This is a genomic window from Azospirillum melinis (genome assembly GCF_013340935.1).
GTDB classification, from domain to species: domain Bacteria; phylum Pseudomonadota; class Alphaproteobacteria; order Azospirillales; family Azospirillaceae; genus Azospirillum; species Azospirillum melinis.
The window spans coordinates 1-55,703 of record NZ_WHOS01000022.1 but is presented as its reverse complement, the minus strand read 5'-3'; the positions used below and the strand labels follow the sequence as shown (position 1 = coordinate 55,703).

At 65.7% G+C, this 55,703-nt stretch carries 54 protein-coding genes and 1 other RNA gene; 26 read left to right on the top strand and 29 right to left on the bottom strand.

Features of this window, described 5'->3' with window-relative positions:
* Positions 1-715 precede the first annotated feature (715 nt).
* The 6 genes from GBZ48_RS17800 (at position 716) to GBZ48_RS17775 (ending at position 6,531) form a co-directional block, all read left to right on the top strand.
* Positions 716-1,135: a hypothetical protein gene (locus GBZ48_RS17800; protein WP_174472229.1), complete on the top strand. Its 420-nt coding sequence runs from the start codon at positions 716-718 to the stop codon at positions 1,133-1,135.
* A gap of 290 nt (positions 1,136-1,425) precedes the next feature.
* On the top strand, positions 1,426-3,252 hold the full coding sequence (locus GBZ48_RS17795) for a hypothetical protein (RefSeq protein ID WP_174472228.1): 1,827 nt from the start codon (positions 1,426-1,428) through the stop codon (positions 3,250-3,252).
* Between the two features lie 71 nt (positions 3,253-3,323).
* Positions 3,324-3,860 (top strand): hypothetical protein, encoded by a 537-nt coding sequence (locus tag GBZ48_RS17790; protein WP_174472227.1) that lies wholly within the window; start codon positions 3,324-3,326, stop codon positions 3,858-3,860.
* A 185-nt stretch (positions 3,861-4,045) separates the two neighbouring features.
* Complete coding sequence (locus GBZ48_RS17785) at positions 4,046-4,708, top strand: DUF6932 family protein (RefSeq protein WP_174472226.1); 663 nt, start codon at positions 4,046-4,048, stop codon at positions 4,706-4,708.
* Positions 4,705-5,640, top strand: a complete 936-nt coding sequence (locus tag GBZ48_RS17780) for a hypothetical protein (RefSeq protein WP_174472225.1) — start codon at positions 4,705-4,707, stop codon at positions 5,638-5,640. The genes GBZ48_RS17785 and GBZ48_RS17780 overlap by 4 nt, the downstream gene beginning before the upstream one ends.
* Before the next feature lie 339 nt (positions 5,641-5,979).
* Positions 5,980-6,531 carry a recombinase family protein gene (locus GBZ48_RS17775; protein ID WP_174472224.1) on the top strand — a complete coding sequence of 184 codons (552 nt, stop codon included), beginning with the start codon at positions 5,980-5,982 and terminating at the stop codon, positions 6,529-6,531.
* Positions 6,532-6,552: 21 nt separating this feature from the next.
* Here the strand turns inward: GBZ48_RS17775 and drt2 are convergent, their stop codons facing one another.
* The 3 genes from drt2 to GBZ48_RS17760 form a co-directional block, all read right to left on the bottom strand.
* Complete coding sequence (gene drt2 / locus GBZ48_RS17770; RefSeq protein WP_174472223.1) at positions 6,553-7,884, bottom strand: antiviral reverse transcriptase Drt2; 1,332 nt, start codon at positions 7,882-7,884, stop codon at positions 6,553-6,555.
* 452 nt (positions 7,885-8,336) lie between these two features.
* A complete protein-coding gene (locus GBZ48_RS17765; protein WP_343049581.1) occupies positions 8,337-9,944 on the bottom strand; it encodes a DUF6538 domain-containing protein in 1,608 nt (535 codons plus the stop codon).
* A gap of 198 nt (positions 9,945-10,142) precedes the next feature.
* A complete protein-coding gene (locus GBZ48_RS17760) occupies positions 10,143-10,436 on the bottom strand; it encodes a hypothetical protein (RefSeq protein WP_174472221.1) in 294 nt (97 codons plus the stop codon).
* 175 nt (positions 10,437-10,611) lie between these two features.
* On the opposite strand from GBZ48_RS17760, the gene GBZ48_RS17755 reads away from it, so the two are divergent.
* Together GBZ48_RS17755 and GBZ48_RS17750 are read left to right on the top strand one after the other, a co-directional pair.
* On the top strand, positions 10,612-10,806 hold the full coding sequence (locus GBZ48_RS17755; RefSeq protein WP_174472220.1) for a hypothetical protein: 195 nt from the start codon (positions 10,612-10,614) through the stop codon (positions 10,804-10,806).
* Between the two features lie 78 nt (positions 10,807-10,884).
* Positions 10,885-11,085: a hypothetical protein gene (locus tag GBZ48_RS17750; protein ID WP_174472219.1), complete on the top strand. Its 201-nt coding sequence runs from the start codon at positions 10,885-10,887 to the stop codon at positions 11,083-11,085.
* A gap of 77 nt (positions 11,086-11,162) precedes the next feature.
* Here GBZ48_RS17750 and gatA read toward each other — a convergent pair whose 3' ends face one another.
* The 4 genes from gatA to GBZ48_RS17730 form a co-directional block, all read right to left on the bottom strand.
* A complete protein-coding gene (gene gatA / locus GBZ48_RS17745; protein WP_174472218.1) occupies positions 11,163-12,644 on the bottom strand; it encodes an Asp-tRNA(Asn)/Glu-tRNA(Gln) amidotransferase subunit GatA in 1,482 nt (493 codons plus the stop codon).
* The gene (gatC, locus tag GBZ48_RS17740; protein WP_174472217.1) at positions 12,644-12,931 is read right to left on the bottom strand and encodes an Asp-tRNA(Asn)/Glu-tRNA(Gln) amidotransferase subunit GatC; all 288 of its coding nucleotides are present in this window, start codon (positions 12,929-12,931) and stop codon (positions 12,644-12,646) included. Before gatC ends, gatA begins: the two co-directional genes overlap by 1 nt.
* Before the next feature lie 88 nt (positions 12,932-13,019).
* A complete protein-coding gene (locus GBZ48_RS17735; RefSeq protein WP_174472216.1) occupies positions 13,020-13,337 on the bottom strand; it encodes a hypothetical protein in 318 nt (105 codons plus the stop codon).
* Positions 13,338-13,457: 120 nt separating this feature from the next.
* Positions 13,458-14,000 carry a GNAT family N-acetyltransferase gene (locus tag GBZ48_RS17730; RefSeq protein WP_174472215.1) on the bottom strand — a complete coding sequence of 181 codons (543 nt, stop codon included), beginning with the start codon at positions 13,998-14,000 and terminating at the stop codon, positions 13,458-13,460.
* Positions 14,001-14,076: 76 nt separating this feature from the next.
* Between GBZ48_RS17730 and ruvX the strand changes: the two genes are divergently transcribed.
* Positions 14,077-14,619, top strand: a complete 543-nt coding sequence (gene ruvX / locus GBZ48_RS17725; protein WP_174472214.1) for a Holliday junction resolvase RuvX — start codon at positions 14,077-14,079, stop codon at positions 14,617-14,619.
* A gap of 23 nt (positions 14,620-14,642) precedes the next feature.
* Here the strand turns inward: ruvX and GBZ48_RS17720 are convergent, their stop codons facing one another.
* Both GBZ48_RS17720 and thyX read right to left on the bottom strand, forming a co-directional pair.
* Positions 14,643-15,077 (bottom strand): tetratricopeptide repeat protein, encoded by a 435-nt coding sequence (locus tag GBZ48_RS17720; RefSeq protein ID WP_174472213.1) that lies wholly within the window; start codon positions 15,075-15,077, stop codon positions 14,643-14,645.
* A 16-nt stretch (positions 15,078-15,093) separates the two neighbouring features.
* Positions 15,094-16,035 (bottom strand): FAD-dependent thymidylate synthase, encoded by a 942-nt coding sequence (gene thyX / locus GBZ48_RS17715; protein ID WP_174472212.1) that lies wholly within the window; start codon positions 16,033-16,035, stop codon positions 15,094-15,096.
* 120 nt (positions 16,036-16,155) lie between these two features.
* Here thyX and ssrA point away from each other — a divergent pair.
* From ssrA to GBZ48_RS17700, 3 genes are all read left to right on the top strand, one after another.
* Positions 16,156-16,516, top strand: a transfer-messenger RNA (tmRNA) gene (gene ssrA, locus GBZ48_RS17710).
* Between the two features lie 78 nt (positions 16,517-16,594).
* Positions 16,595-17,092, top strand: a complete 498-nt coding sequence (locus GBZ48_RS17705; protein WP_174472211.1) for an SspB family protein — start codon at positions 16,595-16,597, stop codon at positions 17,090-17,092.
* A 12-nt stretch (positions 17,093-17,104) separates the two neighbouring features.
* The gene (locus GBZ48_RS17700; RefSeq protein ID WP_174472210.1) at positions 17,105-17,467 is read left to right on the top strand and encodes a TfoX/Sxy family protein; all 363 of its coding nucleotides are present in this window, start codon (positions 17,105-17,107) and stop codon (positions 17,465-17,467) included.
* A gap of 37 nt (positions 17,468-17,504) precedes the next feature.
* Here GBZ48_RS17700 and GBZ48_RS17695 read toward each other — a convergent pair whose 3' ends face one another.
* Both GBZ48_RS17695 and def read right to left on the bottom strand, forming a co-directional pair.
* Entirely contained in the window at positions 17,505-18,200 is a 696-nt protein-coding gene (locus GBZ48_RS17695; RefSeq protein ID WP_174472209.1) for a COQ9 family protein, read from the bottom strand.
* Between the two features lie 24 nt (positions 18,201-18,224).
* Positions 18,225-18,785, bottom strand: coding sequence for a peptide deformylase (gene def / locus GBZ48_RS17690; RefSeq protein WP_174472208.1), 561 nt, complete (start codon positions 18,783-18,785; stop codon positions 18,225-18,227).
* 217 nt (positions 18,786-19,002) lie between these two features.
* Here def and rpsU point away from each other — a divergent pair, with 217 nt between their 5' ends.
* The 3 genes from rpsU to GBZ48_RS17675 all read left to right on the top strand — a co-directional run bounded on the left by rpsU (position 19,003) and on the right by GBZ48_RS17675 (position 22,818).
* Positions 19,003-19,206 carry a 30S ribosomal protein S21 gene (gene rpsU / locus GBZ48_RS36290; protein ID WP_012974546.1) on the top strand — a complete coding sequence of 68 codons (204 nt, stop codon included), beginning with the start codon at positions 19,003-19,005 and terminating at the stop codon, positions 19,204-19,206.
* A gap of 221 nt (positions 19,207-19,427) precedes the next feature.
* Positions 19,428-20,261: a 3-methyl-2-oxobutanoate hydroxymethyltransferase gene (panB, locus tag GBZ48_RS17680; RefSeq protein WP_174472207.1), complete on the top strand. Its 834-nt coding sequence runs from the start codon at positions 19,428-19,430 to the stop codon at positions 20,259-20,261.
* 76 nt (positions 20,262-20,337) lie between these two features.
* Positions 20,338-22,818 (top strand): ligase-associated DNA damage response DEXH box helicase, encoded by a 2,481-nt coding sequence (locus GBZ48_RS17675; RefSeq protein ID WP_425486000.1) that lies wholly within the window; start codon positions 20,338-20,340, stop codon positions 22,816-22,818.
* 23 nt (positions 22,819-22,841) lie between these two features.
* Here GBZ48_RS17675 and GBZ48_RS17670 read toward each other — a convergent pair whose 3' ends face one another.
* Positions 22,842-23,225: a 2Fe-2S iron-sulfur cluster-binding protein gene (locus tag GBZ48_RS17670; RefSeq protein WP_174472205.1), complete on the bottom strand. Its 384-nt coding sequence runs from the start codon at positions 23,223-23,225 to the stop codon at positions 22,842-22,844.
* A 124-nt stretch (positions 23,226-23,349) separates the two neighbouring features.
* On the opposite strand from GBZ48_RS17670, the gene pdeM reads away from it, so the two are divergent.
* The 4 genes from pdeM (at position 23,350) to GBZ48_RS17650 (ending at position 27,566) form a co-directional block, all read left to right on the top strand.
* Entirely contained in the window at positions 23,350-24,087 is a 738-nt protein-coding gene (pdeM, locus tag GBZ48_RS17665; protein WP_174472204.1) for a ligase-associated DNA damage response endonuclease PdeM, read from the top strand.
* 77 nt (positions 24,088-24,164) lie between these two features.
* A complete protein-coding gene (locus tag GBZ48_RS17660; protein ID WP_174472203.1) occupies positions 24,165-25,637 on the top strand; it encodes a cryptochrome/photolyase family protein in 1,473 nt (490 codons plus the stop codon).
* A gap of 277 nt (positions 25,638-25,914) precedes the next feature.
* Positions 25,915-26,385 (top strand): Fur family transcriptional regulator, encoded by a 471-nt coding sequence (locus tag GBZ48_RS17655; RefSeq protein WP_098739505.1) that lies wholly within the window; start codon positions 25,915-25,917, stop codon positions 26,383-26,385.
* Positions 26,355-27,566, top strand: coding sequence for a GTP-binding protein (locus GBZ48_RS17650; protein ID WP_174472202.1), 1,212 nt, complete (start codon positions 26,355-26,357; stop codon positions 27,564-27,566). The genes GBZ48_RS17655 and GBZ48_RS17650 overlap by 31 nt, the downstream gene beginning before the upstream one ends.
* A gap of 49 nt (positions 27,567-27,615) precedes the next feature.
* Here the strand turns inward: GBZ48_RS17650 and GBZ48_RS17645 are convergent, their stop codons facing one another.
* Both GBZ48_RS17645 and GBZ48_RS17640 read right to left on the bottom strand, forming a co-directional pair.
* On the bottom strand, positions 27,616-29,574 hold the full coding sequence (locus GBZ48_RS17645) for a M1 family metallopeptidase (RefSeq protein ID WP_174472201.1): 1,959 nt from the start codon (positions 29,572-29,574) through the stop codon (positions 27,616-27,618).
* Between the two features lie 94 nt (positions 29,575-29,668).
* Positions 29,669-30,274, bottom strand: a complete 606-nt coding sequence (locus GBZ48_RS17640; protein ID WP_174472200.1) for a gamma-glutamylcyclotransferase — start codon at positions 30,272-30,274, stop codon at positions 29,669-29,671.
* A 121-nt stretch (positions 30,275-30,395) separates the two neighbouring features.
* On the opposite strand from GBZ48_RS17640, the gene GBZ48_RS17635 reads away from it, so the two are divergent.
* Both GBZ48_RS17635 and GBZ48_RS17630 read left to right on the top strand, forming a co-directional pair.
* On the top strand, positions 30,396-31,460 hold the full coding sequence (locus GBZ48_RS17635; RefSeq protein ID WP_174472199.1) for a DUF2125 domain-containing protein: 1,065 nt from the start codon (positions 30,396-30,398) through the stop codon (positions 31,458-31,460).
* Positions 31,461-31,608: 148 nt separating this feature from the next.
* On the top strand, positions 31,609-32,376 hold the full coding sequence (locus tag GBZ48_RS17630; protein ID WP_174472198.1) for a class II glutamine amidotransferase: 768 nt from the start codon (positions 31,609-31,611) through the stop codon (positions 32,374-32,376).
* A gap of 45 nt (positions 32,377-32,421) precedes the next feature.
* Here the strand turns inward: GBZ48_RS17630 and GBZ48_RS17625 are convergent, their stop codons facing one another.
* The 4 genes from GBZ48_RS17625 to GBZ48_RS17610 all read right to left on the bottom strand — a co-directional run bounded on the left by GBZ48_RS17625 (position 32,422) and on the right by GBZ48_RS17610 (position 37,256).
* Positions 32,422-33,633 (bottom strand): ATP-binding response regulator, encoded by a 1,212-nt coding sequence (locus tag GBZ48_RS17625; RefSeq protein WP_174472197.1) that lies wholly within the window; start codon positions 33,631-33,633, stop codon positions 32,422-32,424.
* A gap of 99 nt (positions 33,634-33,732) precedes the next feature.
* Complete coding sequence (locus GBZ48_RS17620) at positions 33,733-34,182, bottom strand: DNA polymerase III subunit chi (RefSeq protein WP_174472196.1); 450 nt, start codon at positions 34,180-34,182, stop codon at positions 33,733-33,735.
* A gap of 35 nt (positions 34,183-34,217) precedes the next feature.
* Positions 34,218-35,726 (bottom strand): leucyl aminopeptidase, encoded by a 1,509-nt coding sequence (locus GBZ48_RS17615; protein WP_174472195.1) that lies wholly within the window; start codon positions 35,724-35,726, stop codon positions 34,218-34,220.
* A 129-nt stretch (positions 35,727-35,855) separates the two neighbouring features.
* Positions 35,856-37,256, bottom strand: a complete 1,401-nt coding sequence (locus tag GBZ48_RS17610) for an RsmB/NOP family class I SAM-dependent RNA methyltransferase (RefSeq protein ID WP_174472194.1) — start codon at positions 37,254-37,256, stop codon at positions 35,856-35,858.
* A gap of 378 nt (positions 37,257-37,634) precedes the next feature.
* Between GBZ48_RS17610 and mltA the strand changes: the two genes are divergently transcribed.
* The 3 genes from mltA to GBZ48_RS17595 are packed head-to-tail and all read left to right on the top strand — an operon-like array spanning position 37,635 to position 40,174.
* A complete protein-coding gene (gene mltA / locus GBZ48_RS17605; RefSeq protein WP_246307268.1) occupies positions 37,635-38,813 on the top strand; it encodes a murein transglycosylase A in 1,179 nt (392 codons plus the stop codon).
* Complete coding sequence (locus GBZ48_RS17600) at positions 38,810-39,352, top strand: GNAT family N-acetyltransferase (RefSeq protein ID WP_174472192.1); 543 nt, start codon at positions 38,810-38,812, stop codon at positions 39,350-39,352. Before mltA ends, GBZ48_RS17600 begins: the two co-directional genes overlap by 4 nt.
* A gap of 57 nt (positions 39,353-39,409) precedes the next feature.
* Positions 39,410-40,174: a TrmH family RNA methyltransferase gene (locus GBZ48_RS17595; RefSeq protein WP_174472191.1), complete on the top strand. Its 765-nt coding sequence runs from the start codon at positions 39,410-39,412 to the stop codon at positions 40,172-40,174.
* A gap of 43 nt (positions 40,175-40,217) precedes the next feature.
* Here GBZ48_RS17595 and GBZ48_RS17590 read toward each other — a convergent pair whose 3' ends face one another.
* Positions 40,218-42,767 (bottom strand): HWE histidine kinase domain-containing protein, encoded by a 2,550-nt coding sequence (locus GBZ48_RS17590; RefSeq protein WP_174472190.1) that lies wholly within the window; start codon positions 42,765-42,767, stop codon positions 40,218-40,220.
* Between the two features lie 394 nt (positions 42,768-43,161).
* Between GBZ48_RS17590 and GBZ48_RS17585 the strand changes: the two genes are divergently transcribed.
* Both GBZ48_RS17585 and GBZ48_RS17580 read left to right on the top strand, forming a co-directional pair.
* Complete coding sequence (locus tag GBZ48_RS17585; protein WP_174472189.1) at positions 43,162-43,776, top strand: NUDIX domain-containing protein; 615 nt, start codon at positions 43,162-43,164, stop codon at positions 43,774-43,776.
* A gap of 47 nt (positions 43,777-43,823) precedes the next feature.
* A complete protein-coding gene (locus GBZ48_RS17580; RefSeq protein ID WP_174472188.1) occupies positions 43,824-44,732 on the top strand; it encodes a LysR family transcriptional regulator in 909 nt (302 codons plus the stop codon).
* A gap of 31 nt (positions 44,733-44,763) precedes the next feature.
* On the opposite strand, the gene recN is transcribed toward GBZ48_RS17580, so the two are convergent.
* From recN to GBZ48_RS17530, 10 genes are all read right to left on the bottom strand, one after another.
* Positions 44,764-46,440 carry a DNA repair protein RecN gene (gene recN / locus GBZ48_RS17575; protein ID WP_174472187.1) on the bottom strand — a complete coding sequence of 559 codons (1,677 nt, stop codon included), beginning with the start codon at positions 46,438-46,440 and terminating at the stop codon, positions 44,764-44,766.
* Positions 46,441-46,448: 8 nt separating this feature from the next.
* Positions 46,449-47,264 (bottom strand): outer membrane protein assembly factor BamD, encoded by an 816-nt coding sequence (locus GBZ48_RS17570; protein WP_109050313.1) that lies wholly within the window; start codon positions 47,262-47,264, stop codon positions 46,449-46,451.
* A 126-nt stretch (positions 47,265-47,390) separates the two neighbouring features.
* On the bottom strand, positions 47,391-48,116 hold the full coding sequence (locus GBZ48_RS17565) for a protein phosphatase CheZ (protein ID WP_246307267.1): 726 nt from the start codon (positions 48,114-48,116) through the stop codon (positions 47,391-47,393).
* A gap of 221 nt (positions 48,117-48,337) precedes the next feature.
* Positions 48,338-49,423 carry a protein phosphatase CheZ gene (locus GBZ48_RS17560; protein WP_174472186.1) on the bottom strand — a complete coding sequence of 362 codons (1,086 nt, stop codon included), beginning with the start codon at positions 49,421-49,423 and terminating at the stop codon, positions 48,338-48,340.
* A 113-nt stretch (positions 49,424-49,536) separates the two neighbouring features.
* The gene (locus tag GBZ48_RS17555; protein ID WP_012974572.1) at positions 49,537-49,902 is read right to left on the bottom strand and encodes a chemotaxis response regulator CheY; all 366 of its coding nucleotides are present in this window, start codon (positions 49,900-49,902) and stop codon (positions 49,537-49,539) included.
* Positions 49,903-50,147: 245 nt separating this feature from the next.
* Positions 50,148-52,202 (bottom strand): M24 family metallopeptidase, encoded by a 2,055-nt coding sequence (locus GBZ48_RS17550; protein WP_174472185.1) that lies wholly within the window; start codon positions 52,200-52,202, stop codon positions 50,148-50,150.
* A gap of 158 nt (positions 52,203-52,360) precedes the next feature.
* Entirely contained in the window at positions 52,361-52,831 is a 471-nt protein-coding gene (locus tag GBZ48_RS17545) for a tellurite resistance TerB family protein (protein WP_098739485.1), read from the bottom strand.
* Positions 52,832-52,925: 94 nt separating this feature from the next.
* A complete protein-coding gene (locus GBZ48_RS17540) occupies positions 52,926-53,816 on the bottom strand; it encodes a 50S ribosomal protein L11 methyltransferase (protein ID WP_174472184.1) in 891 nt (296 codons plus the stop codon).
* Between the two features lie 120 nt (positions 53,817-53,936).
* A complete protein-coding gene (locus tag GBZ48_RS17535) occupies positions 53,937-55,133 on the bottom strand; it encodes a hypothetical protein (RefSeq protein WP_174472183.1) in 1,197 nt (398 codons plus the stop codon).
* A gap of 209 nt (positions 55,134-55,342) precedes the next feature.
* Positions 55,343-55,630, bottom strand: coding sequence for a hypothetical protein (locus GBZ48_RS17530; RefSeq protein ID WP_246307266.1), 288 nt, complete (start codon positions 55,628-55,630; stop codon positions 55,343-55,345).
* Between the last annotated feature and the right edge of the window lie 73 nt (positions 55,631-55,703).

Genomic DNA, 55,703 nt, shown 5'->3' with positions numbered 1-55,703 from the left:
AATCAGCGGGCGTTACTGCGGGTCCCTGTAGGCGATGGATCAGCGGGAGGGAGGTGTGGGACTCCAGATGGAACCAACGCCCCCGGCCCTCTTGGAAAAGGCACTTCGCAAATGGGGGCTAAAGGTCGGCGTGGTTGATGTTGTTGGCCCCTGCCCCTTGGCGCCCCCTCAGCCCATAGCGGTGCAGCCCTTCTCGCAGCTTTCCCACCGCCCCAAGGCCCACTTGGCCGAAGTCAGTCTACCAGAGCGTCGGTAAGGAACCCGGACGCCGTTGGAAGCCAACGCCATTGCGCCTCCAATCTGGATTTCGTCAATTATTTCATATCTCTAAGTGACCTTCGGGCCTAATCCAACCACCCTTAGAGAGCATCGCGGACACAGCCGATCCGCCGGCTCGCTGCAATTCACCCACCCTTAGGAGAAAAGCACGGACCGTGGCCTGCCTGTGGTTGCCCGCCTGCGTCTTCCTGCGTAATCCAACCACCCTTAGAGCGAAGCCGGCGAACACAGCCGATCCGCGGTTCTGAGCTTATTCCCCCACCCTTAGGAGAAAGCGCGGACCACAGACCGCCCGCGTCTCCGTGCCTAAATCAACCACCCTTAGAGAGAACAGCCGCGACCACGGTTCGGCTGCGCTTGTCCTATTCACCCACCCTTAGAGAGCGACGCAATCCGCACCGCTCCGATCAACCACGCATCTGAAGAGAACCTAACCATGACCAACTACGCCCACACCCACACGAACGCCAATACCGACACGGAATATCAGTCCATGATTGCTCATCTGGAAGCCGCACAGCGCAAGCTCCTCGCCAAGTATGGAATGACCCTTGAGGATACGCCTACTCTGCTGCGCGGTTTGGCGAAATCATTCGATGGGAGCTGTCCCGAGATGGACCGCACCGATGAACGGTTGTTGCTTATTTATATCGGCATGATGGAAACGCATAAATACATTGAGGTCGCCGAAGAGCTTTCGCAAGCAAAGCAGACAATAAATGAACTGAATGAAGACATTGATGGGATCTGCGAATATGTTCGATACCTTCATAATAAGGTGCCGTTTGATGACGAAGAAGGCGAGGATGGCGAATTTCTGAATATCGAGACTGTCGAATTTGCCGATGAAAATTGATAAACGCTTTGAGCAGAAAACTGCTCCCCTCAGGCCCGAACTTCTTTAGCTCGCAATTCTCTTGCGTGAGCAATAATCTTTCTGGACATCTACGGTAGAAAAGAAAGAGGCGGCAAGAGAATTATGCGCTCTGTTTATTCAGACACGACAAAATTTCTTGAAAATGAATGTACGCAAGAGTGCGGTAAGCCTAAGGGAAAATCATAATTCACAACAAGGGGGATGCCTCTATTAGATAAGTAGAGAAGCTTCCCCTTTAATCTTATCTACCAATCCCTAACAGGAAAACCATGAAACTTACCGACCTCCCGGCCGCTACGGCTGCGGACAATGCACCCCTATGTCCTGTGGATCATGAATGTGGTTCGCTTTCTACTATCACGATTGATTGTTTGAAGGAATATTTCACTTCGGTGGGCCATAGCCCTAGCCCCTCGATGTGGGAAGCTCTGTCCGATCAGGCAAAGGCTATGGAGGCGATGGCAAACGGCACAGCCCGTCCGACCCTCTACCTGTCATCCCTGGACCCAGGGGTAGGCAAGACCCAAACCCTCTATGCCTTTGTCCGCAACCTTGTCCGTTCCCCTGCCCATGCCGGTGTTGGGGTGCTGATCTGCCTTGGTCGGTTAGAGGAGGTCCGTAGCTTCGTACAGGGTATGAGCGCCTTCGGATCACTGCCGCCTACCGCCGTCGCCGTCATGACTGGAGATAAGGAGTTGAACGCCCTTGGTCATCCGGTGCCCCAAGAGGCCCAGGTGCTGGTAACGACCCACCAGCGTATGGAGCGGATGCGTGGGCGTCGGTTGTCTGAAGCAGTTGCCTTCTTCTACCAAGGCAGACCAAGGACCGTTCGGGTGTGGGATGAGTCGTTCCTCCCCGCTCGTGCCGTCGTGCTGAACACCAACACCATTGCCAGCCTGCTGGAAACTCTGTCCACTATCAACCCGGACCTACGCGCCCGGATCATGGCGACGGTGAATGAGGTCGAGGGGCTACCCGACAATAGCACCTACTCCGTTCCCGACTTCGCGGCGGAGTTCAGCATCGGCCTTCCGAAGGTGATTCGGGCAATGGGGCGGAGGGCGCCCACAAGGCTGAAGGATGCAGCGGCCGATCTATGGCACCTGTCGGGGCGAACAGTCAGCGTCCGATGCGGCAACAGGGACGGATGGGCCTTGGTGGATTACCGGGACAGCCTTCCGTCCGATATGGCCCCCATGCTCATTCTGGATGCGTCGGGGCGTGTCCGGGCCACCTATGACGACATGGAAGCCCGTGGCTTGCTGGTGAGGCTCCAATCGGCCGTGAAGCGGTACGACAACCTCACCGTCCATCTATGGGACAAAGGGGGCGGGAAATCCTCCTTCGCCCTGCATGGTGATGAACTGTGCAAGGAGGTTGCCCGCATGGTCCTGACAAAGCCGCAGGAACCTTGGTTGGTCATCGTCCATAAGCCCCATCCAACCGGCGGCGATTATGAGCGGCTGATTCGCCAGAATCTACAGGGGGCCGACGTGGATGTAGCCTTCCTGACGTGGGGCAACCACATGGCAACCAACGCCTATGTGGATCGGTCGAACGTGATCCTTGCCGGGACGCTGTTCTATGGCACAGCACAGTATGAGGCCCTGAAGCGATCCGTTGCCGACCAGCGGGCATCCGACGCCTGTGTAAGCGCTGAGGCGCTGGCGCGGGTGAAGATAGGGGAAACGATGCACCGTCTCCTACAGGCCCTCTGCCGGGCTTCTGTGCGTCGCTGTGAGGGTGACAGTTGCCCGCCTACCAACGCCTATGTCATCGGCAACAGCCGCCATGACTTCAAAGGGGCGCTTGCGGAGGCGTTCCCAGGTGCGAAGGTGAAGGCATGGCGGCCAGAAGGGTTGAAGTTGACCGGGTATGTCGCAAAGGCGATTGTCTATCTATCGGAAATGGCACCCGTACAGGCAGGCGCCAAGGTGAGGTTCAAGCAAGTCGCACAGGAAATTGGTATGAAGCCTGACAGCTTCAACAAGGATGTGCGGGTGCATCCCATCTTTCGAGAGGCATTGTCAGAACTTATGATTATTGAAGTTGGAGGAAATTCACGAGCTACGTCTTTTCAATTCGGCCAACCATAATAATACAGTGCAGAGCCTCGATATGTAAAAAATCCCAGTCACTCTATACCACTCAGGAAGTTTTCACTAATATGGTAAACTTCCCTTCCCTCCAACTCAAAATCACAATGGAAAACATGACAATACATAATCACGCAACGTCCGCGCCGATGATAGCAGCAGAAGTCGCTTTCTCTGTTGCCCTCAATGAACCTACGATCCCTGACTTACAACTTGCGGAAGCCCTAGGTTACGAACGGCTGACTGACATTCGTAGCTTGATAAAGCGGCACTTGCCAAGCTTAGAAGCTATGGGATTGGTGCGGCAGGCTACGGTTCCAATCATTTCTGGTAAAGGGCGCATCTCAACCGTCACCGAGTACCATCTCAGCCGCGCCCAGACTGCTTTCATCATCGGCAAAGCAAAGACCAAGCGGGCTGCAAGCGTGGCGGTTCTCATGGCCGAAGTGTTTGCTATGTTCACCGAAGGCAGGTTGGTCGCAGTGGATCAGGTAGCTGATACTGAACTACGAGCGGCTGAAGACCGTGAGCGAGAGCGGAGACGGTTGATTCATGAAGAAGAGAAGGAGGCACGATATATCGCGCTGAGGGCAATGCGGCGAAGTTAGTCTACGTACACATGATGGAGATCCTTAGTGCGTCCTAAAGAGCCCAAGGGCTTGGATTGGGCGCCTAGGGACCAACCAACGATCAACATTATTGGTGCTTGAACTGCCCCGATAGATCATTCTCTACCCAAGCAATAATCAATCTTTGTTCAATGAAGAGGAATTACATACTTGAATATGCATTGATGTTTCTGACGATTTTGATTGAAATTTATGTGTTCCTCCCATTATGCAAGCGCTCAACTTGGTACGACTGCGATTGGACCGTTTCAATGATTCCGGCATTCGCGAGTAACGGTGTTCTGCCGCCGTATGTTATGGGCAATCCGACAAACCCGGATAATATGAGTCCATATCAGGCAGATATTCTTACGTTCTGCCGTAGATTTTGTACGTCTCCGAAGCGACTAGAGATCCTCAAAGGGTTTTTACGCTACAGAAAATCACTTCATGACATTGGAATACCTGGAGGGTTTCAGTGGATCGATGGCAGCTTTTCTGAAGATATCGAGAGCATTGAAGGCAGAAACCCAAACGATGTTGACGTTGTAACATTTTTTGATCGCCCACATAATTGCGATACTTCCGCAAAGTGGAGGGACTTTTTCGACAGCCATATCATGTTTTTTGATCCTTCTACTTCCAAGGAAGCATTTTTGTGTGACGCTTATCCTGTTGATCTGGGTATGGCGCCACTGAAACTGGTTAGCACCACCAGATACTGGTTTGGCCTCTTTTCTCACCGTAGAGTCAGCAACATCTGGAAGGGTATGGTGCAGTTGCCCTTAGGCAACGCAGGGTATGATCAAGCTGCGTCTGATTACCTCGATCAAGTGGTGTTCCCATGAGCAAGAGACTAGAGCTTGAGGCATTACGAGCAGACCTTGCGGCAGTTGAATCGATAATTGCCAACCTCGACGCAGAAGATTTTGTTGCTAAATTGTCCTTTGAGGCAAGACGAGATGAGCTACTCCATGAGATAAAGAAGATAGATCATAGAGCAGACACTCTTGCAAGTGTCGCTATATTCTTTCAAGGAAAGCCGGTTCTTGGTTCCCGAGCAATCGATGCGGAATTTGCTTCCAACGCTGTTGCAATGTATCAGGATATTGTATCGAAAAAGCTTGCTGTCAAAGAGACGGGAGGCTTAGCCCAGCGTGGGCCAATACCCGTAAGGAATGCCTCTAAGCTAAACATTGTGGACATTGTTCATGGTTCTTTTGGTTTCGTTCTCGAAGAGGATGACGAGAACGGCGTTCCTCTTTTTAACTCTTCGCTTCGTGATGTAGTTTCTGAAGCGGGAACAGTGGTAGAGAAATTCTCATCGAACAACGATGAAGACTTTTCTAGGGAGCTAGAGGAAATAGATCAAAGACTATTTTCTTCGGTCAAAAAATTTTATAGGCATCTTCATGATAACGAGGCCAGTATCCGGCTAGTTGAAAATGACTCAGAGAGAAAAATTGATAAATATGGGGTTGAGAGAGCATACCGGCGGGTTATGGAAGCTGATGTGTCAGAAGACGTGGTGCAAATCGATGGCGTTCTTCTTGGAGTCACACCAATAAGCCGCAGATTTGATATGAGAAGAATTGATGTTAAAGATGTAATTACAGGTAAAGTTGGCCCTCTATTCAGCTTGGAGTACCTCAGAAGAATTGAAAAAGATGAACAATTCATCGGGCGAATGTGGAGGGCAACCTTAAACCGCAAGACTGTTGTCAGGCCGGGAGGTCGAGAGACGCATAGCTATACCCTTGTCAGCCTCGACCAAATTTGAGTTTTGTCTGTCACAAGCCTTCGGTAACTCCGTCTTCACTAGATAAGATGCCGAAGGCTTTTCTATTCAATATGTATTTCTCAACGGTGCTCTTTTTAGACGCAACACTCGTACTTCTAAACCGGGTTGGAGCTCGCCCCGAAGTTCAGACGGATCAGCGGCTTGTGATCGCCAGAGCAGGGCTTCGATAAATCTTCTTAGGTGTCCCAATAGGCCGTGCCCTAGCGAGTCGTCTCACGCCCACGCCCAAGCCGTCCCATTGAAATCCCCCTTGCCATTTTGGGACGGTGGGGCGATAACGTCTAAGGGTTCATTGAGACGCCAAGGACGGAACAGGCCATGTTGATCGGCTACGCTCGCACCAGCACCCTCGACCAGATGGCCGGCATTGAGGCACAGGTCCGTGACCTTCAGGCCGTGGGGTGCGAGAGGCTGTTTCAGGAACAGGTGTCGTCGGTGGACGTAGCGAACCGGGAACAGCTTGCCATTGCCCTCGACTTCATCCGGGAGGGGGATGCCCTGGTGGTGACGAAGCTTGACCGTTTGGCCCGCTCTGTCGCCCACCTGATGACGATCCTCGACGCTCTGAAGGCCAAGGGCGCATCCCTGCGCATCCTGAACATGGGCATCGACACCAGCACCCCCACGGGCAAGCTGATGCTGACCGTCCTTAGCGGCGTGGCGGAGTTTGAGCGGGACATTATGCTTGAACGCCAGCGCGAGGGTATCGCCAAGGCCAAGGCTGAGGGAAAATACAAGGGCAGGAAGCCCACGGCACAAGCCAAGGCGGAAGACGTAATGGCTCTGAAGGCGCAGGGCGTGGGCGCCAGTGAGATAGCCAAGCGACTCGGGATCGGCCGCGCCAGCGTCTACCGTATCTTAAGCGAGTAAAATCATACCGCCGACCAAATCTTAGTATTTCTCACGGATAAACTGGTTCAAACGTGAAACATGTCTTTTGATCTGCCCCTTGATAGCAGCCTCCCCAATAGTTTCACATGCATTGGCAACATACGCCGGAAAGTTATGCTTCTTCCCAAAGTGAGTAAACTTCTTTAGAAGTGTACCTTTATATATACGCTCAGATTTCCCCAGTTTCGCCGCACTTCTAATGCAAAATTTTCTTTTTTTGACGTTAAGCTTCATCTTACGCCAGTAGCGGGCCAATGAACTTGGTCGCAGAAGAATACGGTTCCCATCGAATATAAATCCCAGGTACTGGATGGGCTTCTCTAATATTTTCCCAGAATGATACTCCGTTCTAATGCATTTTCCTCCGTCGTGGAGGACTAAAAGATGCTCTTCGATAAGTGAATTTAGGGCCGTGAGGATAGCTTCCTCTTGCTCTGGTTCGCACACAACCAAGATATCGTCTGAATACCTTCTGTAGTATGCGCCAATGCGCAGGCAAAACTGAACCATAGACCTGTCAAAATGCATCATATAAATGTTAGATGCACATGCACTTAACGGAGATCCTTGCACAATCCCCTTTGAACTTCCATTTTTCTCGATATTTACGCGAGGCCGTACTTGTTTTCTGAAATCTTTGATGGAACAAATGCGCGGAAAAACTCTCTTTTGCCGACGCTTTCCGTAACCCAGCACTTCAAAGACGTCATCACGCAAGATGCACGAGTGCTTCGCAAGCGCCTTGAAAACAGCATAGTGATCTGGAGGCAGATCTCCTCTACCCAAGAGTTCAGACCAACGGCTTTTTAATATACTATGGTCCAGACTTCCGAAGAAATCTTTCAGATCGAGTGCATGGACTATGCATCTCTCCCGAGATTTTATATAATTGAAAGCATCAAGAGCGAAATCGATGTTTGTCTTTCCAATTGCTCTATAAGCAATAACACTCTCACCAACTAAAGAATCAATCCATCCCTCATACATCCAGCAAAGAAAAGAGGAGTAAATCTGAAATATTGCTGCATCTACGTGCGAGGCATATGCAACCTTACGTCTCTTCTCTGACTTTTTCTTCTTTTCCTTATCCCATCGCGCCGACATGATTTCGTATGAAATAAACGGTAAGAAAGAATGATGAGCAATGAAGTTACTGTCACAGAACCTGAAATTAGGATCTATGACCTTCTCAAATACAGTCAGCGCGTCGTTTGGCAGATCAAAATGAGGATAACCACGCCTATCAACTGCAAAAGTGATGGGCAAATCTTCGAGGGTAAGTGGCAGAGCCGGAGGAGACACGATTGGGGTGGTCAAAATCTCCTCCGGCATACGCCCACTCTACCGTGCAATGTATACACGATGAATAGCTCTACAGGGTTGCCCCTGCCCCCGAAGCTTAACGCAGTGTGCTATGTTAGCACTGGAGCGAAGATGACGATTACCCTGTCTGCCGCCATGGTTATGGCGAGCATCCTACAGATCACCGTGCACATGTCAGCCACGATTGTGGTTGACGTGTTCAACACCCCACCCCCGGCGGCTATCCACCAGGGCAAACAGAGAATGCCAAGCTAGAGCTTAACAGTCAAGTCGCTACCCCTATCGATATGTGCCGAGCGCATCTCAACACTTCAGACTAGTATTCGCAAGCGTAAGAGACTCCCGCCACCCCCGGCCCCTACCCGAAACTCAATCTCGAAAATAGGGTTAAAGGTCAATTGCTTGGTTGTTGTTTCGACCTTGATCAAGTCCGAGTCGCTCTAAATTTCCCCCTTCGCATGTCACCCGGCGGGTTCCAGATGCGAGAGGTCAACGCCGAAATCCAGCCTCTCGATCAGGGCCAAGCGTTCGGGTGCCGAGAGTAGCTTTCCGCCATAGACTCCGTAGGTGATGCCGACGTTGACCACATGACCGGCAAGCTGCCCGCTGAGTGTTTCCGGCACCCCGGCAACCTGCAAACTGGAAATGAAGGTGTGGCGGAAGCTGTGGAACTTCAGACCGGAGCGTCCAAGCCCGACCAAGTGCCTGAAGTGGGACCACCAAGCACAGAACTTCTCGCTATAGCGCCCATCGGTACTCGGCTTTATCTCGGGCCACAGGGGACCGACGCCCTTCTTGGACACCTGTTCGTGGTGGGATAACAGGCCGAGCCGGATCAGCCGCGGATGCACAGGGACGATGCGTGTTCCTGCCGCCGTCTTCGTGTCTTCCACTGAGAAGCACCAGACGCCCTCGATCTGCCTCAGGTCCGTCACCTTCAGCTTCGCCGCCTCTTCAGCCCGCAAACCCGAATGCAGGGCAATCAGAGGCAGCCAGAACTTATGGTCCTTCACCAGAACGCCGCCGGGCCTCTCCCGCCGATCCGCCCGCCAATGGCCGGTGTAGAGCGGACAGTGAAACAGCACCTTCAGGTCTGCGGGGGTGTAGGCGTCACGGTCAGCGTCATCCGCCTTGGGCGCCAGTCCCTTCAACGGGCTGTCGATGGTGCATTTCCCTTCGATCTTCGCCCAATTGAGCATAGCGTTCACGTACTTGAAGTTCTGGATGATGGTGTTGTTCGACAACTCCATATCGGCCAGCGCATCGCGCCAGTCACGGACATCATCCCGAGTGAGGTCATCAACCGCCTTGTTGCTCAGGATTTCGGCAAACCGGGTCAGCTTCGGCTTCGTGTTGGTGAGGGTGCGGCCCTTCCATTCCCCATCCCTGACCTTCGCTTCGGCGTAGACTTCCACCAACTCCGCCAGCGCCATGGATTGGGGTGTGCGATCAACCGGCGGGGCTGCGGCAATCGCCGCGGGCGGCAGGGCGAACAGCGGATCACGGGCGGGGTGCCCGTAGTCGCCCACCCGCCGGGCCTTGGTCTGGTTCAGCAACTCCACCTGTGCCCGAAGGAGGGTGCGGCAAAACCGCCCATAGGCATCGCTTGCCCGATCCACCGACAGCCCGCCTGCGGCCAAGAGTTCATCGGCCACAACCTCAATCTGCCTGTAGTCGTTGACGGCCAGCGCCTCCCGGCTGTCCCCGATCAGGTCGGACAAGAGCGTCAAATCGGCCTGGATCGGCTCAATCTCGGGATCGGGGGCGGCATAGAGGGTTTCCCCTGCCCTGACCTTCTCCAAGTCGCGTTCCGCCGAGTCGAGTTCCTTTGCCAGCCAATCGCGGGCAATGGCGTTGATCCTGTCAGTGGTGAGGGCGGTATCGGTCATGGCGCTGGCGAACAACCTGTCGGCAACCGCGGTCAGCCTCCGTCCCCTGACGATGGCCGTGGCGCGATCCTTGGTCCGCAGGGACACCACCAGTTCCCGCTTAACAAACCGCGAACGCAGGCCCTCTGGCACCTTGCGCCGCCACCTGAACCCATCGCCCCGACGTTGGACATGAAGCACTGGATGCCCTCACTCACGGGCGCCGACAGGCCGTTCCGGTGTACCTCCCCGGTGTACCTGCGGGCGCGGCTTAAGCCGTGAAGTGAGAAAAATCCAATGATTTCAGGACCATGCCGCACCCGATCGAGTACAAGATGTACTACTCGGTCTGATGTTGCCTCGCGGCGTCCGGCAACGGGCGCCGCGGTTGGTCACGCATCATTCGAAAGCCGCTCCCGGTTCGCGCCGGGGGCGGTTTTGTTTTTGGGCCTGCTCGGTCCAGGCGCCGACATCCGGTGGCGCGCACCCCCTGCGCTCCGCGCAGTCCGCCTTCGCACAGGTGCAGGCGGGGAACTGGCAGCCGTCGCCGTTCAGGTCGGTTGCCCGCACCGCAAGGTCATAGCGCACACCGCGCATGATGGCCGGTCCGGCGGTGCTGTGGCGCTCGTAATGCTCCACAACATGGCGGACGCGGGTGAGCAGTTCGCGCCGTTGATCGTGTCCTGGATCCATGCTTCCGCCCCCAATCGCCATGATTGCCGACATCTACAGGGACGCTGGAAAGCCCTCTCCTGTTCCGCCATCCAAGCGCAGTACGGCGCATGGGCGAGGAGAGAGGGCAGGAATGATGCAGCCGTCCGGCTGTTGCCACTGCAGTGATCAAGTTGGCTGACCAAGACGGGAGAGCATGATGGACCGCGATAAGCTGCGCCGTGTCGCCAAGGCGCTGGGCGACGTCCGCCTTTACGAAAAGCATCACACCGGCGAACTCATCACCATGCGCCTGCGCGACTCCCTGGCCGACAACCCCGGCTATGACGAGGAGGAGGTGGACAGGAAACTGCTGGAACTGGCGCGGGTGGCGCTGGAGGCTGCGGAATAGCGGGACCGGGGGGGGTGACGATGCGACGGATGGCCTGTTGGTGGGGATGAACCGAGCCGACAGAAGGAGCAAGCCAGCATGGCCGACGAGAAGACGTCCGATATACCGCAGAATGACCGGTCCGGCAGCGACCGTCCGGCAAACAAGCCGGTCCCGGTGAAGCCGGCGGTCGAACCGATGAGCGACAAGGACGAAGCGCCGCCGGGCACGCCGGGGACGGGCGAGAACATCGATCCGAAAACCGGCGAGACCTATGTGCAGGGTATCGGCGGCGCATAAGGGCCTCAGCCACCCCCATTCCAAACGAAAAGGGCCGGCTCGCAGGAGCCGGCCCTTTCGCTGTCAAGACGCCCGCGTCACGCCACGAAGGGCGGAACGGCGCTAAAGTTGGCGGCCTTCTCGACGACCTGACCAACGCGCAGCAGCGTCTCCTCGTCGAACGGGCGGCCGATCAGCTGGAGGCCGAGCGGCAGACCGTCGGCACCGAGACCGGCCGGGACCGACATCGCCGGCAGGCCGGCGAGGTTGATCGGAACGGTGAAGACGTCGTTCAGGTACATCTGCACCGGATCGTCCATCTTCTCGCCGATGGCGAAGGGCGTGCTGGGGGCGGTCGGCGTCAGGATAACGTCGCAGCTCTTGAACGCCTCGTCGAAGTCCCACTTGATGCGCGTGCGCACCTGACGGGCCTTGTTGTAGTAGGCGTCGTAATAGCCGGCCGACAGCACATAGGTGCCGATCAGGATGCGGCGCTGCACTTCCTTGCCGAAGCCGGCGCCGCGGGTGTTCTCGTACATTTCCTTGAGGTTGCCGCCCTCGACCCGCAGGCCGTAGCGCACGCCGTCATAGCGCGCGAGGTTGGACGACGCCTCGGCCGGAGCGATGATGTAATAGGCGGCCAGCGCGTATTTGGTGTGCGGCAGGCTGACCTCGACCGGCTCGGCGCCGGCCTCCTTCAGCCAGGCGATGCCCTGCTCCCACAGCGCGGCGATCTCGGCCGACAGGCCCTCGACACGGTATTCCTTGGGAATGCCGACGCGCAGGCCGCGGATGTCGCCGGTCAGGGCGGCGCGGAAGTCCGGCACCGGCATATCGACCGAGGTGGAGTCCTTCGGATCGAACCCGCACATGGAGCGCAGCATGATCGCCGCATCCTCGACCGTGCGGGTCATCGGCCCGGCCTGGTCCAGCGAGGAGGCGTAGGCGACGATGCCCCAACGCGAGCAGCGGCCGTAGGTCGGCTTGATGCCGACGGTGCCGGTGTAGCCGGCCGGCTGGCGGATCGAGCCGCCGGTGTCGGTGCCGGTGGCACCCAGCGCTGCACGCGCGGCGATCACCGCGGCGGACCCGCCCGATGAACCGCCGGCGACGATCTTCTTTTCCCAGGCACCCGGCGCGCCGGGGCTCCACGGGCTGACCGTCTCGCCCTGATGGGCGGTGATGGTGGCGGAGCCCATGGCGAACTCGTCCAGGTTCACCTTGCCCAGCATGACGGCGCCGTCGCGCCACAGCTGGGAGGTCACCGTGGACTCATATTCCGGCTTGAAGCCGTCCAGGATGTGGCTGCCGGCGGTGGTGGCAACGCCCTTGGTGCAGAACAGATCCTTCACCGCGATGGGCAAGCCGTCCATCGGACCGGCGGCACCCTGCGCACGGCGCTCGTCGCTGGCCTTCGCCATCGACAGGGCGGCGTCGGGGGTCTCGGTGATGAAGATGTTGAAGGGGCGCACGGCCTCGACCGCGCGCACATGCGCCTCGGTCAGCTCGACCGCGGTGAACTCCTTCTTGGCGAGGCCGTCCAGGGCCTCGGCCATCGTCAGATGCGTGAGCGCCGTCATCACTCGACCACCTTGGGCACGACAAAGAAGCCTTCGGCCGTTTCCGGACCGTTCGACAGGACCTGCGCGGCATAGCCGCCGTCGGTGACCTCGTCCTTGCGGCGGCGCAGCTTCTGCGCGGCGACGCTGGTCATCGGCGGCACGTCCTTCGTGTCGACCTCGTTGAGCTGTTCCACGAAGGTCAGAATCTGGCTCAGTTCCCCAGCCAGGGCTTCCAGTTCCTCGTCCGGCACCTTGATGCGGGCCAGATGCGCGATCTTGGCCACCGTGGCCTTGTCGAGCGACATGCCTCTACTCTCTTCCAAAACATTGGAAATCGGCCGCGAAGCTAGCACCCGCCGGCTTCATCCGCAACGATTGCGGCCATTCCGCCGCTCAGAAGGCGCCGGCATCGCCTTTCGCAAGCCCGGCGGCCAGCGCCAGCGGGCATCCGCAGGATGGGCATTGGGTGCGCTGCAACGCCTCCACCACCCGCGCGTCAGGGAAAAGAACCCCCAGCGTCGTCTCCACCGCGGCGATCTGACGCTTGTGGTCGGCGCTGGCGCCGCAGGCGGCATCCAGCATGGCGCCGTAATCCGAACTGGATTGCGCGGTGATCGCCTTCGCCCCACCGGCGGCAAACAGCCCGGCACCGCCGGCGACAAGTCCGGCCAGCACCGCACGCCGGTTCGCATCCGCGCCCAATTTGCTCATCCGTCCGCTCCGTCGATGGTTCGGGCCGCGCGTCCGATGAGGCAGCCGCGTCCACAGGCGACCGACTATACGCCTGATGTCCCGTCCCGCCAGCGGCCGTATCATTAAATATCAGGAAGGTCAGGCGGCGATGGGGGCGGCCGAACGCCAGCTGGCGTGATCCATACGCAGCTTGAACAGCGCGATCGGCTGGCCCGACGGCATCACCCGCGTCTCCAGCGCGACGGGCATCATGCCCAGCTTGGCATAGAGCAGAAGGGCCGGCGTGTTGGTGTTGAAGCAGTAGAGCGTCAGTTCAGGCAGGCGGTGATGGTCGAAAGCGCGATCGATCATCGTCCGCACCAGATATTCGGCGATGCCGCGCCGGCGCAGGGCCGGATCGACACTGACATTGCCGATGCTGGCGGTGCGGCCATCCTCGAAGGTGGCGTAGTTGGCATAGCCGACCACACGCTCCCGCCCGTTCTCCGCCAGGGTGGCGACCGTGGGATCGCGGCGGATGCCCAGCGTCGCCCGGATCTGATCCGGGGTCAACGGCCAGACCGCTCGCGGGAACAGGAAATACAGTTCCTCGGCCGTGCGGGGGAAACCGCAGATCGTGGGGATGTCGGCGTCGGCAAGCGGCCGGTGCGACAGGAGGGCATGGGAGAGAGGGCTGCTCATACTTAGAAGAGTAAGTATCTTTAACAACAACTCAAGCGATCTTGCGGTGACAAGGCTGCGGCCCTATGGTCGGGCGATGATCCACACTCTCTCCGAACTCGCGGCCCGGCTGGGCAAAAACCAACGATTGCTTGGCCTTGACGTAGGCACCAAGACCGTCGGGCTGGCGGTGGCCGATCCCGGGCTGATCGTCGCATCCCCCATCGGCACGCTGAAGCGCACGAAATTCACCCAGGACGCACGCGAGCTGGGCAAGACCATCCGCGATTACAGCATCGGCGGGCTGGTGGTCGGATTGCCGCTGAACATGGACGGGACGGAAGGACCGCGTGCCGAGTCGGTGCGCGCCTTCGCCAAGAACCTGCTGGAACGCCCAGACCTGCTGGGCTGGGAGGCGGAGATCGCCTTCTGGGACGAGCGTCTGTCGACCTCGGCCGTCGAACGCTTCATGATCGGCGAGGCCGACATGACCCGGAAGCGCCGCGACGAGGTGGTGGACAAGATGGCCGCCGCCTACATCCTGCAGGGCGCGCTCGACATGCTGGCCAACCAGCGCCGTCTCGCCGCCGAAGCGGACGAGGACGAGCGGGACGACGAAGACTACGACGACCGCGACTGACCGCGGCCCCGGCAACGGTCCGGTCAGGCTTGGCGTTCGGGCTGAAGCAGTGCGGCACGACGCAGCAGCTTGGACGGGTCGACGCCCTGCACCAACATCAGGGCGCTTGCCTTGACGAAAGCAGCCGGCGTGCCGGGGGCGAGCGCAAGCGCGCGGCAGTAACAGCCCTCCGCCAGATCGGCATGGCCGGCAGCGGCCAGCGTCTCCGCCGCTGCCAGCAGGCCATTCATCGCCATGGCGAGATCGCCATCGAGGTTCAGCGCTCCGGCGAATGCCTGAACCGCCCCCGGCAAGTCCCCCTGGCTTTCCAGAACCAGCCCGTAGGTGGCCCACCAGACGGGAACGCCCGGACGGGCGGAGATGGCTTGGGCGATCAGCTCCTGCGCCTCGACCCAGCGGCCGGCCTGCGCGGCGATCAGGCCTTGGCGATAGATGCTTTCGGCCTGATCCGGCGTCATCGTCCTGGTTCCCCTCTTACGACTCGCTGCGGCCGAGCTGGTCCATCAGCTCGCGCCATTCGCGCTTGGACAGGCCGCTGGCCTCCTGGGTCACCGGCTCACCGGCCAGCAGGCGCTTCACCACGTCCAGGCCGGTCCGCGACAGGTGGGCGCCGCCCATGCGGTACTCGGTGAAGGACTCGTAGACCGCCGGGACCCAACGCTTCACCACGTCCAGCATCGCGTCGGCATAGACACGGATCTCATACTGGGCATGAGCATCGGCGCGCAGCGACAGGAAATGCAGGAGATTGTGGAGATCCACCTTCCAGTACCACTGCGTGTAATAGTTCAGCGACAGGTTCATCCGCGCCAGTTCGCGCGCCAGCCCCTGGCGGTTGGGATCGATGACCGTGCCGTCCTCGCGGTGGTTCAGCATCTCCTCATAATGGCTGTAGGCGCGTTCGGAATCCTCGCGCAACAGCCGCATGACGTTGGCGGCCTCCTCACCCTCCAGCACGTCGCCGCGGCCCTGGCGGTTCACCACGGCCTGGGCGCCCAGCTGCTCCGGCGCCGGCACGTAGAACTCGCGGTCGAGGATGGAATAGCGGGCCGAATATTCGTTCACGTTCGCGGTGCGGTGGCGGATCCACTGGCGGGCGACGAAGATCGGCAGCTTCACATGGAACTTGATCTCGCACATCTCGAACGGGGTCGAGTGGCGGTGGCGCATCAGATACTTGATGAGGCCGGAATCCTCGCTGACCTTCTTGGTGCCCTTGCCATAGGACACGCGCGCCGCCTGCACGACCGCAGCATCGTCGCCCATATAGTCGATGACGCGGACGAAGCCGTGGTCCAGCACCTCCAGCGGCTGATAGAGGATGTCCTCCAGGGCCGGGACGGTGGCGCGGCGGGTGGTGGCGGTGACGGCGCGCAGGCGATCGATTTCGTCGCGCTGCTCGGGCGTGATCGGCATGGTGACTCCGGGGCTGCAACGGCCGGACTCTTAAGCAGTGCGGGACGAGGGTGCAAGCCGCCTTTCTGGAATGCGTCCTACCCGCGTCACCGCAACGCATTTGGCGATTACGTCACACAAGCCCTTCCCTTGCCGGGCGGGAGTGCCTATATTCGCGACGTCGGTTCGCCGACTATGGCGATAAACGCCTTGTGGAATAAGCGTTGTGGACCCGGGGGCGGTACCCGGCGCCTCCACCAACCATACACCGGACTCGTTGACCGGGGTCGTTGGGGGCGAAACAGGATCGACACGCGTAGTAAAGGCATGGTTTTCGCTCGGCATGGTTCCGCCGTTATCGGGCCGTTGCAATAGTTGCCAACGACAACGTTGCTCAGGCTCGCCTCGCTGCCTAACGGCGGCTGGTAGCCTAAACCTAATCCCCGAGGGTTAGCGCCTAAGGGTGGGGCCGTGGGCCGCCTAGCAACAGAAGGCCCACACCTCTCTTCCCGGCGTTTCGTACCGGCCTTTGCCGCAGCGGGCCGCCAGACCGACCGCGTTACCAGGGACCCGCCCAAGCATGCCGAAAGAGCAGCTCCGCTATGACCGGATGGTCGAGACCGCGTTGCGCGGCGTTGTCCGCGACGCGCTGACCGAGGTTGCCGAGCGCGGCTTGCCGGGCAATCACCATTTCTACCTGACCTTCCGCACCGGCTTCCCCGGTGTCGAGATCCCGGATTACCTGTCCTCGCAGTATCCGAACGAAATGACCATCGTCCTCCAGTTCCAATATTACGGGCTGGACGTGACGGACGATCATTTCGAGGTCACGCTGAGCTTCAACAACGTGCATGAGCGGCTGGTGATCCCCTTCGCCGCCATCACCACCTTCGCCGACCCGTCGGTGAACTTCGCCCTCCAGTTCCAGCCGCTGGCCGCCGCCGAATCGGCGGAGGTCGCCACAATGCCGCCCCGCGCCGCCGCCGAGCGTGTGGAGGAGAAGGCAGAGGAAAGCGCCCCGGCCGAAGAGCCGAAGCGTGGCGAGGTCGTGGCCCTGGACGCTTTTCGTAAGAAGTAACTTTCCGAACAGATGCCCGCCCAGCCGCCCAGTGAGTATGTCGCGACACTCTGCGAGATGTTGGCGCCGCTGGGCGACGTGCGTGTGCGCCGCATGTTCGGCGGCTACGGCCTGTCCATCGACGGGCTGACCTTCGCGCTGATCGCCGACGAAATTCTCTATTTCAAGGCGGATGACGTGAACCGCGTGTCCTTTGCGGAGCTGGGCCTGGAGCCCTTCCGGCCGATGCCGGACAAACCCACCACCCTGTCCTACTACCCACCTCCCGATTCGGCGTTCGACGACCGCGATGAACTGCTGCCCTGGGCCCGGTCGGGGTTCGAGGCGGCGCTGCGGGCCGCGGCGAAGAAAGCCGCAAAGGCGAAGCGGACATAAGGCGCCCTCTCCCGCGTCGGGAGAGGGCGTATTCTCGTCAGATATTCTCGGCCATGTGGACCGTCGCGTTGCTCGCCTGGGCGCCGGTGGTGCGCTGGCGCATCTGGCGGGCGAAACGCAAGGGATTGGGAAGGAAGTTCAGCATCGAGCCGAGCTTGCCGACCGACGAGGTCGCCTTGCCCACCGCCATCACGTCGGCCAGACGGCGGTCGATGAAGGCGCGGGTCTCGGCATGGTCGTCCGACTTGTCGTCCAGCCAATAGAAGGTGGACGAGCTGACCACCGCCGCCAGCAGCGCCCGCTTGGTGTAGTGGTTGTAGTCGGTCGAACTGTCGCCGGCGGCGAACCACATGGCATCGACCGTGCGGTAAAGCAGCCGCAGGCCGAGCGCCACATTCTGCGGCATGGCCAGATAGGACAGCTGTCGGCGCTTGGCCTCGCGATACGGTTCCAGCACCTCGAAATAGGTGCGGACAGCCAGCGAGATGCGCTCGCGCACCTTCATTTCTGCCAGCGGCTGGGCCTCCAGTCGGTCGAGCATCTGGCGGTCGGACCAGTCGGCGAAATACTCCACCGCATCGGTGACGCCGCCGGGGAAGGCGCGCAGCAGCGCCGACGGCTCATGCCCCGCCATCTGGGTGCCGTCGCGCAGGGACTGCAGGCTCCAGCCGTCGAAAACGACGTTGGGCAGGCTCGCCACCAGGATTTCGTCGCGAAGCGTGTCGATGCTCATAGCCAACTCTCCCTGCGCCGGCCCTCAGGTCCGGGACGGCGCGTCGGTGTCAAGAGTCGCCGCGACCAGCGCGGCGTTGAGGTGATGCATCTCCTCGGTGCAGACCAGGAGCTGCAGATTTTCCATGCGATCAAGATAGAGCACACCGTCCAGGTGGTCGACCTCGTGCTGGACCACGCGGGCATGGAAACCCGACGCCTCCCGCTCGATCCGGGCGCCGTCGAGGCCATAGCCGCGGTAGCGGATGCGCTTGTAGCGCGGCACCAGCCCACGCAGGCCCGGAATCGACAGGCAGCCTTCCCAACCCAGAACCTTTTCGTCGGTCAGCGGCTCGATCACCGGATTGACCAGGACGGTGTTGGCCACCTCCTCCCCCTCGCCGCGGTCGGCGGGAACGCGAAAGACGATGATCCGGCGCGGCTCGGAGATCTGCGGAGCGGCGAGACCGACTCCGGGCGCGTCCAGCATGGTGGCGATCATGTCGGCCGCCAGCCGGGCGACTGCCGGATCGGTCGGGTCGGCGATGGGCTCCGCGATCTTGCGGAGTACGGGATTGCCCATCCGGGCGATTGGAAGCACTGGCATGCCGCTATATCTGGAGTGTGGGCACGGCCGGGGCAACCGTTTCCTGTGGTTCCCAACAGGGCTTATGGCCGGGCTTATGCTGGGGAACCGAAGACTCCCCCTTCACAAAGGCGGTGGAGCGTGCTACACACTGCGCCCACACAAGGGGTGCGCCCGCCGCGCATGCCTATTTGTTGCCTTGGCGCAACATGCTTCACTTGGAAGGGTGACGGTTAACGTGCAAGTTCTGGTCCGAGATAACAACGTCGATCAGGCCCTCCGCGCGCTCAAGAAGAAGATGCAGCGCGAGGGCATTTTCCGTGAAATGAAGCTCCGCCGTAACTACGAGAAGCCCTCGGAGAAGCGTGCGCGTGAGAAGGCTGAAGCGGTGCGTCGCACCCGCAAGCTGCTCCGCAAGCGGATGGAACGCGAGGGCTACTAATCGCCGGTCGCGCTTAGCGACTGCGAAGGGCGCGTGTGATGCGCGCCCAAGACCCCTTGTGTCTTGCACCCGACCGTCCCGCGAACCTCGCGTGGGCGGTTTTGGTGTATCTGCATCATTTTTCTTGGCTCGACTGTGCGTCGGCCAAGCGTATTGAATGGTCAGCGAGCTGGACTGCCCCCCCTTCGGCCCGCTACAGCCAGCCTTGGAAAGGCCCGATCATGAGCGCTTCCAACCTCACCACCCGCCATTCGGTTCCGGCGCTACGCGCCCGCAAGGGGGGCGAACCCATTGTCTGCCTGACCGCCTACACCGCCCCGGTGGCCCGGCTGCTCGATCCGCATGTCGACATCCTGCTGGTCGGCGATTCGCTAGGCATGGTGGTCTATGGGCTGGACAGCACGCTTCCGGTGACGCTGGACATGATGATCGCCCATGGCGCCGCCGTGGTGCGCGCGTCGGAGCGCGCCTGCGTGGTGGTCGACCTGCCCTTCGGCAGCTATCAGGAGAGCAAGGAGGCGGCCTTCCGCGCCTCCGCCCGCGTGATGGCGGAGACCGGCGCCCAGGCGGTCAAGCTGGAGGGCGGCATCGAGATGGCCGAGACGGTCGCCTTCCTGACCGCCCGCGGCATTCCGGTGATGGGTCATGTCGGTCTGACGCCGCAATCCGTGAACACGCTGGGTGGCTACAAGGCGGTCGGCCGCGATGCCGAGGCGGCGGAGCGGATCGTTGCCGACGCCCGCGCCATTTCCGAGGCCGGTGCCTTCACCCTGGTGATCGAAGGGACGATGGAGGCGCTGGCCCGCCGCATCACCGAAGAGGTGGCGGTCCCCACCATCGGCATCGGCGGCTCGCCGGCCTGCGACGGTCAGGTCCTGGTCACCGACGACATGCTGGGGCTGTTCGGCGCCTTTCAGCCGAAATTCGTCAAGCGCTACGCCAATCTGGGCGAGACGGTCAGCGAGGCCGCCGCGACCTACGCTGCCGAAGTGCGGGCCCGCGCCTTCCCCGGACCGGAGCATTGCTTCGGCATGAAGAAGGCGGCGGCGGTCTAACTCCCCCTACTTCGTTCTTTCTACGTTCCAGGCGTTCCGGTACAGTCCGGCCGCCATGGATGCATCTCCCCCCGCCTTGATCCCGCCCAACGTCGCCGCGTGGTTCCGGTCGCGCGGCTGGGCACCCCACCCGCATCAGGTCGCGATGGTGGAGGCAGCCGAACGGGGCGAAAGCGCGCTGCTGATCGCGCCGACCGGCGGGGGCAAGACGCTGGCCGGCTTCCTTCCCTCGCTGATCGAGCTGGCGGAACGGCCGCGCGAGGGGCTGCACACGCTCTATATCTCACCACTGAAGGCGCTGGCGGTCGACATCCAGCGCAATCTGGAACAGCCGATCGCCGAGATGCGGCTGCCGATCCGGGCGGAGAACCGCACCGGCGACACGCCGGAGGCCAAGCGTCGGCGCCAGCGCACCCATCCGCCACACATGCTGATGACGACACCGGAAAGCCTGGCGCTGCTGCTGTCCTATACCGACGCCGACAAGCTGTTCCGCAATCTCCGCTGCGTCATCATCGACGAACTGCACGCCCTGGCCGGCACCAAGCGCGGCGACCTGCTGGCGCTTGGGCTGGCGCGGCTGTCGCGGCTCGCCCCCGCCGCCCGCCGGGTCGGGCTGTCCGCCACGGTGGCGGAACCGAAGCGGCTGCTGGCCTGGCTGTCGCGCCGTGGCCGGCATGACGACAGCGATTCCGACGACGTGCGCCTCGTGCTGGGCCGCAGTGGCGCCCAAGCGGAGGTCGAGATCCTGACCTCGCAGGAACGGGTGCCCTGGGCCGGTCACATGGCGATGCACGCCATGAAGGAGATCTACGAACGCGTCCGCCGCCAGCGCACCACCCTGCTTTTCGTCAACACCCGTGCCCAGGCCGAACTGGTGTTCCAGGCGCTGTGGCGGGTCAACGACGACAATCTGCCCATCGCGCTGCACCACGGCTCGCTGGCGGTGGAGCAGCGCCGCAAGGTCGAGGGCGCCATGGCCCGTGGCGAGTTGCGGGCGGTGGTCGCGACCTCCTCGCTCGATCTCGGCATCGACTGGGCGGCGGTCGATCTGGTGGTGCAGATCGGCGCGCCAAAGGGGTCGAGCCGGCTGGTCCAGCGCATCGGCCGCGCCAACCACCGGCTGGACGAGCCGAGCCGCGCCCTGCTGGTCCCCGCCAACCGCTTCGAGGTGCTGGAGTGCCGCGCCGCGCTGGAGGCGGTGCACGACCATACGCTGGACGGCGAGGCGCCGCGGCCAGGCGGGCTCGACGTCCTGTCCCAGCATTTGCTCGGCATGGCCTGCGCCGCCCCCTTCATGCCCGACGAGCTGTATGAGGAGGTGGTCTCCGCCGCTCCCTATGCCGCGATGACGCGCGACGAGTTCGACGACGTGCTGGATTTCGTCACCACCGGCGGCTACGCGCTCGGCGCCTATGACCGGTTTCAGCGTCTGAAGCTGCGGGAGGATGGCCGGATGGCGGTGGCCGGCCCGGCGGTGGCGCGCCAGTACCGCATGAATGTCGGCACCATCACCCAGGAGGCGCTGCTGCGCGTCCGCCTGAACCGCGGTCCGGTGCTGGGTGAGGTGGAGGAGTATTTCATCCAGGGCCTGACGCCCAGCGACACCTTTCTCTTCGCCGGCCAGCTGTTGAAATTCCTCGGCGTGCGCGAGATGGAGGCCCAGGTCGCCAAGGGCGGGACCGGCGATCCGAAGGTTCCCGCCTATGCCGGCGGGCGGCTGCCGCTGTCCACCCATCTGGCCGAGCGCGTGCGCGCCATGCTGGCCGATCCGCGCCAGTGGGACGGCTTGCCGGAGGATGTGCAGGAATGGCTGCGGCTTCAGCGCTACCGCTCCGTCCTGCCCAACCGCGACGGGCTGCTGGTCGAAACCTTCCCCAAGGCGGGAAAGCAGTTCCTCGTCGCCTACGCCTTCGAGGGGCGCAATGCCCACCAGACGCTGGGCATGCTGCTGACCCGGCGGATGGAACGGTTCGGCCTTGGGCCGCTGGGCTTCGTCGCCACCGACTATGTGCTAGCGGTATGGTCCTTGCGCTCGCCGACGGATATGGACGCGCTGTTCGACCAGGACATGCTGGGCGACGATCTGGAAGCCTGGATGGACGAATCGTCGATGCTGCGGCGGACCTTCCGCAATGTGGCACTGATCGCCGGGGTGATCGACCGCCGCCATCCGGGACAGGAAAAGACCGGGCGGCAGGTCACTTTCTCCTCCGACCTGATCTATGACGTGCTGCGCAAGCACGACCCCGGCCATGTGCTGCTGCGGGCAACGCGGGCCGATGCCGCCGGCGGGCTGACCGACATCCGCCGCCTGTCCGATTTCCTGGCGCGGGTGCGCGGGCGCATCACCCACAAGGACCTCGACCGCATCTCGCCGCTGGCAGTGCCGGTGATCCTGGAGATCGGCCGCGAGCCCGTGGACGGCAGCGCCACCGACGAACTGCTCGCCGCCGCCGAGGCCGAACTGCTGGCCGAGGCGATGCCGGAACTGGCTCCGCCGCGGCCCGCGAAAGCGGAAACGGGGCGCCCGCAGCAGGGACGGTTGTCGTTGTGACACCGCCCCATGCCGACCGCAGGTTACTTGCGCAGTTCCGGCTCCACGCCCGGTTCGCCGCTGAACTCGACAAGGATGGTCTCGTCGCGGACGATGAACTGGCAGGCCAGGCGGTAGGGCGGCGGACGGTGGGCGTTCTCCGCCGCCTCCAACAGGTTCCGGTTCAGCTTGCCGTTGACGGACAGGGTGACTTTCTCCTTTTCGGCCAGGTCGATGGCCATCGGAGCCTTCCCGTCGAGATAACTCACCTTGACGAGGCAGGACCCGCACTCGCCGTCCTGGCACTGGAACGGGATCGGAATGTCGTGCTTCTTCGCCAGCGCCAGCAAAGTACCGGTATCGCCGGCGACCGCGTAAATGGTCATGTCCTTGGGCATGTTCAGGCCGGTAAACGTCACTGTGGCCATGGGTATCCTCCGGGTATGGTTGTGATCCGCCATGCCTCCACGGCGGCGGACCGTCCGGCTGCAAACATCATGCCCATAATTTTTCCATGGATATTGGCCGCTTCCGATGAACGCCGGTAAACGAATGTTGTCAGCTTCCTCCCAAGCTCACGGCTCCGGCTGTCAGGGCGATGACAGCCGCGCCGCAGTGACCTTCCGCGGTGCCGATCTGCTGGCCGATCCGTCGGGCGCGCTGCTGTGGCCGGCGGAGGGCATCCTCGCCGTCGCCGACCTGCATCTGGAGAAGGGGTCCGCCTTTGCCGCGCGCGGCCGAATGCTGCCGCCGTACGATACGCGGGCGACGCTGGACCGGCTGGCCGGGCTGATCGCAATGGTGCGGCCCGCGCGCGTGCTGTGCCTGGGCGACAGCTTCCACGACCGCCGGGCGGCGGACCGGATGGACCCGGCGGACGTCGGGCGGCTGCGTGCCCTGACCGACGCCGTTTCCGACTGGGTGTGGATCACCGGCAACCACGACCCCGAACCGCCGCAGGGCTTCGGCGGCCGGGTGGTGGAAGAACTGTCCATCGGCCCGCTGACCTTCCGGCACGAGGCCGAGCCGGGGGCCGTCGGCGAGCTGTCGGGCCACCTGCATCCGGCCGCCGCGGTGGCGCTCGCCGGGCGGCGGGTGCGCGAGCGCTGCTTCGCCCATGACGGGGCCAAGCTGATCCTGCCGGCCTTCGGCAGCTTCACCGGCGGGCTGAATGTGCTGGACGCCGCCTTCGACGGGCTGCTGGCGCCGGGGTTCGAAGTGCTGATGACGGCGCGCGGCCGGGTCTACCGCTTCCCCTGCGCCCGTTTGTCGCCGGACCGCGCGCGCTGACTCTGCCGAATGCTCTGGCCGAAGCATGAGCGCAGCCTATATCGGGTGGTCCGGAGACGTCCAACCGAGCGCTGTGCATGTCCGCCTCTCCCATCATCGTCTGGTTCCGCAACGACCTGCGCCTTGCCGACAACCCGGCGCTGACCGCCGCCGCCCAGGCTTCGGTGGAACGCGGCGCGCCGGTCATCCCGCTCTACATCCTGGAAGAGGATACCGGCGATCCCTGGCCGCTGGGCGGGGCGCAGCGCTGGTGGCTGCATGGCAGCCTGGAGCGGCTCGCCACCTGCTGCGCCCACCATGGCTCGCCATTGCTGCTGCGCCGGGGCGAGCCGGGGGCGGTGCTGGAAAAGCTGATCGCGGAAACCGGTGCGGAATGTGTGCTGTGGAACCGCCGCTACGCCCCCGCCCAGACCGCCCGCGACGCGACGATCAAGGAACGGCTGAAGGCACGCGGTGTCGATGCGCGCAGCTTCAATGCCGGCCTGCTGGCCGAACCCTGGACCGTCAAGAACAAGAGCGGCGGTCCGTTCAAGGTCTTCACCCCCTTCTGGCGCCACCTGTCGGCCACACTCGACCCGCCGCTGCCGACCCGCGCCCCCGCTGCGCTGAAGACACCGAAATCCGCGCCGGCCAGTGACACGCTCGAAAGCTGGGACCTGTTGCCGACCAAGCCCGACTGGGCCGCGGGCATGCGCAAGCGCTGGGTGCCGGGGGAGACGGCTGCGCGGTCGCGCCTCGCCGATTTCCTCGACGGGCCGGTCGGGGTCTATGGGACGGAGCGCGACCGGCCGGACCATCCCGGCACGTCCACCCTGTCGCCTTATCTCGCCTTCGGAGAGATCGGGCCACGGCAGGTCTGGCACGCCGCCCGCCATGCCGCCGACGCACGGCCGGAACTGGCGCCCGGCGTCGAGGTCTTCCTGCGCGAGATCGGCTGGCGCGAGTTCCAGCACCACCTGCTGCACCATGCGCCGGAGCTTCCCGACAGCCCGCTCGACCGCCGCTTCGCCGACTTCCCCTGGCGCGAGGACGCGGCCGGCCTGCGGGCCTGGCAACGCGGGCGTACCGGCTATCCCATCGTCGATGCCGGCATGCGCCAGCTGTGGGAAACCGGCTGGATGCACAACCGGGTGCGGATGATTGTCGCCTCCTTCCTGATCAAGGATCTGCTGCTGCCCTGGCAGGAGGGGGAGCGCTGGTTCTGGGACACGCTGGTCGACGGCGATCTGGCCCAGAATGCCGGCAACTGGCAGTGGGTGGCCGGCTGCGGCGCCGACGCCGCTCCCTTCTTCCGCGTCTTCAATCCCGTCCTGCAGGGCGAGAAATTCGATCCGGAGGGGGATTACGTGCGCCGCTACGTGCCCGAACTCAACCGGCTGCCGCCGCGCTGGATCCACCAGCCATGGGCGGCGCCGACCGAGGTTCTGCGGCAGGCCGGCGTCCGGTTGGACGACGATTACCCGCGCCCGATCCTCGACCATGCCGTTGCGCGCGACCGGGCGCTGGCCCTCTACAACGAGCGCAAGGGGAAGGTGGAGACGGCCGACTGACGGGCAATCTTCATCGAACGGTAACCGGCACGCCCGCAAACGGTCATGCCGGACCGCTATCGTACGAAAAGCGGCCCGGTGCGGCCGCCCTGCCCGTCCCCAATGGGTCAGCGAGAAGGACGGCGACCCCTGCCCCGCGGTCGCGTCACGTCCCGGCTCTTGAAAAAGACGGCCCCAAGAAAAACAATCGCCACTCGGCAAGGCGGCTCCTCCCCCGGGGCCGCCTTTTCCCTTGGCCGGGTTGCAACGGCCGGCAGAGCGTTATAAAGTAACACCCATGTCCGCGCTTCATGACCACACCCACTGTATCGCAGATGCCCTGACCCGTGCCGACGCGCTGTGCGCCGAACGGGGGGCGCGGCTGACCGCGCTGCGCCGCCGTGTGCTGGAGCTGGTATGGTCCAGCCACCGGCCGCGCGGCGCCTATGCGATCCTGGAGGATCTCAGCCAGCAGGAGGGCAAGGCGGCGGCACCGCTGACCGTCTACCGCGCGCTGGAGTTCCTGGTCGAACAGGGGCTGGTCCACCGCATCGAATCGCTGAACGCCTATGTCGGCTGTGCAGCACCAGGGGATGTCCATTCCGGGCAGTTCCTGGTGTGCGAGGCCTGCGGCGACGCCGCCGAGATCGACGATCCGGGTGTCGGCGCCGCCATTGACGCCGCGGCGGCCGGGCGCGGCTTCCGTGTCCAGCGCCCCACCGTCGAGGTGCGCGGCCTGTGCAAATCCTGTCAGGAGAATCCCCGTTGAGCGCTCCCGCCGCCCCTCCCGCCCGTCTTCCCGTCTCGGTGCTGACCGGCTTCCTCGGCAGCGGCAAGACCACGCTGCTCCAGGCCCTGCTGCGCAACCCGGCCATGGCCCGCACCGCCATCGTCATCAACGAGTTCGGCGAGGTCGGGCTCGACCATCTTCTGGTCGCCAAGGCGTCGGAGAATATGGTGCTGATGGACAGCGGCTGCCTGTGCTGCACCATCCGCGGTGATCTGGTCGACACGCTGCGCGACCTGTTCCTGAAGCGGGTGAAGGGAGAAATCCCCGATTTCGACCGGGTGGTGGTGGAGACGACCGGCCTCGCCGACCCGGCGCCGATCATCCACACCCTGATGTCGGACCCGCTACTGGCCGCCCGCTTCCGCCTGGACGGCGTCATCGCCACGGTCGATGCGGCGCACGGCTCGCTCCAGCTCGACCGCCAGCCGGAAAGCGTCAAGCAGGCCGCCGTCGCCGACCGCATCGTGCTGACCAAGACCGACGTCGCCACCCCGGCGGCGACCGTCGCCCTGATGCAGCGCCTCGCCGCCATCAACCCGGCCGCCCCGGTCATTCCCGCCGCCCATGGCGATATCGATCCGGCCAAGCTGTTCGACGCCGGTCTCTACAATCCGGAGACCAAGAGCCCTGACGTCGCCCGCTGGCTGCGCGAGGAAGCCTATCGCGACGAGCAGGCCAAGGCGCACGGGCATCATGACCATGGGCATCACGACCACGGGCACGAGCATCACGACCATGACCACCATGGGCACGATCACGGCCATCACCACGAACACGACCATGGCGACCATTGCGGTCCCGACTGCGGCCATGAGCATCATCACCATGACGCCAATCGCCATGACGACCACATCCGCGCCTTCTGCATGGTGATCGACCGGCCGATTCCCTGGAACGGCTTCGTCGATTTCATGGAGGCGCTGATCGCCCAGGCCGGCGAGAACCTGCTGCGGGTGAAGGGACTGCTGAACGTTCAGGAAAGCGATCTGCCCGTGGTCGTCCACGGCGTCCAGCACATGTTCCACCCGCCGGTCCGGCTGGAGGATTGGCCCAGCGACGACCACCGCACCAAGCTGGTCTTCATCACCCGCGACGTCGGTCAGACGGTGATCGAGCCGCTGTTCAACGGGCTGGTCTGGGGCGAAGGGAAAGAAGGCTAAGGTCGAAGGCGGGGCGCCACATTTGCCGCATGTGTGGCGTCCGCTCCCTCTACCGACCCACCACCCGGCGCAGCGGGCTGTCACCGGCAGCCCACACCCCGCGGTCCACCGCCTTCGCTCCCTCGAACACCAGCCAGCTTTGCCGTCCGTAATGCGGCAGCGGCCGGAGCAGCGCGCGCAGTGCCTCGGCATCGGCGCCCGACACCACCAGGGCCGTCCGCCCGTCCGCCGCACGCGACACCCACACCCTGGCACTGCCACGCCCAGCGAGTTCCGCTGGAACCGGGGACAGCCCCCGCCGCGCCAACTCCCGTGCCACCGCAGCGTCGGTCCCCACCAGTAGCACCGGTGCAGCCTTGTCGCCGCCCTCTTTCCCGGCACCGTCGATCAGCCGGCCGGTCAGCGCCCGTGCCGCCTCTGCCGCGTCACCATCCGCAGCGATCACCCGCTCGGCACCCGGCTGCAGGGTAACGTCGCGCAGGATCGGCGGCGCCTCTCCCGGCGCCAGACGGCGGAACAGGTCGAAGTCGGGATCGACCGACACAGCCCTTACCGCCGCTTTGGCGGGCAGCCGCAGCGTCGCCTGCCAGCCGTCGAGGCGGACGACGCGGTCCTCCACTCCGGCCGCCGTCTCCAGCCGCACCGGCACCGCCAGGGCATAGGGCGCATCGGCCTCCTGCCGCAGGGTCAGCAGCACACCGTCCCCATCGGCGTGGGCATCCGCCAGGGTCAGCATCGGCGCGCCCCGCCGCTCCACCCATTGGCCGAACAGCCCGCCGAGGTCGCGGCCGGACGCAGCCTCGAAGGATCGGCGCAGGTCGGACCAGCCGGCAGTGCGGAAGGCAAAGCCGCTCCAGAATTTCCGGATGCCGGCGTCGAAGGCCTCGCGGCCGATCTCCGCCTCCAGCATGTGGAACAGCATCGCCGCCTTGCCGTAGCCGACGATCTGCGAGGCATCGTGCGTCTTGGACAGGAAGTCGGTCAGCGGCCGGTCGCGCTCGGCCGGCAGAGCGGCATAGTCGCGCAGCCAGTCGAGCCGCATCGCCCGCGCCGCGTCGGCGCCGCGCGCCTGGGCCGCCGCATAGTCGGCCATATAGGTGGTCAGCCCCTCCGCCCAATTGCCGCCCTCGCCCACCCGGACACCGTTGCCCCACCAGTTGTGCATGATCTCGTGGGTCAGCGACTGGCTGCGGATGAAGGGCAGCGGCAGCACCGCCCGGCCGATCGTGGTCAGGCCGGGGAAGCCCAGCCCGACCGGGGGCGGAACCGAGACGATGCTGAAGCCGTCGAAGGGATAGGCACCGATGCGGGCCGCCCCCGCCGTGATCGCCTGCTCCGACAGGCCGAGATAGCCGTCGGCCAGCCCGGTCTGCTCCGGATGGCGGTAGAGTCGCAGGCGCAAGGGTCCGGCCGGCCGCTCCTCCACCGTCCAGGCGCCAGCGAAGACCGAGGGTTCCTCGACGCTGCGATCCTCCGCGAACACCGCGCGGTAGCCGCCGGCTTCGTTCCCCTCCTCCACCAGCCGGCCGGTGGCGACCGCGACATAGGGGGCCGGCACCCGCACCGACAGGCGCCAGCTCGGCGGCTCGTCGGCGGCCGAGGCCGGATCGGGCAGCCAGCCGCCCAGCCCCGGCAGGAAGGCGCCTTCGCCATCAAGCGCCAGACCGGTCCCGGCGGCAAAGCCCGGCAGCCGCCCGCCATAGCGGATGGTCACCGCCTCCGCTCCCTCCGGCACCACCAGCCGCAGACGGTCGCCGCGGCGGTCCACCGGAACCGGCCTGTCGCCGGCTCGGACCTCCTGCACCGTCAGCGCCGGGTCAAGCCGCAGGGACTGGGCACCGGCCGGCAGGGTCAGCCGGTCCACCGCCTCCATGCGTCCGGCAGCCGGATCGAGCGTCAGGTCGATGTCGTGATGCAGCGGTGCGGCGCCGGCCGGGGCGATCACGCCCAGGGCAAGTGCCGCTCCCGCGAAGGCCAGAGCCGGGATGCGCAGGATCGTCATGCCCATGAAGATGCTCGCCCCGACAACGGAGCGCCAGCGCGGCGTCACACCGCCCAAATGTTGTTGAAAATGCCGTCCGCCTTCCTGAACGACCGCCGGATCACCCCGGAACGCCACGCACCCGGTCATACAGCTTCGACAGCCGGGCGTCGCAGATGCCAAGCTCCTTCAAATGCTCGACCGTGTTGGCGAGGTAGTCGATGTTGGGGCCGCGCTGGCCGCAGCAGTCGGCGATGCGGCAGACGACCGACGCCTCGTCCAGACCGCGGCAATATTGCGGATGGCTGCGGTCGACGATGAAGCAGCAGGCACTGACCGACTTCCCCCCTTCAACAGCCCCGCCATCGCGCAGGCGCACACGCAGCATCCTCGGCAGATAGACGCGGTTGTCCATCTCCCGCTCCCACAGGTAATCGAGCGTAGCCGGCACATCGGCCGCCGCCACCCGGAAGACGATGCCGCGGCAGGATCCGCCGCGGTCCAGCCCCAGCACCAGCCCCGGCCGTTCCGGCGTCCCGCGGTAGCGGTGGGAGGCGACGCAGAAGCTGCGATGGTATCCCGGCAGGGTCGCCGCGTGCCGCTCCACAAAGGGGAAACCGGGGTTCCACATCAGCGAGCCATAACCGAAGACCCACAGGTCGGCGCCGGGCTCGACGGCGATGTCGTGTGTCCAGGCGGGATGCGGAAGCGATGAGTCGGGGGCCATTGAGGGTCGCTGAGGAAGATCGCTGGGGAAAATTCGCAGGAAAAACGAAACCGAACCGGCAGCCACCGAGCCTAGCATGCAGGTTCCCGGGTCGCTATAACGGTACGGAGATGGAACGGACATGCCACCGATGCAACCCAACGCCCTTTCTCCCACGCCACGCCGCCTGCTGACCGGCCGCCGGATCGCGACCATCCTCGCGCTGATGATGGTGCTGCTGCCGGCCGTGGCCTATTCGCTGTGGTGGTGGCAGGCGGCCCGCACCGTGCGCGACGGGCTGGAGAACTGGGTCGCCGACCAGCGCGCCAACGGCGCGGTGGTGGAGCATGGCGGACTGACCATCCATGGCTTCCCCCTCACCCTGCGGGCGGAACTGGACAAGCCTCATCTGGCCACGCGCGGCGCCGAGTGGCAGGGCGCGCGTCTGGTGGCGGAGGCCGCCCCCTGGAACCCCACCCGCATCGCGCTCACCTTTCCCGGCGAACATCGCCTGTCCGTCGTCCAGCCCGGCCAGCCACCGGTCGACATCCTGGCTCCGAATGGCGGAAGCGGCGACCTGACCATGCGGATGTCGGGCACGCTGGAACGGCTCGCCCTGCGCTTCACCGGCCTGACCGCACAGGTCGCGGGCCAGACGGTACCGGTCGCCGCGCTGGACATCGGCGCCGCCCAGCCGGAGCAGCCGCCGGCCGAACGCGGGACCGCCGGCCTGACCCTGACGCTGACCGCCGACGGGCTGACCCTGCCCGACGGCATGCCGCCGAACCTGGGCCGCGAGGTGAAGCGGACCGAGCTGACCCTGCGCGTCATGGGAACCCCACCGCGGCCGGAGCCGGCCAGCCTGTCGGCCTGGAGCCGCGACGGCGGCACGGTCGAGGTCGACCGGCTGGCGCTGGACTGGGGGCCGCTGGGGGCGGTGCTGTCGGGCACGCTGGCGCTGGACGCCCAGTTGCAGCCTCAGGCGGCGCTAACCGCGGAAATCCGCGGCGCCCCCGCGGTTCTCGATGCGGTGAAGCCGATGATGCGCCCGAACGAGGCGGCCATCGCCAGGACCGTCCTGACCATGCTGGCCCGTCCGACCGGCCCGAACGGCGAGCCGGTGGTCACCGCCCCGGTCACCGTACAGGACCGATCCCTGTTCGTCGGACCGCTGCGCGTCGCCGCCCTGCCCAAACTCGTCTGGTGACAAAAACGGGGCAGACCCTGTCCGAACGGCGGAAATGCAACACCTGCCGGGGCGCATGACGGTTCCGTGACCGGCGGATCTTGTTTCACACGGCGCATCGGGTCAAATTGACGCAGTCCTTGTCGCGGCTGCCATGGTGCGTCGGTCGATGTGTCGGTTTCTTGCCTATTGCGGCGAGCCTGTGTTCCTGGAAACGCTGGTCTGCACGCCCTGTCACTCCCTGATCGAACAGTCGATGCACGCCGCGGAGGCGAAGACCGAGACCAACGGCGACGGTTTCGGCGTCGGCTGGTACAGCGAGCGGACCGAGCCCGGCCGCTATTGCGAGATCCGCCCGGCCTGGTCGGACGAGAATCTGCAATCGATCTGCAGCCATGTCCGCTCCCATCTGTTCTTCGCCCATGTGCGGGCGGCGACCGGCACCGCGGTCAGCCGGGCCAACTGCCACCCCTTCAAGGCCGGGCGCTTCCTCTTCATGCACAACGGGCAGGTCGGCGACTGGCCGCGCCTGCGCCGCCGGGTGGAGGCGATGATCCCGGACGAGCTGTACAGCACCCGCACCGGCACCACCGACAGCGAGGCGATCTTCCTCGCCGCCCTCGGCCAGGGGTTGGAGCGCGATTCGGTCGGCGCCTTCCAGCGCGTGCTGCACGCCATCCGCGACGAGATGCGGGCGCTGGACATCACCTCTCCGCTGCGCTTCACCGCCACCTGGACCGACGGCGACCGGGTTTGGGCGGTGCGCTGGGCCTCCGACGACAAGCCCCCGAGCCTCTATTGGCGCCGCGGCGAGAATGGCCTGGTCGTTGTGTCGGAACCGGTCGATTCCCAGCGCGACCAGTGGCGTCCGGTGCCGCCCAGCGGCGGGCTGGTGGCGCGCGTCGGCGCCGCGCCGGAGATGTTCACCTTTCATTGAGCAGGCGGGATCGGGGAGGGAGGCGTCCGGCGCCCTCCCCTCGCATTAGAGCAGCCGGTCCTTCGGCAGCAGGATTGTCACCGCCGTTCCGCGGCCCGACACGCTGTCCAGTTCCACCCCGCCGCCATGCAGTTCGGCGAAGCGCCGCACGATGGGCAGGCCCAGACCGACCCCCTCATGCTGGCGCACCAGCGAGCGTTCGGCCTGGGTGAAGGGGTTGAAGATGCGGCCCATCAGTTCGGTCGGGATGCCCGGCCCGTCGTCGCGCACTGTCAGCCCGACGAACTCGCCGCGATCCTCCACCGCCACCCCTACATGGCCGCCGGACTGGGTGAACTTCACCGCATTGTCGAGCAGGTTCAGCACCATCTCGCGCAGCCGCCGGCGGTCGATGCGCATGCGGAAGGGCGGACAGGGCTGAACGGTGAGCGACAGCTGCTTGCCCACAGCCTTCGGCGCCAGCATGTCGGCGCAGCCGGCCAGCAGTTGCGGGATGTTGACGTCGCTTTCCTGGATCTCGATGGAGCCGGTGGAGCCGCGCGTATAGTCGAGAATGTTGTTGACCATGGTCAGCAGCGACCGGCCGCTTTCCTCGATCAGCTTCACATATTCCAAATAATCGGGATGGCCCAGCTTGCCCATCCCCTCGGCCGCCAGCACGTCGGCGAAGCCGATGATGGAGTTGAGTGGGGTGCGCAACTCGTGGCTCATCACCGCCAGGAAGTCCAGCTTGGCGCGGTCGGCCTTGCGCGCCGCCTCCAGCGCGTCCGACAGCTCCGCGGTGCGTTCCGACACCCGGTGTTCAAGCTCGCGGTTCTGTTCGGCGGCGCGGCGGTAGAGCTTGCGGATCTCCACCATGTTGCGGACACGGTGCAGCAGTTCCCAGGCGATGAATGGTTTGGTCAGGAAATCGTTGGCACCCAGTTCCAGCGACTTGCGCCGGGTTTCCTGATCGGTCTGGGCGGTCAGCACCAGGATCGGCACGTAATCGTCGCCGAAGACCGGCTTCAGCCGCTCCATCAGGTCGAAGCCGCTCATGTGCGGCATGCGGATGTCGATCAGCAGCAGGTCGAACGGCTCGGCCGCACAGAGATCAGGCACCTTGCGCGGATCGGTCTCGCCGCGGACCCGGCTGTACCCGTCATGGCTGAGGATTTCCCGCAGGAGTTCGACGTTGGACGGGTTGTCGTCCACGATCAGGATGCTCGCGTCCTTGACCTGCTGGGCGAGCGCCGGGTCGATCTGGCTCCTGTTCATCGGAGCATGCACCTTTGAACCGTCCGCATAGGCAATCAATTTTGCCTCTGAACGGATCGAATGCAATGGAAATGAACGGACACCGTCAAAGGCAGCCGCTCAGGCACGCTTTTCCCAACCGCCGCGGTCGGTCTGCTGCCAATAGGTCAGGCTGTGGCCGGCTGCCTTGCAGGCCTTCCAGCGCTGGCGGGCGGCCAGCACCGCCTCCTCGTCGTTGCCGTCGAACAGGTCGCAGACGAGGTCATAGCCATCCATCCGGTCGCTGACGCAGCCATCCACCGTGACCAGCACGGTGGCGCTGTTCGGATTCTCGTCGCTGTCGGTCAGCCACACCGGCTGGCGCTCGGCGAAGCCGTCGCGCGCAGCCCCGTGCGGCAGGAAGGAGCCGGGATCGTAGGTCCACAGATGCTGGTTCAGCATGTCCACCCGCTCGACCGAGCCGGCCAGCACGACGGCACGCCAGTTCCGCTCAAGAACCTTCTCCAGGATCTTGGGCAGCGCCTGTTCCATCGTGCGCCGTTGCAGGTGGTAGAAGCGGACTTCCGTCATGGCCCCTTCACGCACGCAGACATTTCCTTCCGCGGTCAGGCTTCGTGGAAGTCGGCCACGAAGCGGTCGAGCAGCCGCACGCCGAAGGCCGACGCCCCCTTCGGAACCGTGGCGCCGTCCTTCTTCGCCCAGGCGACGCCGGCGATGTCGATGTGCGCCCACGGCGTGTCGTTGACGAAGCGCTTCAGGAACTGCGCGCCGACGATGCTGCCGGCGCCGCCGCCCGAACCGGTGTTCTTCATGTCGGCGGCCGGCGACTCGATCTCCTTGTCATAGGCGTCGCCCATCGGCATGCGCCACACCGGCTGGCCCACCTTCAGCCCGGCGGCCGTCAGGTTCATGGCGAGATCGTCGTCGTTGCAGAACAGGCCGGCATGCTCGTGGCCCAGCGCCATGATGATGGCGCCGGTCAGGGTGGCGAGGTCGACCATCAGCTTGGGCTTGTAGACGTCCTGCGCGTACCACAGGCAGTCGGCCAGCACCAGGCGGCCTTCGGCGTCGGTGTTGATGACCTCGATGGTCTGGCCCGATGCCGAGGTGACGATGTCGCCCGGACGCTGCGCGGTGCCGGACGGCATGTTCTCCACCAGCCCGACGATGCCGACGGCATTGACCTTCGCCTTGCGGGCGGCCAGCGCGTACATGGTGCCGATCACGGTGGCGGAGCCGCCCATGTCCCACTTCATGTCTTCCATGCCGGCCGCACCCTTGATCGAGATGCCGCCGCTGTCGAAGGTCACGCCCTTGCCGATGAAGGCGACCGGACGCTTGTCGTCGGCCTCCGGGTTGCCGTTCCAGCGCATGACGACGACGCGCGGCTCGCAGGCGCTGCCCTGGGCGACGCCCAGCAGGGCGCCCATGCCGAGCTTGCGCAGCTTCTTCTGGTCGAGGATCTCGACCTCGACGCCGAACTGCTCCAGCTCCTTCGTCTTCTCGGCAAGGCTTTCCGGATAGATGACGTTGGCCGGCTCCGACACCAGATCGCGGGTGAAGCGGATGGCGTCGGCCAGCGTGTCCAGCTTCTTGAAGGCCGACTTGGCCGCGCCGTCATCCTCGACCAGCAGCGTCAGCTTGCGCAGGCTGGGCTTCGGCTCCTTCTTGTCGGACTTCCGGTCGTTGGTGCGGTACTTGTCGAACTTGTAGGAGCGCAGCTGCGCGCCGAAGGCGATCTCGGCCGCGGCGGCGGCCGGCGACAGGGCGGTCCCCTCCGGCAGTTCGACCAGCAGCGCCGCCTCGTCGGCGGCCTTGTCCAGCTGCACGGCGATGGCGCCGCCGGCGGACTGGAGAACCAGATCGGTCAGGTCGGCGCCCTTGCCGATGCCGACCAGCAGGATGCGGTCAAGCTCGGTCCCGGCCGGGGCGAGCAGCGTCAGCGTCTCGTCCTTCTTGCCGTTGAAGCGGGCGGCGGCCATGGCGCGGGCCAGCGCCCCGCCGGTCTTCTGATCCAGCTCGCGCCCGATCAGGCCGAGGCTGCGGTCGGCGGCGACGGTCACGGCGAGCACGCCGGAGGCCGGCAGGGACAGCTTGGCGAAGGAGAACTTCATCTGGTCCTCTTGAGGGGTTGGGCGAACGCGCCCGGATGGTCTCGACGGCGGAAAGCCTACCCCACCGATAAGGAGCGCGCCACCCCGGCTGTCAAGGGTGGGGAGAGGGAGACGCCCCCTCCCCCTCGCTCACGCATCGATCGCCTTGGCCAGCTCGACGGGATCGACCTCACCCTGCTCGATGCCGACGTCGGAAACGCTCTCCTCCGACACCGTCTCCTCGGCGCGGCGTTCCAGCACGGCGGCGAAGAAGCCGTCGGTGTCGTGGCGGGCAGGCGTCAGGCGCAGGTACGGACCGTCGACCGGCGGCGGCGCGCCGGCCTCCTCCTCCGCCCAGACCTCGGCGACCGGCTTCACGATGAAGTCGTGATGGGTCTGCAGGAAGGCCTCGACCTGCGCCTCGTTCTCGTCATGCAGCATGGAGCAGGTGGCGTAGATCAGCCGCCCGCCCGGCTTCACCAGACGCGCCGCGCTGTCGAGGATGTTGGCCTGAAGCGGCAGCAGCTGCTCCAGCCCCGGACCCAGCTGGCGCCAGCGGGCGTCGGGGTTGCGGCGCCAGGTGCCGGTGCCGGAGCACGGCGCATCGACGAGCACGCGGTCAAACTTGCGCTTGTGGCGCTTCACCCAGGGATCGCGCTCGCTGGTCAGCGGATGCGCCTCGATGTTGTGCAGGCCGGCGCGGCGGAACCGCTCGGCGGCGCGCTTCAGGCGCTTGTCCAGCACGTCGCAGGCGACGACGCGGCCTTTGTTCTTCATCAGCGCCGCCACGGCCAGCGTCTTGCCGCCGGCACCGGCGCAGAAATCCACCACCTGATGGCCGGGCTTCGGCGCGACGGCCAGCGCGACCAGCTGCGAGCCCTCGTCCTGGATCTCGACCAGGCCGTCCTTGAAGGCGTCGACGCTGCCGAGCGGCGGACGGCCCTTCACCCGCAGGCCCAGCGGCGACCACTGCGTGGTTTCCGCCGTGATCTGCGCCTTGGCCAGCGCCTTGATCGCGCTCTGCTGGTTGGCCTTCAGCGGGTTGATGCGCAGGTCGAGCGGGGCCGCCTCCAGCAGCTTCTCCATTTCGACCCCGAAGCGGTCGCCGAGCGAGGCGCGCATCGGCGCTTCCGCCCAATCCGGACATTCCACCCGCACCGTTTCCGGCATGTCGGGATGGTCCATCGTATGGCTTTCCAGCTTGCCGACCATCGCCAGCTCGTCGTCGGTCAGGCGGGCCGGGGCGAACTTGCCGCCGCTGAACATCTCCAGCACCACGCCGGCGTTGCGGTTCTCTTCGAGCAGCAGATAGGCCAGGACGCGGGCGCGCGGGGTGGCGCGCTCATAGCCGCCGCGCTCGATCCACCAGCCGAGCCGGGCATGGCGGCGCAGGATCGCGTAGGCCATCTGGGCGATGGCGGTGCGGTCCTTCGAGCCGATGTAGCGGCGGTTGCGGAAATAGGCGCTCATCACCGCGTCGGCGGGGCGAGGGGTCTCGTCGATCTCGGTCAGCAGATCGATGACCGCCTGGAGGCGGGCGGCGGGTGTCATGGCGTCTGGTCCCTTGGGGTGTCACATGGCGGCGAACAGGACCGGCCGCCCGCATGTTCCCCCCTTGCGGGTCGGGGACGGGATGCAAATTGCGGACGGTCCTTCACGTATGGGCTGTCGATACCGCGTTTGCCGCGTTCTGTCACGTCCTGCCGCCGCGCGGCAGCTCCGCTCGGCCCCCGAACCGTCCTGCCGCGCCCACGCCCGTGACAAGCGGACGCGACCTATCCGAAAGTGCAGGTTGGGGATTGACGACTCGGGGTAACCACCGGCACAAACGGTCGGGTGATGTGACCTTGTCGTGACCGGACCGCCAGGGGCGGGATACCGGTCGGGGGTCTTCGACGGACATATCGGATGCTGGTGGCGGAGTGCGCGATGGCGGCTGCGGCTGGGGTGGCGTGTGCGCGTGACGTGAGGAAAGCCGCAGGCCATGGCCTGCGGATGGCGCTGATGGGAGGGCTGCTGGCGACGCTGGCGGCCTGCGCCGGCACTGCCCCGACGGTGGACGGGCAGCGGCGGACCGCCCAGCGCCCGACCTGGGATCAGGTCTCGCCCGATTTCCGTCACCTCGCCGGCTGGATCGACGACGACCACGCCCAGGCGGTGCCGGCGGTGCAGCGGACCTGCGGCTGGGTGAAGAACCAGCCGCCGGGCAAGTCGCTGGGGCAACTGCGCGCCGCCGGCACCACCGACGACTGGCGCGCCATCTGCGCCGCCGCCCGCGACCTGCCCCCCGGCGACAGCGAGGCGGCCCGCCGCTTCTTCGAGACCTTCTTCACCCCACGCGACGTCAGCAACGGCGAGAACGGCCTCTTCACCGGCTATTACGAGATCGAGCTGCACGGCAGCTGGACCCGGACCGAGCGTTACAACGTTCCGCTCTACCGCATGCCGTCGCGCGGCAAGAACGGCCTGCCCAGCCGCGCCCGCATCGAAAACGGCGCCTTGAAGGGCAAGGGTCTGGAACTGATGTGGGTGGACGACCCGGTCGACGCCTTCTTCCTGGAAATACAGGGCTCCGGCCGGGCGGTCATGGCCGACGGCTCGGTGGTCGGCATCCATTACGCCGGCCAGAACGGTCACAGCTATTACCCGATCGGCCGCCATATCATCGACATCGGCGACGCCACGCCGGAACAGATGTCCTTGCAGACGATCCGGCGCTGGCTGAAGGAGCATCCGGCCGAGGCCCAGCGGGTGATGAACCTCAACCCCTCCTACGTCTTCTTCAAGGTGAAGCCCGAGGTCGGCGCCCGCGGTGCCCGCAACATGGAGCTGACCCCCGGCCGCAGCCTTGCGGTGGATGCCGAGCATATACCGCTGGGCGTGCCGCTGTGGCTGGAGGTGCGCGACGCCCCGGTTCCGGGCGGCGCCATCAACCGCCTGGTGATGGCGCAGGACACCGGCGGCGCCATCAAGGGCCCCGTGCGCGGCGACCTGTTCTGGGGCCATGGCCCGCAGGCGGAGGAAGGGGCCGGCGTGATGAAGGCGCGCGGTCACTACACCATGCTGGCGCCACGCAACCTGTCGGTCGAGACCGCCCAACGGAAATGACCGCAGAGGACCGCATCCGGCTGGAACGGCTGACCGCCCTGCCCGACCGCGGGGCGGCGCTGGCGGCGTTGGAGGAGATCTTCTTCGCCTCCACCACCCGGACGGAGTTCGCGTCCGCTGTCGATCGCGCCGCCTTCCTCGCCACCTGGACCGGCTGGTTCGTGGATGAGGCACCGCGGGACATCTGGATGGCGGTGGCGGCCGACGGACAGGTCGTCGGCTACCTCACCGGCTGCAAGGACAGCGCCGGCACGGTCGAACTGGCCCGGCGCGTCCCGAAATACGAGGCCTTCGCCGATCATTTCGCCGCCTACCCCGCCCATTTCCATGTGAATGTCCGGCCGGGCTGGCGGGAACACGGGCTGGGACGCCGGTTGGTCGACCGCTTCGCCGAGGATTGCCGGGACGACGGCTTGCCCGGCGTGCATCTGGTCACCGCCGTCTTCGCCCGCAATGTCGAGTTCTACCAGCGCGCCGGCTTCACCGACGCCTGCCAGCGCGGCCCCCTGCTGTTCCTCGGCCGCCGCCTCAACACCTGACTTCCGCGGCGCTGCTGTGCTAGGCAGGGGCATCTCCCTGCCGGAAAGCCTGCTGCCATGACCCGTCCGCCCCTGCTGATCGAAAGCCCGCAGAACCCGCAGTTCAAGCTGTGGGAATCGGCGCTGGAAAGCCGTGGGCTGAAGAAGAACGGTAAGTTCCTGCTGGCCGGCCTGAAGACCGTTCCGGAGGCGCTGCGCCACCATCCCGAGCGGTTCGAGCGCGTGCTGTTCAGCGACCCGGCGCAGATATCCTCCTGGCGCCTGCCGCCGGGGGTGGAGCCGGTTCAACTGGCTCCGGCGCTGTTCCGGATGCTGGATGTGTCGGGCACCGGCTTTCCGCTGCTGGTCGGCGCCGTGCCGAAGATGCCGGCCATCGATTTGTCGCAGCCGCCGCAGGGGCTGGAGCTGCTGTGCGCGCTCGGCGATCCCAGCAATCTCGGCGCCCTGCTGCGCAGCGCCGCGGCCTTCGGCGTGTCACGGATCGTCCTGCTGGAGGGGGCGGCGCATCCCTTCCACCCCAAATGCCTGCGTGCGGCGTCGAACGCGCAGTTCACGCTGACCCTGCTGCGCGGGCCGCGCTGGACGGCGGTGAACGAGGCGGCGGGGCCGCTCTATGCCCTGGACGGCGGGGGAGAGGATCTGACCCGCTTCGACTGGCCCGCTGACATGCGGCTGATCCTGGGCGAGGAGGGCCAGGGCGTGCCGGCCGACTGCCCGGCGATGCGGCTGTCGGTGCCGACCACCGGGGCGGTTGAGTCGCTGAACGCCACCGTGGCGGTCAGCGTGGCCCTGTTCGCACGGTACGCGGCGGTCAAAGGGTGAATGGGGCGGGGGTTGGGCGATGGTGGGCAGGTGACCGGACGCCCTACCCCATTACCGACGCCAGCACCTGCACCACCTGATCCGACCCGTAGGGTTTCTTCAGCACCGGCACATCGGCGAACCGCTCCGGCACCGCGGCGCTCTCGCCATAGCCGGTCGCGAACACGAAGGGGATGCCCAGCTCCCGCAGTCGCTCGGCGACCGCGACCGACGTCTCGTTGCCCAGATTGACATCCAGCACGCCGACCACCGGCGGATCCTCATCGATCAGGCGCAGGGCGTGGCGAACGCCGGCGGCAGTGTTGACGCGGCTGGCGTTGAAGCTGAGCAGCACGTCCTCCGTCGCCATGGCGATGATCATGTTGTCCTCCAGCAGCAGCACCGGGCCGCCGATGGAGAAATCGGCAGCCGGAACCGGCAGGCTGCGCCGGCTGCCGGTGGGCAGGCTGTCGGTGATGGTGACGAACTGCGCCGGGATCATGAAGCGGGCGCGCAGACCGGACAGGGCGTAGGTCACCTCCGCCTCGCCCTGAAGATCGTGGGGCACCGACCGCTCGATCACCGTGGTGCCAAAGCCGGTGCGCGATGGCGCCCGCACCGGCGGGCCGCCATTCTCCTGCCAGTCGATCAGCAGCCGCCCGCCCTCGTCGATCGACCAGTCGGCCTCGACCCAGCCGCTGCTGTCGCTGAGCGCGCCGTATTTGGCCGAATTGGTGGTCAGTTCATGCACCACCAGCGCGAAGACGGAGAAGGCCTGCGGCGCCAGCAGCACCTCCGGCCCGGTCAACCGCACCCGCTCGCTCCTGGCCGACAGATAGGCGCCGATCTCCGCCACGACCAGGGCCCGCAGCGAGGCCGGCCCCCAATTGTCGGCGGTGATCTGGTCATGGGCGCGGGCCAGCGCCTCGATGCGGCCGGCGACGATGGCGGCGAACTGCTGCACCGTTTCCGCTCCGGACTCGCTCTGCCGCACCAGGGCGCGGACGAGGCTGAGGATGTTGCGGACGCGGTGGTTCAACTCGGCGATCAGCAGTTCCTGCCGCTCGGCCGCCTCCTTGCGGGTACGCCCGGCGACGTCGGCCAGCCGCAGCACCACCTCCAGCAGGGTCACCCGCAGCGATTCGGCATTGCGCTCGTCAAGCTCGGTCCAGGGCTTGGACCGGCCATGCACCGTCTCCTTCCAGGCCTCGAAGCTCTTGCGCGGCGTGAGGCGCGGACCGTTGGGGCCGTACTGCGCCGGCTTGGTCGGGTCGCCGCCCCAGGTGACGGTGCGGACCAGTTCCTTGCGGAAGAAGACCAGATAGTCGCGCGGCGTCCGCGACACTGGAATCGCCAGCAGGCCGCAGGCCCGTTCGGTGAAGTCGCGGGCCGGCGGATGCACCGCCCCCAACTGATCGGTCAGGTAGATCTTGCTGGGCGGCGTCCGGTGCAGGAAGCGCATGACGCCCAGCGTCTCCTCCCTCGTCGGCGTCTCGCCTTCCATATGCAGCTGGCCGTCGATGCAGCAGGCGAAGCCGTCGCAGTCGATCAGCGCCCGCAGCTCCGTCGCGAAGGTGACCAGACTGTCCAGCGGCGATTCGCTGTCGGCCAGCATCGACATGATGCGGACATGGGCGCGGCGGGCCTGGGCCTCCTGCTGGCTTTCCTGCTCGCGCTCCCGCCCCTCCAGCAGCAGCGAGACCATCTGGCCGAACAGCTCGGCAGTGGTCCGGCGCTCGAAGGAGAGCGAGCGGGCATGGCGGTGGTGACAGGCGAACAGTCCCCACAGCTTGCCGTGCCGCAAGATCGACACCGACAGCGAGGCGTTTACCCCCATGTTGCGCAGATACTCGACATGGATCAGCGAGACGCTGCGCAGCAGGCTGAGCGACAGATCCAGCGGCTGGCCCATCGGATCGACCGTCGGCACGATCGGTACCGGCGACGCGTTCACGTCGGAAATGCAGCGCAGCCAGCTTCGCTCATACAGGCGCCGGGCCTGCTGCGGGATGTCGGAAGCAGGGTATCGCTGGCCGAGGAAGCTGCCGATGCCATGCACCGCCGACTCCGCGATCACCTCTCCCGACCCGTCGTCGGCGAAGCGGTAGACCATCACCCGGTCGAATCCGGTGAGCGCCCGCATCTGGCGCGCCGCCTCGCGGCAGAAGCCTTCGAAGCCGCGGGTGTTCTGGACCCGCGCGATCATCGAGCGCAGCAGGGAGCCCGAATCCTGTGGTCCTTCGCCCTCGCTCGGCTCCGCTTCGATGACGATTGTGGAGCCGGACAGATGGACCGCCACGTCGCAGATCGGGGTGATGTCGGACAGATGGACGCTGAAGGCGCGCTCGACGCTGCCGTTGATGTGGGCGACCTGCAACCGGCCGCGGATGGTGTGCAACGCCTCGCCCGCGATGAAGGAGGCCAGCGGATGCCCCAGCAGATCGTCGGGTTCGGCCCCCAGCCAGCGCCCGATGTTGGCGGAGACATGGACGATGATCCAATCGGCCGTGACGGCGATCAGGAAACCGGTCGGTTGGATCAGGCCCAGCTGGTGGATGGGCTCCCGGTCACAATCGGTGAGGTCGACAGACCCCGTAGGAACCGGGCCACTCATCGAACGAAGACTTCAGACAAACGCGACCTCTGGCGGAAGCTGGACCGGCGTCGTTTGTCACGCGCAGCCAAGGGAATTCATCAACAATCTAGGCAGGAGTCCGGAACGCTGCAACGCTCCAAAATGGCTATTCCTACGTTCTAATTAAGGTTTGTTAACTTAACATAGGATAAGATTTGGAACGTGCTTGCGTATGATAATGACTATCAGACCTTGGCTGCATCGGCAGCGCTTTCGCTTCATAAGGACTTTTCTTCAACTGTGAATAAGCATTGTTGCCGAAGGTCGGCAGCAGCCACAAATTTCCGCAAGGCACCCTTTCATCTTCGGCGGGCTGCCCGCAAGCCGCTCATGACGCAGGGTAACGGCCGTTCCATGACCATCGGGATGCGCCATGACAATCCTTTCCCCAACCGACGATTCCATTGCCTCGGACGAGCGTATCCGCATCCGCGACGTCACGCTGCTGTCCGACGACTGGTATGTTCTGAAGAAGACCACCTTCGACTATCGGCGGAGTGACGGCAACTGGCAGACCCTAAGCCGGGAGACGTATGACCGTGGCAATGGGGCGGCCCTGCTGCTCTACGATCCGACCCGCGGTACCGTGCTGCTGACCCGGCAATTCCGCTTCCCGGCTTACGTCAACGGCCATCCGGAACCGCTGCTGGAGGTGTGCGCCGGCCTGCTCGACGACCGCAGCCCGGAGGAAGCGATCCGGGCCGAGGCGGCCGAGGAGCTGGGCGTGACCGTCCAGGCGCCGCGCCGGGTGTTCGACGCCTTCATGAGCCCCGGCTCGGTGACGGAGCGGCTGGCCTTCTTCGTGGCCGAATACCGCGCCGCCGACCGCAGCGAGGGGGGCGGGCTTGCCGAGGAGGGCGAGGACATCGAGGTGGTCGAGTTGACCTTCGCCGATGCCCTTGCCATGGTCGGCAGCGGGGCGATCCTGGACGGCAAGACCATCATGCTGTTGCAGTATGCCGCGCTTCACGGCCTGCTGCCGCGGTGACGGTCTCCGCCCGCCCCGCTGGACCGGGTGATTCGGACGGGGATTGGATGATCGACGACGCGGATTTGGGCAGCGGGCATTTGGACTGGGAGGACATCCGCGCCTTCCTGGCCACGGCACGCTGCGGCAGCCTGACCGGTGCCGCCCAGCGGCTGAGATTGAGTTCGCCGACCCTGGGCCGCCGGCTGAAACGGCTGGAGGACGCGTTGGGCGGTCCGCTGTTCGACCGGCTGCCCAACCGGCTGGCGCTGACGGCGCTCGGCCGCTCCGTGCTGGACAACGCCGCGGCCATGGGCGATGCCGCCGCGGCCTTCGCCCGCAATGCCGACCGGCTGTCCGCGACGGTACAGCCGGTGCGGGTGACGGCGACAACCTCCGTCTCCGCCTTTCTCACCCTGCATCTGGCCGACCTGCTGGCCGAAACCGGGGCCGACCTGACCATCCTCAGCACCCGCAACGCCCTGAACCTGGCCCAGCGCGAAGCCGACATCGCGTTGCGCATGGACCGGGTGCCGGCCGAAGGCGATCTCGTCACCCGCCGGCTGGGAAGCTTCGGCTTCACCCTCTACGCGATGCGGGGGCTGCGCGACGACTGGTCCGGACGCTGGGACGGCGCAGCCGTAGTCGGGCTGCCGGAAACACGGCGGCGGCCATCGCAATCGGGATGGGTGGACGATACGGTCCGCGACCGCGGTGCCCGCATCGTCGCCCGGCTCAGCGAACTGCCGATGCGGCTCGACGCCGCCCGGCGCGGGATGGGGCTGACGCTGCTTCCCTGCGTGCTGGGCGATGCCGACCCGGCGCTGGTGCGCGTCGTCGATCCGCCGGCCGCCCTGCGTGAGGATGTCCATCTGCTGGTCCACCGCGACCGGCGCGATGCACCGGCGGTGGCCGCGGTGGTGGATGCTTTGGTCCGGCTGTTCCGCCGCCATGCCGAGGCGCTGGCGGCGGAATAGCATTTCTTTTCGGAGCATACGCTCCGAGGGGTCAGCCGCGGCCGGCGATCAGGCTGTCGGCCGCCGCGCGGGCCTCGGCGGTGACGGTGGCGCCGGACAGCATGCGGGCGATCTCCTCGCGCCGCTCGTCGCCATCCAGTTCGGCGACGCCGGTGGTGACCTGCTCGCCCTTCTGCGACTTCTGCACCTTCAGATGGACGGCACCGCGCGCCGCGACCTGCGGGCTGTGGGTGACGACCAGCACCTGCAAACCATGGCCCAGCGTTTCCAGCCGTTCGCCCACCGCGGCGGCGACGGCGCCGCCGATGCCGGTGTCGACCTCGTCGAACACCAGCGTGCCGACGGTGGAGGTCTGGGCCAGCACCACCTTCAGCGCCAGCATGAAGCGCGCCAGTTCACCGCCCGACGCGATCTTGTTGAGCGCGCCCGGCGGCGAGCCGGGGTTGGTTGCGACCTGGAAGGCAACGCGGTCGATGCCCGACGCGCTCCATTCCGACTCGTCCACCGGCTCGACCAACGTGCGGAACTTCGCCTTCTCCATCTTCAGCGGCGCCAGTTCGCCGGCGACCGCCACGTCCAGCCGGCCGGCAGCCTCGCGGCGGGCGGCGCCCAGCGCTTCGGCGGCCTTGTGGAAGACGGCGCGGGCCTGTTCGGCCTCCTTCGCCAGCTTGGCCAGCAGGTCGCCCTGATCCTCGATCAGCAGCAGGCGGCCGGCCATCTCCTCGCGCAGGGCGGCAAGCGCATCGACATCGACGCCATGCTTGCGGGCGGCGGCGCGCAGCGCGAAGAGCCGCTCCTCCAGCTTTTCCAGCGCTCGCGGGTCCATGTCGACACTGCTGGAGACGGCCTGGAGGGCGGCAATCGCCTCCCCCGCCTCGGTCGCGGCCCGGTCAAGGGCGGCGATCACCGGATCCAGCGTGCCGCCGGCCCGGTCGGCGATGCGGCTGAGCGTGCGGATGGCCGAGGACAGGGCGCGCTCGACGCCGCGGTCGCCCGACAGTTCGGCATAGGCGGCGTTCATGCCGTCGACCAGCTTTTCGCGATGCATCAGCACCGCGCGGGTCTCCGACAGTTCCTCCTCCTCGCCGGCCTTGGGGGCGAGGGCGTCCAGCTCGGCCACGGCGTGGCGGAGATATTCCTCTTCGGAGCGGGCGCGGGCGATGTCGGCGGCGGCGGAGTGGCGCGCATCCTCCACCTGCCTCCAGGCACGGTGGGACGCGGCGACCTGCGCCGCCTGGGCCGACAGGCCGGCATAGGCATCGAGCACGCCGCGGTGGGTCTGCGGGTTCAGCAGCCCGTGGGTGTCGAACTGTCCATGCACCTCGACCAGTTCGGCGCCCAGCGTCTTCAACAGGCCCACGCCGACCGGCTGGTCGTTCACCCAGGCGCGGCTGCGCCCATCGGTGTTGACGGTGCGGCGGATCACCAGTGCACCATCGCCGGAATCGGGGTCGAGACCCTGTTCCTTGAGGATGGCGAAGGCCGGGTGGTCGCCCGAAAGCTCGAACTCCGCGGTGACGGAGGCCTGATCGGCGCCGTGGCGCACCAGGCCCGAATCCGCGCGTGCACCGAGGGCCAGCCCCAGCGCGTCGAGCAGGATCGACTTGCCGGCGCCGGTCTCACCGGTCAGGGCGCACAGGCCCTTGCGGAAGGACAGGCTCAGCCGCTCGATCAGGACGACGTCCCGGATCGTCAGCGACACGAGCATGGAGCGTCCTAGAACAGGGAGTTCCAGGCTCGATTGAGCCACGACTTCTCGTTTCGCTCGGGACGCAGATTGGCGTCCACCAGCAGTGCGTAGCTGTCCGTGTACCATTCGCTGCCGGGGAAGTTGTGGCCGAGCACGGCCGCGGCGGCCTTCGCCTCGTCGGTCACGCCCAGCGCCAGATAGCACTCCACCAGGCGGTGCAGCGCCTCAGGCACATGGGACGTGGTCTGGTAGTTTTCAACGACGGCGCGGAACCGGTTGATCGCGGCGGTATACTGATGCTGACGCAGATAGAAGCGCCCGACCTCCATCTCCTTGCCGGCAAGGTGATCGTTGGTCAGGTCGATCTTCAGCTTCGCGTCGCGGGCATATTTGCTGTCGGGGAAGCGGCGAACCACCTCCTGCAGAGCGTCGAGCGACCGGCGCGTCATCCGCTGGTCGCGGCGCACGTCAGTGATCTGCTCGTAATAGCACAGCGCCCGCATGTAATAGGCGTAGTCGACGTCCGGGCTGCCCGGATGAAGCTGGATGAAGCGGTCGAGCGCCAGGATGGCGTCGTCGTACTTCAGATCCTGGTATTGGGCGTAGGCGGCAAGAAGCTGCGCCTTGCTGGCCGCATCCGCATAGGGATGCTGGCGCTCCACCTCGTCGTAGAGCTTCGCGGCCTTCTTGTAGGATTCCTCGCGCATCGCCGCGTCGGCTTCCGACATGAGCTGGTCGGCCGGACGCTCGACATACGCGTCCTCCTTGGTGGAGGAGCAGGCGGAGAGGGCGGCGGACAGGAGGATGGCCGTCAGCGGCAGGCGGTACGGGCGAGGAAGCATCGTCGTCTTGGGCGCTTTCGAAGTTGCCCCTGTATAGCACGCCGGGGTAAGGGCGCCGCAAGCGGTAACGCGGGGGTGGGCGATATGCCCCTCCCCGCCCGCGGCGGAAATTGGATCGAAAGCACCTTATCCGAACAGCGCGTCGATGTCGGCCTGGCTGATGTTGCCGCTGTCGGGCGTGGCCTCGGCCGGACCGTGCAGGTCCAGGTTCTCGTCCTTCTTGGTGACGGACGGCGGCAGCGGCATCGCCTCGAACTCGCGCCTGTTCCACAGGCCCATCATGGCGTCGACCCGCTCCTCGATGAAGGACATGGCGCGGACGACCTTGGTGATGCGCTGGCCGGTCAGATCCTGGAAGTTGCAGGCTTCATAGATGCGGACGATCACATCGACCATGTCGTTGACGCGGTCGTTGTGATAGCCCTCCGGCAGCGACGACTTCAGCTCCGACACCACCTCTTCCAGCTCTTCGGCACAGGCCATGATGGTGTTGGTCGCGGCCTCCGTCGCGGAAACGACGGCGCTCAATTCCTGGCTGGCCTGCTGGAACTTGTCGTCGCCGGCCAGCGGGTGGCGGATGGCGGCCATTTCCACCTTGGTCGCCTTGATCCGGCCTGAGATGTCGGCGATCTCCACCTGGATCTGGTCGATCTGCGCCGCATCCATGGTCAGGAAGCGGTCGAGCTTGGCGCCGAGATCGCCGATGGCGCGCAGCACCTCGGTGTTGTCGGCCTGAACCACCTGCGTCGGCGCCGGAAGCGCCGCCGCGGCGGCGCCATCTTCGATCAGTGCCTGGAACGGGTGCCCGGATTTGCGGGCTTTCTGAAGCTCGGCCATGAAGGGCTTGGTCATCTGCTTCATCCTCGGTCCCGCCTCTCGGAAACGGCCGCCTTGTGGCCTGTGGTGGTGGATGTCTGGTCGCGCGTCGATTCTGCGTTCTGATCGGCTGACCCCTTGCCCCATCCGGCCATCGGCGGGCCGGGGCGGTCAATCCGGGAAACCCATGAGGTTCTGTCGGCTCGGCTTTGTCGGCTCAGCTGTCGGTTCGGAGTCCGCCGGCTTGCGGCCGGCCCCTACCCGAACAGGGCGTCGATGGCCGCCTGATCCAGCGGGACCGGCGGTTCCGCCGCTGCGGGCGGCGGTGGCGGCGGTGCGGGCTTGGAGGCGGCCTTGGCCTTCGGGGCGGCGCCCTGCGGCTTCGGAACCGGCTTCTTCGCGGGGGCGGGCGCATCGAACATGCTGTCGATGTCGGACTGGCTCGCCACCGCGGGGGCGGCTGCCGGTGCCGGGGCATCGAACATGCTGTCGATATCCGCCTGGCTGGCCTTGACCGGAGCGGCCACGGGGGCCGCAGCGGGCATTGGCGCGTCGAACATGCTGTCGATGTCGGCCTGGCTCGACTGCACCGGCGGCGGAGGAGGCGGAGCGGCAGGGGCGGCCGGAGCCGGACTGTCGAACATGCTGTCGACATCGGCCTGGCTGACGCCATGGCCATCCAGTTGTGGACCGTTCAGCAGATGGGCATCCGGACGGGTGTCCGTCTGCTCTTCCTTGACCATGATGCCGGCCAGCCCGTCCTCGCCCCAGATGCTGATCATGGCCATGACGCGCTGTTCGATGTAGCGGAGCGCGTTGACGACCTTGCTGGTGCGCTGGCCGGTCAGATCCTGGAACGAACAGGCGGTGAAGATGTCGTTCACCTGGGTGTCGATATCGCTGCAGATCGCCGGATCGGCGCCGCCGGCCCGCAGCTTCCCCGACAGATCCATCAGCCGCTCGGCGGCGTTCAGGATTTCGAAGGACGCGCGTTCGGTGGAGATGACGATGGCGTCCAGCTCGTTGGTCGCCGACAAAATCTTGTCGCCCGACCCGTCGGGGGGACGCAGCGCCGCCACTTCCCGCCTCGCCTGCTCGATCGAGGCGGCCATTTCCATCAGCTCGCGGCGCAGAACGCCGACATGCTTGCCGGCCTCCACCGCTTCGTTCTGCCGGCTCCAGGAGTCGCGGAACTCCTGAAGCATGGCGCGCACTTCCTCCGTCGCGGCCCCGAGGGACCGCCGGTGGAGCCGCCGCAGGAATGCCCTGCCCTTCGCCGATCGGGCAATGGCGTCCTCGATCTGCTCGAACTCTTCATCGGACAGCTGCGGAAGCTGCTCCAAACCGGTCCACTCCCCAAACTGGATCAGCCGGCCGCCCCGCTGACCCGGGCGGCCGAACCGGGCGCCGGACGGCGGGTGCCGTCCTTGCTGCCCCCACATCGCAAGCCCGAAGATCAGCCGCCGATGACGGCCTGGATCTTCTGCTTCAGCGTGTCGGCGTTGAAGGGCTTGACGATGTAGTTGTTCACGCCGGCCTGCTTGGCGGCGATGACGTTCTCGGTCTTGCTCTCGGCGGTGACCATGATGAAGGGCGTCGCCGCCAGCTTCGCGTCCGCACGGATTTCCTTCAGGAGCTGCAAGCCGGTCATCGGCTCCATGTTCCAGTCGGAGATGATGAGGCCGAACTTGCTCTCACGCAGCTTCGCCAGCGCCGACACGCCGTCGCCGGCCTCGTCGATGTCGGTGTAGCCGATCTGGGTCAACAGGTTCCGCACGATGCGCCGCATGGTGGCGTAATCATCGACGACGAGGATCTTCATCTAGACGTCTCCGCAATAATCCGTTGCCGGTGTCTGACCGGCCGTTACGCCCACCCGGCGCGGGGGCTGCGCCGTAATCCGGGAAGTGATGCCGACTGTAGTGCCCTAACTGCCGCCAAAAGTCATCCCCTTGGGTCACACTGAAGCAGCTGGGTAAAGAACGTGTTACCACGGGCGGCAACATCTTGCGGAATCAGGGGCGCCCCCAGCCTCCGGCCGACAATTGATACAGCCGCCCGCTCCGCTCACAGGGAGGCGGTCGCCTGCTCCAGCCAGCGGCGGGCCGCATCGTCGAGCAGCGGCGACAGCGACTCGCGCACCATTGCATGATATGCGTCGACCCAGGCGGCCTCCGCGTCGCTCAGCAGCGCCCGCTCGATCAGCCCGCGGTCGATCGGCACCAGGGTCAGCGGTTCGAACCCCAGCATCGGGCGTTCGGCCCCGGCCAGCTCACCCGACAGCTCCTCAACCGGCTGGACGACGATCAGATTCTCGATGCGGATGCCATAGGCGCCGGTCTTGTAATAGCCGGGCTCGTTGGACAGGATCATGCCCGGCTGCAAAGCGACGGTGTTGCCGACTTTCGACACCCGCTGCGGCCCCTCATGCACCGACAGGAAGCTGCCGACGCCGTGGCCGGTGCCGTGGTCATAGTCCAGCCCCGCCTGCCACAGCGGCAGACGCGCCAGCACGTCCAGCTGCGAGCCGGTGGTGCCGCGCGGAAAGCGCGCGGTGGACAGGGCGATGTGGCCCTTCAGAACGCGGGTGAAGCGGTCGCGCATCTCCGCCGCCATCGCCGGGTCCGGCTCGCCGACCGCCAGCGTGCGGGTGACGTCGGTGGTGCCGTCCAGATACTGGGCGCCGCTGTCCAGCAGGAACAGGCTGCCCGGCTCCAGCCGGCGGTCGGTCTCCGCCGTCACCCGGTAATGGACGATGGCGCCGTTCGGCCCGGCCCCGGCGATGGTGTCGAAGCTAACGCCGCGGAAGCGTTCGTTCTCCCGCCGGCAGGCCAGCAGCCGCTCCACCACCGCCAGCTCGGTCAGGGTGCCGGTCGGCGCCTCTTCGGAGAACCAGTGCAGGAAGCGGACGAGGGCGGCGCCGTCGCGGACATGGGCGGCACGGGTGCCGGCCAGCTCCGCCGCGTTCTTGCAGGCCTTGGGCAGGGCGCAGGGGTCGCCGTCGCGCTCCACCCTGGCGCCGGCCAGATGCAGCCGGTCGACAATCCAGGCCGAGGTGCAGCCCGGGTCGGCCAGCACGCGGGCGGAACCGCGGGCGACGGCGTCGAGCGCGGCTCCGAACTCCTCGACCGGCCGCACCCGCACCCGATTGCCGAGATGGGCGCGGGTCTGCGGCGCCAGCTTGCGCGGGTCGAGGAACAGCTCCACCGACGCATCGGCGGACAGGATGGCGAAGGACAGCGGCAGCGGCGTGCAGGGCACGTCGGCGCCGCGGATGTTCAGCAGCCAGGCGATGCTGTCCGGCTGGGTCAGCACCGCGGCGGCAATGCCCTTCTGCCCCAGCTCGTCGGCAAGCCGGGCCCGCTTGTCGGCGGAGCTTTCGCCGGCGAATGCCTCGTCCTGCGGCACCACGGGAGTGAGCGGCGCCGGCGGCTGGCCCTGCCATACCGAATCGAGCGGGTTGTCCTCGCACGCCACCAGCAGGATGCCGGCGCGCTCCAGGGCGGCGCGGGTCTTCTCCACCCAGCCGATGGTGTGCAGCCAGGGATCGAAGCCGAAGCGTCCGCCTTCGGGCAGCGCCGCGACGATCCAGTCGGCCAGAGGGTCCTCGATCAGATGCCTGTACTCGTACAGGTCGGCCGGCACCTCGCTGCGGACCTGGAGGGTGTAGCGGCCATCGACGAAGATTGCGGCCTGCCGGGCGGTGACCACGGCATTGCCGGCCGAGCCGGTGAAGCCGGTCAGCCAGCCGAGCCGCTGGGCGCGCGGCGGCACATATTCACCCTGATGCTCGTCCCCGCGCGGCACGACGAAGCCGTCGAGGTCGCGGCGCTTCAGCGCGGCGCGCAGATCGTCCAGCCGCTGCGCCGGACCGGGATTGGCCGTCGGCGCCTCGGCGGCGAGCTGCGCTTTCAGCGCCTGGAGCTGTTCGGTCAGGGCCGGCGGGAGGTTTTCGCCAACCAGGACGGTCCAGGCGGCGGGCTCCTCTCCCTCCGGCGCCGCCAGCACGCCGGCCAGCAGCGCGCGGACATCGGCGGGAGACCGGCCGGTCCCGGCCTCGGTCAGCAGGGTCGCAAGGGCGTCGTCGCCACGATAGGCAGCGGAGGGAATCGCGCTGGGCACGGAACCTGTTCCTCGGAAGAGTGAATCCTGTAGACACAGGCTAGGCACCCCGCCGGCCCTGCGCAAGCGGCGGGGTGGTGGCTATGCCGGTTGAGGTGGGGCCGGTTGGGGTGGGGCACGGTCGAGATGGGGCACGGCTCCGGCCCCCACCCGATCCGTCACACCGGCAGCCCGGCGTCGTCCGGCAGCCCCAGACGCGCCAACACGCGCTTGCGGGCCTCGCCGCGCTCGACGTCGGAGATGTGCAGCAGGCCGCCGATCCGCCGCAGCAGGCTCGATTCCAAATCGTTCAGCACGCCGTCGGCGTAGGCGACCTCCCACAGCATCTCGATGATCCAGAGGCGGTGGCCGGGCGGGCAGCGATCCATGATGACGCTGACGTAGCGGAGATAGGGCGAGACGTCCTCGGTGTCGAACACCGCGGCGGACAGCAGGTCCTGCGCCTCTTCCTCGCTCAGTTTGAAATGGCTGCGGACGACCGACAGGATGCGGTCGCGCTCCGCCTCGGAGATGGTGTCGTCGGTGCGCGCGGCCTCGACCATCAGGGCGGCGGCGGCGGCCTGCAGGGCATCCTCGCCCGGCTCGACGCCGTCGTCGCCCGTGAACAAGGACCGGATGCGGTTCAGCATGGTGGCTCCCCAGCAAGATTTCGGAACATCGTCCCTAGGGGAAGTCGCAAGCCGGCCTTTTTGTTTCAACGGCCCCTGAATTAACGCCCCTGGATCAACGCTTCACCACGAGAGTGGTCCACTCCCCGACCGGGATGCGCGCGACCAGACGCAGGCCCTGGTTGCGGTGGGCCTGGATGACGTGGCGTTCCTGCCGGTTCAGCAGGCCGGCCAGCACGGCATAGCCACCCTTCTTCAGGTGGCGGCGCAGCTGCGGCGCCATGCGCGACAGCGGGCGGGCCAGGATGTTGGCGGTGATCAGGGTGTAGGGCTTGTGCCGGCCGACGATGCGGGTGTGATAGCCGTCGCCGCCCTGGGCGCGGATCATGGTTTTCTGACCGTTCAGCGCCGCGTTGATGCGGGTGACGCGCACTGCTTCTGGGTCGATGTCGACCGCCGTCACCGGCACCCGCCAGCGCTTTGCCACCGCCAGCGCCAGGATGCCCGAGCCGCAGCCCATGTCGAGCGCACCGCCCCGGCCGCCGCGCGGAAGCTTCAGGTGGCGCGACAGCCGGTCGAGCGCCTGGAGGCAGCCGTTGGTCGAACCATGCTCGCCGGTGCCGAAGGCGGTGGCGGCGTCGACCAGCAGCGGGATGCTGCCGGCCGGCACGATGCCCTCGTGGTGGGAGCCATGGACGAAGAAGCGCCCGGCACGAATCGGCGGGAAGCCCTGGTAGCTATGCGACACCCAGTCGATCGGCGGCAGGTTCTCGACAGCCAGCCGCGGCTCCTCGATGCCCAGGGCCTTGGCCAGCACGGCGACGCGGGATTGCAGCCGCGCCTCGTCCGGGGCGCCGTACAGGGTCGCCTCCACCAGCCAGTTGCCGCCTTCCTCCAGTTCGAAGGTCGACACCGCATCGGCATGGTCGCCCACCGCCTCGGCAAAGGCGGGCGCATGGGCTTCGGGAACGACCAGCGCGATGCGCCAGAGCGGGGTTTGCGACATGACAGGGGCTTTCCGACGACGACGCGAGAACAGAAGCGGCGTTTTTAGCATCAAGCCCGAAAGAGACCAAGGATTCCGGAGACCGTCCCGTTTCGATGAAAACCCTTACCGGCCGTCCCCCTAACGACCTGCCAGCCGGTCGGCGATGTCGTGCATGCCCTGGGCACGCAGGACCGACTGGCGATGGCGCAGCAGACGGCGCTCCAGCGCCTTTTCCATGGCCGCCCCGCCGAGCGTCGCGCCGTCCGCCCCCTTCAACCGGGCGGCGAGATCATGGGTCAGCATCGCTTCCACCTTGGCGTCGCGGCGGTCGAGCGGCTGATCGCCGGCGATGCTCTGGCGCAGACGCTCCAGCAGGACAGCCCGGCTCTGCGGCACGCGTCCTTCCAGGGCAAGGCGACAGACCCGGCGCAGCGAGGGGGCCATCGACGCCAGCGCCGGATCGGGATCGCGGTCGAACAGGGCGTCGGCAAGGGTGCCGAGTCCCGCATGCAGGCTTGGCTGGGCGCCCAGCAATTCCTTCACCGTGTCGGCGGACCCCATGATGTCGGCGATCACGCCGTCGAGCAGGACCAGATGCCGCGGCTCGACATCGTCGCCCGTCAGCGCCAGCAGCATGTCCAGCTTCCCGGCGAGCGGTCCGCCGGCCTCCAGATGCTGGGACAGCAGCATGAGGAACAGCGCGTCATGGCCCTCATGCCCGACCGTTTCGTCGATGGCGCCGCTGGTGCCCGGCAGGTCGGCGGCGTCGAAACGCGGCAGCCGGCGCCGTTCGGCCAGGGCATCGCGGGCGGCCCCGGTGACCGCCTCCACCAGTTGGCGCAACTCGCGGGCGCGGGCGGCGTGGGAGACGCCATGGACATCGGTATGGTGACGGGCGGCGGCATGGATGGCGGCGCCCAGCAGCGCCCCCTGCTCCTCCAGCCGGCGGAACAGCGGCCAGGAATGCAACAGTTCGGTCGGGGTGATGCGCTGGGCGTCCAGATAGGGGCGCAGCAGCCGGCCGATCACCACCCGGCTTTCGAACCCGCGCAGGTCGTCCGGCGTGCGGCAGAAAGGCGCACCCTCCGCAGTGCCGCCCAAGGTCAGGCCCTTGCGCTGGGTCTGGGGCACCGTCTTGTGCAGGATCACCGTTTCCAGTGACAGGCCGGCGACGGTGCGGAACTTCACCACCTTCGCCTCTTCCACGCCTGTCGCCGCCAGTTGCGAGCGGGCGGCCGACAGCGCAGCCTCCTGGTCGGTATAGGCCCCCTCGATGCGCCAACGGCCTTCGCGGCGGCTCTGCACCTCGTAACTGACGCTGCCCGTTCCGAACACGGTGGTTGGCCTCCGGCTCCGTTGCACCGCTGCGATCTTGGGCGGCTGCGGCGGCCGCGGCTGTGACGGCCGTCACAGTGCGGCAAGCCGTCCAGTGCCGTGCCCCGGCATAGCGCACCTTGCCAGCGGGCGCAGCTTAGGATCGACCCGCCTTGTCGGCGGGCAATCCCTGACTACAGCCCGCCTTGTCGGCGGGCAGGTTTTGTGACTTAACCCGCCTTGTCGGCGGGCACGACGAAGCTGTCCATCACCTTCTTGCTGCCGGAATGGTCGAAGTCGATCTCCAGCTTGTCCTCCGAGACGCCGACCACGGTGCCGTAGCCGAATTTCTGGTGAAAGACCCGTGCCCCCTTGGCGAAGGGCGCATCGGGCCGCGGCCGCGGCGCCACCGCATAGGCGCCCTGGTCCAGCGTGATCGTCTTGGGCGCCGGCGCCTGACGGGTGGAGCCGCGGAACTGGAAGCCGCCGGCCCCATAGCACCCGTCTCTTCCGCACATCGCCCACGGCCGGCGAATAGCAAGGGGTGGCACCCGGTGGGGGCAGCAACCGTAAAACCAAAAGACAGAGAAA

Coding starts and splice junctions, on each gene's coding strand:
- GBZ48_RS17635 (WP_174472199.1), top strand. CDS start 30,396: ATGCCACCGATGCAACCCAACGCCCTTTCTCCCACGCCACGCCGCCTG.
- GBZ48_RS17750 (WP_174472219.1), top strand. CDS start 10,885: ATGGCCGACGAGAAGACGTCCGATATACCGCAGAATGACCGGTCCGGC.
- GBZ48_RS17735 (WP_174472216.1), bottom strand. CDS start 13,337: ATGAGCAAATTGGGCGCGGATGCGAACCGGCGTGCGGTGCTGGCCGGA.
- GBZ48_RS17565 (WP_246307267.1), bottom strand. CDS start 48,116: ATGACCAAGCCCTTCATGGCCGAGCTTCAGAAAGCCCGCAAATCCGGG.
- GBZ48_RS17730 (WP_174472215.1), bottom strand. CDS start 14,000: ATGAGCAGCCCTCTCTCCCATGCCCTCCTGTCGCACCGGCCGCTTGCC.
- GBZ48_RS17610 (WP_174472194.1), bottom strand. CDS start 37,256: ATGACACCCGCCGCCCGCCTCCAGGCGGTCATCGATCTGCTGACCGAG.
- GBZ48_RS17530 (WP_246307266.1), bottom strand. CDS start 55,630: ATGTGCGGAAGAGACGGGTGCTATGGGGCCGGCGGCTTCCAGTTCCGC.
- GBZ48_RS17580 (WP_174472188.1), top strand. CDS start 43,824: ATGATCGACGACGCGGATTTGGGCAGCGGGCATTTGGACTGGGAGGAC.
- GBZ48_RS17640 (WP_174472200.1), bottom strand. CDS start 30,274: ATGGCCCCCGACTCATCGCTTCCGCATCCCGCCTGGACACACGACATC.
- GBZ48_RS17670 (WP_174472205.1), bottom strand. CDS start 23,225: ATGGCCACAGTGACGTTTACCGGCCTGAACATGCCCAAGGACATGACC.
- GBZ48_RS17790 (WP_174472227.1), top strand. CDS start 3,324: ATGGTAAACTTCCCTTCCCTCCAACTCAAAATCACAATGGAAAACATG.
- GBZ48_RS17660 (WP_174472203.1), top strand. CDS start 24,165: ATGTCCGCCTCTCCCATCATCGTCTGGTTCCGCAACGACCTGCGCCTT.
- GBZ48_RS17630 (WP_174472198.1), top strand. CDS start 31,609: ATGTGTCGGTTTCTTGCCTATTGCGGCGAGCCTGTGTTCCTGGAAACG.
- GBZ48_RS17570 (WP_109050313.1), bottom strand. CDS start 47,264: ATGCTTCCTCGCCCGTACCGCCTGCCGCTGACGGCCATCCTCCTGTCC.
- GBZ48_RS17695 (WP_174472209.1), bottom strand. CDS start 18,200: ATGAGCATCGACACGCTTCGCGACGAAATCCTGGTGGCGAGCCTGCCC.
- GBZ48_RS17655 (WP_098739505.1), top strand. CDS start 25,915: ATGTCCGCGCTTCATGACCACACCCACTGTATCGCAGATGCCCTGACC.
- GBZ48_RS17700 (WP_174472210.1), top strand. CDS start 17,105: ATGCCCGCCCAGCCGCCCAGTGAGTATGTCGCGACACTCTGCGAGATG.
- GBZ48_RS17705 (WP_174472211.1), top strand. CDS start 16,595: ATGCCGAAAGAGCAGCTCCGCTATGACCGGATGGTCGAGACCGCGTTG.
- drt2 (WP_174472223.1), bottom strand. CDS start 7,884: ATGCCGGAGGAGATTTTGACCACCCCAATCGTGTCTCCTCCGGCTCTG.
- thyX (WP_174472212.1), bottom strand. CDS start 16,035: ATGCCGATCACGCCCGAGCAGCGCGACGAAATCGATCGCCTGCGCGCC.
- GBZ48_RS17800 (WP_174472229.1), top strand. CDS start 716: ATGACCAACTACGCCCACACCCACACGAACGCCAATACCGACACGGAA.
- gatA (WP_174472218.1), bottom strand. CDS start 12,644: ATGACGGCGCTCACGCATCTGACGATGGCCGAGGCCCTGGACGGCCTC.
- GBZ48_RS17545 (WP_098739485.1), bottom strand. CDS start 52,831: ATGCTGAACCGCATCCGGTCCTTGTTCACGGGCGACGACGGCGTCGAG.
- GBZ48_RS17795 (WP_174472228.1), top strand. CDS start 1,426: ATGAAACTTACCGACCTCCCGGCCGCTACGGCTGCGGACAATGCACCC.
- pdeM (WP_174472204.1), top strand. CDS start 23,350: ATGTTGTCAGCTTCCTCCCAAGCTCACGGCTCCGGCTGTCAGGGCGAT.
- mltA (WP_246307268.1), top strand. CDS start 37,635: ATGGCGGCTGCGGCTGGGGTGGCGTGTGCGCGTGACGTGAGGAAAGCC.
- gatC (WP_174472217.1), bottom strand. CDS start 12,931: ATGTCGCTCGACAAGGCCACGGTGGCCAAGATCGCGCATCTGGCCCGC.
- recN (WP_174472187.1), bottom strand. CDS start 46,440: ATGCTCGTGTCGCTGACGATCCGGGACGTCGTCCTGATCGAGCGGCTG.
- GBZ48_RS17785 (WP_174472226.1), top strand. CDS start 4,046: ATGTTTCTGACGATTTTGATTGAAATTTATGTGTTCCTCCCATTATGC.
- GBZ48_RS17585 (WP_174472189.1), top strand. CDS start 43,162: ATGACAATCCTTTCCCCAACCGACGATTCCATTGCCTCGGACGAGCGT.
- ruvX (WP_174472214.1), top strand. CDS start 14,077: ATGATCCACACTCTCTCCGAACTCGCGGCCCGGCTGGGCAAAAACCAA.
- GBZ48_RS17625 (WP_174472197.1), bottom strand. CDS start 33,633: ATGAACAGGAGCCAGATCGACCCGGCGCTCGCCCAGCAGGTCAAGGAC.
- GBZ48_RS17620 (WP_174472196.1), bottom strand. CDS start 34,182: ATGACGGAAGTCCGCTTCTACCACCTGCAACGGCGCACGATGGAACAG.
- GBZ48_RS17615 (WP_174472195.1), bottom strand. CDS start 35,726: ATGAAGTTCTCCTTCGCCAAGCTGTCCCTGCCGGCCTCCGGCGTGCTC.
- GBZ48_RS17760 (WP_174472221.1), bottom strand. CDS start 10,436: ATGGATCCAGGACACGATCAACGGCGCGAACTGCTCACCCGCGTCCGC.
- GBZ48_RS17780 (WP_174472225.1), top strand. CDS start 4,705: ATGAGCAAGAGACTAGAGCTTGAGGCATTACGAGCAGACCTTGCGGCA.
- def (WP_174472208.1), bottom strand. CDS start 18,785: ATGCCAGTGCTTCCAATCGCCCGGATGGGCAATCCCGTACTCCGCAAG.
- GBZ48_RS17755 (WP_174472220.1), top strand. CDS start 10,612: ATGATGGACCGCGATAAGCTGCGCCGTGTCGCCAAGGCGCTGGGCGAC.
- GBZ48_RS17600 (WP_174472192.1), top strand. CDS start 38,810: ATGACCGCAGAGGACCGCATCCGGCTGGAACGGCTGACCGCCCTGCCC.
- GBZ48_RS17540 (WP_174472184.1), bottom strand. CDS start 53,816: ATGTCGCAAACCCCGCTCTGGCGCATCGCGCTGGTCGTTCCCGAAGCC.
- GBZ48_RS17775 (WP_174472224.1), top strand. CDS start 5,980: ATGTTGATCGGCTACGCTCGCACCAGCACCCTCGACCAGATGGCCGGC.
- GBZ48_RS17595 (WP_174472191.1), top strand. CDS start 39,410: ATGACCCGTCCGCCCCTGCTGATCGAAAGCCCGCAGAACCCGCAGTTC.
- GBZ48_RS17590 (WP_174472190.1), bottom strand. CDS start 42,767: ATGAGTGGCCCGGTTCCTACGGGGTCTGTCGACCTCACCGATTGTGAC.
- panB (WP_174472207.1), top strand. CDS start 19,428: ATGAGCGCTTCCAACCTCACCACCCGCCATTCGGTTCCGGCGCTACGC.
- GBZ48_RS17555 (WP_012974572.1), bottom strand. CDS start 49,902: ATGAAGATCCTCGTCGTCGATGATTACGCCACCATGCGGCGCATCGTG.
- GBZ48_RS17645 (WP_174472201.1), bottom strand. CDS start 29,574: ATGGGCATGACGATCCTGCGCATCCCGGCTCTGGCCTTCGCGGGAGCG.
- GBZ48_RS17720 (WP_174472213.1), bottom strand. CDS start 15,077: ATGACGCCGGATCAGGCCGAAAGCATCTATCGCCAAGGCCTGATCGCC.